This is a genomic window from Streptomyces boninensis, assembly GCF_048572725.1.
GTDB lineage: Bacteria > Actinomycetota > Actinomycetes > Streptomycetales > Streptomycetaceae > Streptomyces > Streptomyces boninensis.
The window spans coordinates 6,366,848-6,423,804 of sequence record NZ_CP183837.1 but is presented as its reverse complement, the minus strand read 5'-3'; the positions used below and the strand labels follow the sequence as shown (position 1 = coordinate 6,423,804).

The window sequence follows — 56,957 nt, the reverse complement described above, 5'->3', positions numbered from 1 at the left end:
CCGTCCGCGTCCCCGGCAGCAGGCGCTGCAGCTCCGCGCCGACGCCCCACGGCGTGGCCTCGCCGGCGGCCATGTTCGCGACCGGGGTGAAGGACGCGACGTAGACCGGCCCGCGCGGCGGCACATAGCCCTCGCCGCCGGTCACGCGCACAGCGCGCCGCGCCGCGGCAAGCCCGACCTCCTCGTCCGGCGCTACGGGCCCGGCCGCCGCCGACGTACGCGTCCACTCCGCCAGCGCCCGCACCCGCGCCGCCGCGTCCGCCAGCCGCTCCTCGCTCAACTCCCCGGCCCGTACGGCCGCGACCAGCGCGTCGCGCAGCCCGCACACCAGCTCATCGTCCGCGTTGTGCCCGATGCACAACGCATCCGCGCCGGCCGCAATCGCCAGCGCCGCGCCCCGCTGCATGCCGTGCGTGCCCGCAATCGCCTGCATCTCCATCGCGTCGGTGGAGACGACCCCGTCGAAGCCCAGCCCGCCATCCGCCACCGGCCGCCGCAGCAGCCCGCTCAGCACGGCCGGGCTGAGGGTGGCGGGCAGCTCCGGATCCAGCGCCGGGAGCAGGATATGGGCGCTCATCACCACCTTCGTGCCGGCGGCGATCGCGGCCTTGAACGGCACCAACTCCCGCTCGTGCAGCGCCTCCACCGACAGATCGATGCGCGGCATCGCGTGATGCGAGTCGGTGGCCGTGTCCCCGTGCCCGGGGAAGTGCTTCGCGCAGCCGACGACACCCGCCTCCAGCAGCCCGCGGATGTACGCCGCCGTGTGCCGCGCCACCAGCTCCGGCTCGGCGCCGAAGGAGCGGACCCCGATGACCGGGTTGTCCGGGTTGGAGTTGACGTCCGCGGACGGCGCCCAGTCCATGTTCACGCCGCAGGCGGCCAGCCGCCGGCCGAGCTCCCGCGCGACCCGCCGGGTCAGCTCGGGGTCGTCGACGGCGCCCAGCGCGAGGTTCCCGGGGAACGACGACCCCTGCCGCACCTCGAGCCGGGTGACATCGCCGCCCTCCTCGTCCATCGCGACGAGCACCTCGGGCCGCTCCGCCCGCAGCCGCTCCGTAAGCCGGGAGACCTGCTCGGGATCCTGTACATTCCGCCCGAAAAGCCCCACGCCGGTGAGCCCTTCGCCGAGCAGCCGCAGCACCCACTCCGGCGGTTCGGTACCGGCGAAGCTCGGCTGCAGGACGGCGAGGGCGTTGGAGGTGAGTGTCGACATTGCGGGGTGTTATCCCTTCACTGCGCCTGCGGTGAGTCCGGCAGCGACCTTACGCTGCAGGACGAGGAAGATGACGAGGACGGGCAGCGCGAACAGCGTGGACGCCGCCATCGTCGCCCCCCAGTCGTCGCCGAAGGCCGTCTGGAACGTCGTCAGCCACAGCGGCAGCGTCTGCGCCTCCGGCTCCTTGCTGAGGACGAGGACCAGCGGGTATTCGTTCCAGGCGGTGATGAAACCGAAGAGCGAGGTCGCCATCAGCCCGGGAGCCAGCAGCGGGAAGATCACGCGCCGGAAGGCCTGGATGCGCGTACACCCGTCGACCATCGCCGACTCCTCCAGCTCGCGCGGGACCGAGGCGACAAAGCCCCGGAGGGTGAGGACGGTGAACGGCAGCACCATCATCAGATAGAAGAGGGTCAGCGGGATCAGGCTGTTCAGCAGGTCCGCGTCGCGCACCAGCATGTAGATCGAGATGACCATGACTTCCCACGGCGCCATCTGCGCGAACATGAAGACCAGGATGAACCCGCGCCGCCCCTTGAACTTCAGCCGCGCGAGCGCGAAGGCAGCGAAGAGTGCGATGAGCAGCGACCCGGCTACGGCCAGCAGGGTGACGGTGAAGGAGTTCCGCACCAGCGTCCAGAAGTTCTCGGCGCCGACGGCGGTACGGAAGTGCTCCAGCGTCGCGTCCACCGGGAACCAGACCGGTGTGTCGCTGAGGATGTCCCCCGTCGGCTTGAAGGCGGTGGCGACCATCCAGAAGACGGGGAACACGAACAGCACACTCAGCACGACGGCGAGGGCATTCGGCCAGATCCGGCCGGCGGTGGAAGTCCTCACGACTGCTCCTCATCTTGCTTCAGGGCCAGGCGCATGTAGTACGAGGTGAGGCCGAGCAGCACCAGAATGGTGAGCAGGGAGATGGCGGCACCCATGCCGTAGTGCTGGTTGCCCACCCCCTCCACGAATGCGTAGACGGGCAGCGTCTCCGTCAGCCGCTCAGGACCGCCCTGGTTGATCGTGTAGACCTGGGTGAAGGACTTGAAGACCCAGATGACCTCGAGAAACGTCGTGGCGAGGATGAAGGGCTTGAGGGCCGGATAGGTCACGTACGACCAGAGCTTCCAGGTGCCCGCACCGTCGACCTTCGCGGCCTCGTAGTGCTCGCGCGGGATGGTGGTCGTGGCGGCGTAGAGATTGAACGCCACGAACGGGATCGACGCCCACACAATGAGGATCGTGATGACGAAGAAAGTGGTGAACTGACCGCCCAGCCAGTTGTAGTCGCCGAGCCCGAACACGTAGTTCACGACACCGAAGCGGCTGGCAAAAAGCCACTGGTACACGGTGGTCGCGGCGACCGGCGGCATCGCCCACGCGAGGATCAGCGCCACCGACAGCACCAGCCGCATCTTCCGCCCGAGCCGGGCAAGGAACAGCCCGACCAGCGTGCCACCAATCATGATCAAAATGACATTGACGCCCGTAAAGACGACGGAACGGCCGGTGACCCGCCAGAAGTCCTCGCTGCCGAGCACGTCTTTGTAGTTGTCGAAACCGATCCACTCCGTGAGGTGCTGGATCAGCTGCTTCATGTTCAGGTTCTGGAACGACAGCATGCCGTTCTTCACCAGCGGCCAGGCGAGCAGCCCGGCGGTGATGACCATGGCAGGCAGCAGGAGTATGTACGGGGTTACGCCCCGTCCGAGCCCGCCACCAGTCGCTCGCCCGCCGGCGGGGGACCCTCCGGGAGGCACAGAGCGGGCTCGGCCTCGCCGCCGTCCGCGGGCGCCGGGAGGCGCGGTTTCGTGGGTGAGCATGGGGCCTTCCTGCGGTGATTGCGTACGTGTGCGTCGCGTCCGTTTTGCCTGTTTTATTCGCCTGTGCTCGAGTGGAGCGGGTGAGCTGGTATCGGATGGTGACGGTCGCGTCGCCGGCTTGCTTTCGATGCGGTGCCGGTCTGGCTTTGCCGGCGACGGAGGGAGCTGAGGGCGGGGCTTCTTCGGTCTGCCGGGCGGCGGTTGGGGGCGCTCTTGCCTTGCAGGGGGCGCGCGGTCAGTTGTCGTGCGCTCTTTTTCTTATGGGTGTGTCGGGGGCGGCGGCCCGTGCCGTAGTGCGGTGCCGCTGGCCGGGACCCGGGGGAGGACGGGCCCCGGCCAGGGCAACGGGCGTCGAGGAACTGGGGCCCGCCCGTACCCCCGACGCCCCTCACGAGAGGACAGCGCCCGGGCAAGAGCTCCGGCCCAGGCCCGCGCCCGACACACCCCCGCGAAAAAGGGCGCTCGCCGACCAAGCGCACGCCCCACGCCAGGGGCCATGCGCCCCCACCCCAAGGCTTGTACGCCCCGCCCGAACCGCCACCCGGCAGTCCAAGCCGACCCCCCGCCCCCGCTCCTCCGCAGCCAGCCATCCAGCCGGCACCGCGCAGAAAGCACCCCGGCGACGCAGCCGCCACCATCCGATGCCAGGCCCCCCGTACCAACCACCGGACACCAGCGCCCACTCAGACCGCCGGCCCGACCACCGGCCGGACCAGCAGCCCAACCACCAACTTCCACCCGCAGGCCGCCAGGCCGTCCCAACCCCCCGCGAAGGCCCAACCCCCCGCAGGCAGCAACCCCGGACAAGCCCAGCGCCAGCGTCATTGCTTCTGGGACAGCCTCTTGTTCATCTCACCCTCGACCTGCTTGGCCGCCGCCGCATGCGACTTCCCCTGCAGCACCAGCGTCATGTAGGTCTTGATCGGGTTCGGGGGATTCTCCACCGCCGCCCACTCCGCGATGAGCGGCGTCGTGCCGCCGCCCGCCACCGCAGGCGCCGCCGCCTGGGCCGCCGGGTTGCCGTTCAGTTGCTTCTGGAGGGACTCCTTGTTGGGGATGATGCCGCCCTCCTTCGCCAGCTGGCCCTCGAACTTGTCGGACAGGGCGATCTTCAGGAACTCCTTCGCCAGCTCCTGCTTCTTGCTCCCCGCCGCGACCGCGAGGTTGGAGCCACCGAGGAACACCCCCTCGGGCTTGTCTGCCGTCTCCCCCGGGATCGTGAAGTAGCCGATCTCCTTCTCGATCTTCTTGTTGGCCTTGATGGCCGTGGCGGCTTCCCAGCCCATGCCGATGAAGGCGCCGGTCTTGCCCTTGGCGAAGACCTCGGCCTGCTGCGGGGTGGCCTCGTCCTTGTCCTTGGGGGCCTTGGTGTAGGAGGCGTACTTCTTGTAGATCTCCATGGCCTCGCCGACCTTGGGATCGGAGAGGTTGGAGACCCACTTGCCGCCGGACTTCTTCACCAGCTGCGCGTCCTTGGCGATCAGCAGGCCGTCGAAGAAGTACCAGTTCTGGCCGGGCATGTAGATCGGCTCGTACCCGGCCTTCTCGATCTTGGCGAGGCCCTTGAAGAACTCGTCGCGGGTCTTCGGCGGGGCCTTGATGCCGGCTTCCTTGAAGATCGCCTTGTTGTAGACGACGACGCGGTTGGCGAAGTACCAGGGCGCGGCGTACTGCTTGCCGTCCACCACGGCGGACTTGGCCGTGGACGGAGTCCAGTCCGTGCCGATCGCCTTCTTCACGTCGGCGAGCTCCGCGAGGCCGCCGGTCTTGGCGTACGCCGGGGTCTGGGTGTTGCCGATCTCGAAGACGTCCGGCGGGTTCTCCTCGGAGAGGGCGGTGGTCAGCTTCTGCTGGATGCCGTTCCACTGCTGCACCTTGTAGTCCAGCTTGGCGCCGGTCTTCTTCTCGAAGGCCGCCGTTACGTCCTTCAGCCACTTGTCGGGGGTGGAGCCGTCCATGGCCCAGAAGGTCAGGGTCTCGCCCTTGAAGCCGTCCGCGCCGCCCTTCGAGCCGCCGTCGTCGTCAGAGCCGCAGGCCGCGGCCGTCGCCATCAGAGCCGCGACGCCCACCGCCGCGATGATCTTGCGTTTCACGCCATCCTCCTCAACGGATGCCCCCCACTCGCGGAGCTCCGAAATCCGTGGGCTCCGGGCTCTGCCGGAACGGCAGAGTTGTGGTCTTTAATGGTTTAGACCAGCAGGATGAGTTGGTCTGGACCAAGGTTGTAACGGAGCTTGGCCTAGACCAATGAGGGTGTCAAGATGCGCGTGGAGACGTGACCGGACCGTCATCGGTCACCGCACCGCCGCCTGGCGGGCCGTGCCAGGATGTTGACCGCTAGCTACGGAGGAGCAATGAGGACGAACGCCGGCACGGCTGCGGCTGCCGCCACGGCAGCCGATGAATCGGGGCGCTCGGGCGGCGCCGCCCGTACCACCCGCGTCCCCAAGTACTACCGGCTCAAGCGGCACCTGCTGGAGATGACGGAGACGATGCCGCCGGGCACGCCGGTGCCGCCGGAGCGGACGCTCGCCGCGGAGTTCGACACCTCGCGTACGACCGTGCGGCAGGCGCTGCAGGAGCTGGTCGTCGAGGGCCGTCTCGAGCGGATCCAGGGCAAGGGCACCTTCGTGGCGAAGCCGAAGGTGTCGCAGGCGCTGCAACTCACCTCGTATACGGAAGACATGCGCGCCCAGGGGCTGGAGCCCACGTCCCAGCTGCTGGACATCGGTTACGTCACCGCCGACGACCGGCTCGCCGGGCTGCTGGACATCGCGGCCGGCGGGCGGGTGCTGCGGATCGAGCGGCTGCGGCTGGCGAGCGGCGAGCCGATGGCGATCGAGACGACGCATCTGTCGGCGAAGCGCTTCCCCGCGCTGCGGCGTTCGCTGGTGAAGTACTCGTCGCTCTACACCGCGCTCGCCGAGGTGTACGGCGTGCGACTCGCCGAGGCCGAGGAGACGATCGAGACCTCGCTGGCCACGCCGCGCGAGGCCGGGCTGCTCGGTACGGACACGGGGCTGCCGATGCTGATGCTGTCGCGGCACTCGCTGGACACCGAGGGAGAGCCGGTGGAGTGGGTGCGGTCGGTGTACCGCGGCGACCGGTACAAGTTCGTGGCGAGGCTGCAGCGACCAAACGGATGATCGAAATCAGCATGGCCTCCTGAGGCTTCTGCGCCGATCGTTATCCACAGGGTGATGACGCGAGGCCTTATCTGGGCTTAATTTCGGGCCGTCAAGCCAGACTTTGGGAGGACGGCCCGGTGCTGCGCACGTTGTCTCCGAGATCGATCGTCATCTGGACCCTGGTCGCGCTGATCGGCGCGATCGGCTGGTCCGTACTCGCGCTCGCCCGCGGCGAGGAGGTGTCCGCGGCCTGGATGGTGGCCGCGGCCCTGGGCTCGTACGCGATCGGCTATCGCTTCTACTCGAAATTCATCGCCTACAAGGTCCTCAAGGTCGACAACACCCGCGCCACCCCGGCCGAGCGGCTGGACAACGCGGTCGACTTCCACCCGACCGACCGCAGAGTGCTGCTCGGACACCACTTCGCGGCGATCTCGGGCGCGGGGCCGCTGGTCGGCCCGGTGCTGGCCGCGCAGATGGGCTATCTGCCGGGCACGATCTGGATCGTCGCCGGCGTGATCTTCGCCGGTGCCGTACAGGACATGGTGGTGCTCTTCTTCTCCACCCGGCGCAATGGCCGCTCGCTCGGCCAGATGGCGCGCGAGGAGATCGGGCCGGTGGGTGGCGCGGCCGCGCTGGTCGCGGTCTTCGCCATCATGATCATTCTGCTGGCGGTGCTGGCGCTGGTGATCGTCAACGCGCTGGCCGAGTCGCCGTGGGGCGTGTTCTCCATCGGGATGACGATCCCGATCGCGCTGTTCATGGGGTTCTATCTGCGGGTGATCCGGCCGGGCCGGGTCGCCGAGGTGTCCCTGATCGGCGTGGCGCTGCTGCTACTCGCGCTGATCGCGGGCCGCTGGGTGGCCGAGTCCTCCTGGGCGGATGCCTTCACGCTCAGCAAGGAGACGCTGGTCATCTGGATCGTGGTGTATTCGTTCATCGCCTCGATCCTGCCGGTGTGGATGCTGCTCGCACCCCGCGACTATCTGTCGACGTTCATGAAGCTCGGCACGATCGGGCTGCTGTTCATCGGCGTCGTGGTGGCGGCCCCGATGCTGAAGATGGACGGCGTGACGGACTTCGCGACTGAGGGCACGGGCCCGGTGTTCGCCGGTTCGCTCTTCCCGTTCGTCTTCATCACCATCGCCTGTGGTGCGCTCTCCGGCTTCCATGCGCTCATCTCCTCCGGCACCACGCCGAAGATGGTCGAGAAGGAGCCGCAGGTCCGGATGATCGGCTACGGGTCGATGCTGATGGAGTCGTCGGTGGCCGTCATGGCGATCATCGCGGCCTGCGTGCTGGACCCGGGGCTGTATTACGCGATGAACTCGGCGCCGACCGTGATCGGCGAGACCGCGCAGTCGGCGTCGGAGGCGATCCGCGGCTTCGGCCATACGATCACCCCGGACCAGCTCGCCCATTACGCGGACTTGGTCGAGGAGAAGTCGCTGCTGTCGCGGACGGGCGGCGCGCCGACCTTCGCGATGGGGGTCGCGTTCATCTTCTCCGAGGTGACCGGGGACAGCCTGATGTCCTTCTGGTACCACTTCGCGATCATGTTTGAGGCGCTGTTCATCCTCACGGCGCTCGACGCCGGCACCCGCGTGGGCCGGTTCATGCTGCAGGACACCCTGGGCAACCTCTACAAGCCGCTGAAGCGGGTCAGCTGGTGGCCGGGCCTGGTCGCCACCAGCGCGGTCGTCTGCGGCCTTTGGGGTTACTTCCTGTGGGTCGGCGTCCGCGACCCACTGGGCGGGATCAACCAGCTCTTCCCGCTGTTCGGCATCTCCAACCAGCTGCTCGGCGCGGTGGCGCTCACCGTCTGCACCACCCTGCTGATCAAGTCCGGGCGGCTGAAGTGGGCCTGGGTGACCGGCGTTCCGCTGGCCTGGGTCGCCGTCGTCACGCTCACCGCGAGCTGGCAGAAGGTCTTCTCCGACGACCCGCGGGTCGGCTTCTTCGCGCAGGGCGATGTCGCGCAGAAGGGCATCGACTCCGGCGAGCTGAAGGGCAAGGCCCTCGACGACGCACACACCGTCGTCACCAACACGACGGTGGACGGAGTGCTTTCCGCGCTGTTCGCGATCCTGGTCGTCATCGTGATCGCCGACGCGGCGCGGGTCTGCATCAAGTCGATCCGCAATCCGGAATCCGTGGTCTCGCACGAGGAGCCGTACACCAAGTCCGAGTACGTCGCCCCGGCGCAGCTCTTCCCCACCAAGGAGGAGAAGGCGGAGCTGGCGGCGGCGGGCCTCGGCTCGGGCGGCGGCCGGATTCCGGCACCGCGTGACGTCACCGCCGACGAGGGGAGCTCCACATGACGGCAGCGCTCGTGAATGGCGCCTCGGCCGGCCGCAGGGCCGCGTCCAGGCTGTGGTGGTACGTAACGGAGCTGACCGGTGAGAACGCCTACGACCGGTATGTCGAACACCTCCGCAAAAACCACCCGGAGGCGGAGGTGCCGAGCCGCCGGGCGTTCGAGAAGGAGCGCATGGACGCCCGCGACGCGGACCCGCGGGAGGGCAACTGCATCTGCTGACGCGCTGGAGGCGCTGGAGGCGCTCGTGAAGGGCGTCTAGTCCGCTATTCGGACAGCTGGTGACGGCATCCGGTCCCTTGTTTTAGATTCACTCGCCACCTAAACCGAGTGATCGAATTCAAGGTACGGAGCCGCCCCCCATGTCCGAAGCCAAGGCATCCCCGCCCGGCAGGCAACCGGTCATCACGCCGACGCGCGTGGTGGCCGGGCTCTGCCTCTTCGCGCCGTTCATCGGCATCCTCTGGGTGAGCTCGTACGCGAAGATCCAGCCGACGCTCGGCGGGGTGCCGTTTTTCTACTGGTACCAGATGCTGTGGGTGTTCATCTCCGCGGTGCTGACCTCGGTCGCCTTCCTGCTGATCCGCCGTGAGCAGCGGACCCGCAAGGGGGGTGCGGGCGCATGAACGACGGCGTGAACGGCGTCGCGCTCGCCGTCTTCATCTTCTTCTTCGTCCTGGTCACCGTCATGGGCTTCCTCGCCGCCCGGTGGCGCAAGGCGGCCAACGAGAACAGCCTCGACGAGTGGGGCCTGGGCGGCCGCTCGTTCGGCACCTGGATCACCTGGTTCCTGCTCGGCGGCGACCTGTACACCGCGTACACCTTCGTCGCCGTCCCGGCGGCGGTCTACGCGGCCGGCGCGGCCGGCTTCTTCGCGGTGCCGTACACGATCCTCGTCTACCCGCTGATCTTCACCTTCCTGCCCCGCCTGTGGTCGGTCAGCCACAAGCACGGCTACGTGACCACCTCCGACTTCGTCCGCGGCCGCTTCGGCTCCAAGTCGCTGTCGCTGGCCGTCGCGGTCACCGGCATCCTCGCCACGATGCCGTACATCGCGCTGCAGCTCGTCGGCATCCAGTCGGTGCTCGACGTGATGGGCGTCGGCGGCGGCGAGGACACCAACTGGTTCATCAAGGACCTGCCGCTGCTGCTCGCCTTCGGCGTGCTGGCCGCGTACACCTACTCGTCCGGGCTGCGCGCGCCCGCGCTGATCGCCTTCGTCAAGGACACGCTGATCTACATCGTCATCGCGGTGGCGATCATCTACATCCCGATCAAGCTCGGCGGCTTCGACGACATCTTCGCCAAGGCGGGCGACGCCCTCGGCGCCACCAACCCGGCCACCGGCAAGCCCCGCGGCGAGGTCGCGCCCAGCGAGCCGGGCCACTGGACGTACGCCACCCTCGCCCTCGGCTCGGCCCTCGCCCTCTTCATGTACCCGCACTCGATCACCGCGACGCTCTCCTCGCGCAGCCGCGAGGTGATCCGCCGCAACACCACCATCCTGCCGCTGTATTCGCTGATGCTCGGCCTGCTGGCGCTGCTCGGCTTCATGGCCATCGCGGCCGGCATCAAGGTGGAGAACGGCCAGCTGGCGATCCCGCAGCTGTTCGAGAACATGTTCCCCGACTGGTTCGCCGGCGTGGCCTTCGCGGCCATCGGCATCGGCGCGCTGGTCCCCGCGGCGATCATGTCGATCGCCGCCGCGAACCTCTTCACCCGTAACATCTACAAGGATTTCATCCGCCCCAACGCCACCCCCGAGCAGGAGACCAAGGTCTCCAAGCTGGTCTCGCTGCTGGTCAAGGTCGGCGCCCTGGTCTTCGTCCTCGGCATGGACAAGACCGCGGCGATCAACATGCAGCTGCTCGGCGGCATCTGGATCCTGCAGACCTTCCCGGCGCTGGTGGGCGGCCTGTTCACGCGCTGGTTCCACCGCTGGGCGCTGCTCGCCGGGTGGGCGGTCGGCATGGCGTACGGGACGATCGCGGCGTACGGGGTCGCCTCGCCGACGCAGAAGCACTTCGGCGGCTCGTCGGACGAGATCCCCGGCATCGGCGAGATCGGCTACATCGGCCTGACGGCGTTCGTGCTGAACGTGGTGGTCACGGTGGTCGGCACGGTCATCCTGCGGGCGGCGAAGGCCCCGGCGGGCATCGACGAGACCTCGCCGGAGGACTACACGGCGGATGCCCCGGCGGCTGCCCCGGCCCGGCCCGCACCGGAGGCGGAGAAGGCCGCGTCGGGCGCGCACTGACGCGCACTGATGACCATCAGGGAGACTCGGCTCATGGACATCACCATCGCTCCCGCCACTCCTGCCGACTACGACCAGGTCGGCGACTTGGTCGCAGGCGTCTTTCTCGACGACGGCCTGCTCACCTTCGGCGAGAACGACAGCTACCTCGGCGTGCTCCGCGACTCCGCCAGCCGCGCCGCGAAGGCCGAGTTGCTCGTCGCGCGGGCGCAGGAGTCCGGCGAGATCCTCGGCTCGGTCACGTACGCGGCACCCGGCACCGCATACTCCGACCTCCGGGTCGCGGGCAGCGCCGAGTTCCGCATGCTGGTCGTGGCGCCGGCCGGGCGCGGCCGCGGCATCGGTGAGGCCCTGGTCCGGGCCTGCATCGAGCGCGCCCGCGAGCAGGGCGCGCGGAGCCTGGTGCTCTCCACCCAGGCACGCATGAAGTCGGCCCACCGGCTGTACGAACGGCTGGGGTTCGTCCGCACCCCGGAGCGCGACTGGAGCCCCGTCGCCGAGAGCGACCTCACACTGCTGACCTACGAGCTCGCCCTCTAGCTGACACTCCGACACAACATGTGGGGGGTGCGTGCGTTGGCGTACCCAAGATGTATGCTCGTGCTCGCTGCCGCAGCAGGGGAATCCGGTGCGAATCCGGAACTGTCCCGCAACGGTATGCGATGCCCGCGCATGCGCGGAAATCGCGAGTCCGAGCACCTGCCGGCAGCTGTCACCTGACGTCCGGGCCTCGTGGAATGGGCCGGCGGACGCCTATGTGGCGTGCCAAGCGCGACTTCGGCATGCCCGTAGGCCGCCCGTCGCGCCCCACCCCTCGCGGCCCACTGCCGAGCGAGGGAGAGCACCACCCGTGACCATCGCACCCTCCGCCCCCGCGGAACCTGCTTCAGCGGCGCCGGCCGAGGCCGACCGCGCCGGCGAGGCCCTGCTGCGCACCCTGACCGACCTCACCGCCGACCTCCCCGCCACCGACCCCGGCCGGGTCGCCGCGGCGGCGCTGCGCGGCCGCCATCCGGGTTCCGACGCGGCGGAGTTGCGCGACCTCGCCACCGAGGCCGCCGCCGGGCTCATCGGCGACGAGCCGGAGTACTCCCGCCTCGCCGCCCGCCTCCTCACCCGCGCCATCGCCGACGAGGCCGCGAGCCAGGGCGTGCAGACCTTCTCCGCCTCCATCGCCCTCGGCCACCGCGAGGGCCTGATCGCCGACTCCACCGCGGATTTCGTACGGACCCACGCCGCCCGCCTCGACTCCCTCATCGACGAGGCGCGCAACGACCGCTTCGGCTACTTCGGCCTGCGCACCGTCCACTCCCGCTACCTCCTCCGGCACCCGACCACGCGTCAGATCACCGAAACGGCCCAGCACTTCTTCCTCCGCGTCGCCTGCGGCCTCGCCGAGGACACCTCACCCCGCGCCCTCACCGAGGTCGAGGCCCTCTACGGCCTGATGAGCCGCCTCGACTACCTCCCCTCCTCCCCCACCCTCTTCAACTCCGGCACCCGCCACCCCCAGATGTCGTCCTGCTACCTGCTGGACTCCCCGCTCGACGAGCTCGACTCGATCTACGAGCGCTACCACCAGGTCGCGAAGCTGTCGAAGCACGCCGGCGGCATCGGCCTCCCGTTCAGCCGCATCCGCTCCCGCGGCGCCCTGATCCGCGGCACCAACGGCCACTCCAACGGCATCGTCCCGTTCCTGCGCACGCTGGACAGTTCGGTCGCCGCGGTGAACCAGGGCGGCCGCCGCAAGGGCGCCGCCAGCGTCTACCTGGAGCCCTGGCACGCCGACATCGAGGAGTTCCTGGAGCTCCGCGACAACACCGGCGAGGACGCCCGCCGCACCCACAACCTCAACCTCGCCCACTGGATCCCGGACGAGTTCATGCGCCGGGTGGCGGCCGACGAGGTCTGGTCGCTCTTCTCCCCGAGCGAGGTGCCGGAGCTGGTCGACCTGTACGGCGAGGAGTTCGACGCCGCGTACCGCAAGGCGGAAAAAGAGGGCCGCTACGACCGACAGCTCCCGGCCCGCCAGCTCTACGGCCGCATGATGCGCACCCTCGCCCAGACCGGCAACGGCTGGATGACCTTCAAGGACGCCGCCAACCGCGTCTCCAACCAGACCGCGGAGCCGGGCGCCGTCATCCACTCCTCGAACCTCTGCACCGAGATCCTCGAGGTCAGCGACGACGGCGAGACGGCGGTCTGCAACCTGGGGTCCGTAAACCTGGCGGCGCATCTGGACGCCGACGCGGGCGAGATGGACTGGGCGGCACTGGACTCCACGGTCCGTACGGCCGTCACCTTCCTCGACCGCGTGGTCGACATCAACTTCTACCCCACGGACCAGGCCGCCGCCTCCAACGAGCGCTGGCGCCCGGTCGGCCTCGGCATCATGGGCCTGCAGGACGTCTTCTTCAAGCTCGGCCTGCCCTTCGACTCACCATCCGCGAAGGCCCTCTCCACCCGCATCGCCGAGCGCATCATGCTCGCCGCCTACGAGGCCAGCTGCGACCTCGCCGAACGCCACGGCCCGCACCCGGCCTACGACCGCACCCGCGCCGCCCGCGGCGTCCTGCACCCGGACCACTACCCGGACGCGGCAGTCACCTGGCCGGACCGCTGGGACGCGCTGCGGGGGCGCGTCGCGGACACGGGCCTGCGCAACTCCCTCCTCCTCGCGATCGCCCCCACGGCGACGATCGCGTCGATCGCCGGCGTCTACGAGTGCATCGAGCCGCAGGTCTCGAACCTCTTCAAACGCGAGACTCTCAGCGGCGAATTCCTGCAGGTCAACGCCTACTTGGTGGCCGAGCTCAAGCGCCTCGGCCGCTGGGACGCGGCGACGCGGGAGGCGCTGCGGGAGGCGAACGGCTCGGTCCAGGACCTCGGCGGCCTGCCGGAGTCCCTAAAAGCCCTCTACCGCACCGCGTGGGAGCTGCCGCAGCGCGCGCTGATCGACCTGGCGGCTGCCCGTACGCCCTACCTGGATCAGGCGCAGTCGCTGAACCTCTTCATGGCGGCGCCGACGATCAACAAGCTCAGCAGCATGTACGCGTACGCCTGGCAGTCGGGCCTGAAGACGACGTACTACCTGCGCTCCCGCCCGGCGACCCGCATCGCGCAGTCGGCGCGCGCCACCACCGTCCCCCAGCAGGCCGAGTCCGACGAAGCCCTCGCCTGCTCCCTGGAAAACCCCGAGTCCTGCGAGGCCTGCCAGTAATGACCACCGCTGTCCAGACAAAGAACCTGCTCGACCCCGGCTTCGAGCTCACCCTCCGCCCGATGCGCTACCCGGAGTTCTACGAGCGCTACCGCGACGCGATCAAGAACACCTGGACGGTCGAGGAGGTCGACCTCCACTCCGACGTCACCGACCTCGCCAAGCTGAGCCCCGGCGAGCAGCACCTGATCGGCCGCCTGGTCGCCTTCTTCGCGACCGGCGACTCGATCGTGGCGAACAACCTGGTCCTGACCCTGTACAAGCACATCAACTCCCCCGAGGCGCGGCTGTATCTGAGTCGCCAGCTCTTCGAGGAGGCCGTCCACGTCCAGTTCTATCTGACGCTCCTGGACACGTACCTCCCCGACCCGGACGAGCGCACCGCGGCCTTCGCGGCCGTGGAGAACATCCCGTCGATCCGCGAGAAGGCCCAGTTCTGCTTCAAGTGGATGGACTCGGTCGAGTCCATCGACCAGCTGGAGTCGAAGGAGGACCGCCGCCGCTTCCTCCTCAATCTCATCTGCTTCGCGGCCTGCATCGAGGGCCTGTTCTTCTACGGAGCCTTCGCGTACGTGTACTGGTTCCGCAGCCGCGGCCTGCTGCACGGGTTGGCGACGGGAACGAACTGGGTTTTCCGTGACGAGAGCTGCCACATGAGCTTCGCCTTTGAGGTGGTGGACACCGTTCGCAGGGAGGAGCCCGAGCTCTTCGACGACGAATTGTCGGAGCAGATTACGGCGATGATCCGGGAAGCGGTGGAGGCCGAACTGCAATTCAGCCGTGATCTATGCGGTGACGGACTGCCGGGCATGAACACTGACTCCATGCGCCAGTACCTTGAGTGCGTAGCGGATGACCGACTGCGACGACTTGGCATCGCTCCCGTCTACGGTTCCGAGAACCCCTTCGCCTTCATGGAACTGCAGAACGTCCAGGAGCTGACGAACTTCTTCGAGCGCCGGGTGTCGGCATACCAGGTCGCCGTCGAAGGCTCGGTGTCCTTCGACGACGACTTCTAGCCGATGGATGCCCCTGACTCAAGCCTCATGGTCAGGGGCATCCTGTCCCCCAGTCAGCACTACTTCGAGAAGCTCGACGTCGAACGGTGCACTCTTGGACCTCCCGGCCGGGATTGGATGGATCACCACATGCCGAACCACACGCGCAATGGCAGATCGCTTGCCCTGCATGCCAGCTGATTGCCACTCATCCATCCCGATCCCCAGCTGTGCACGGACAATTTCCGCGACGTAGGTGTCTACCAGATCGGTCCTGCGGCCAACCTTGCGGCATCCAGATGCCGAGCAGCGGTAGGCCGGGTATCTGTTGGTTCCGTGGGCCGGATGGCCTCCCAGCTTCGCCCCGCACATCGACCCGCCTTCGGGCACATGGCCACACCTCAAGAACCCGGAGAGAAGGTACTTACGCTTGGCTTCCCTCACCTCATTTCGCTGCTGCCGCCCCGGCCCTGGTCCGTTCCCCCGCGATCGGGCCCGGTAGCCGTCCGTGTAAGAGACGCGCTTTCCGTCCAGCGAGTACCACCGGTCACAGCGGCCGATCAGCGCCCGCCACTCTGCTGGGGATGCGACCGTCTGCCAGTCACCCACCACGGCCAACCCGGTCTCCCGATCGCGCACGAGAGCACCGTCCAGGATGCGGTAGCCGCAAATCGCTGGATTAGTCACCATGGCCTGCACCGTAGGAATGGTCCACATTCCGCCCCGCACCGTAGGGACCCTCTCAGCTGTCAGCCAGTCCGTGACTTCCATCCACTTCTCGCCGACGAGCGCACGCTCGATGGCAGTGCGCAGATATGCAGACTCACAGGGGTCCAGGAGAGTATTGGTCAGTCGTCCTGAAACGATGTCCGGTCCAAGCCACCCAAATCGCCTCTGCCCGCCTGACCCTCTCCCCTCCAACGCTTGGTCCCGGATCGAACGCTGCCGCCTGCGCCCGATGCGAATTGATTCCGCCTCCCCCGGAACCATGTCACCCTGGGCTTCCATCCGCGCCAGCTCCATCTGGACATCCACGATTTCCCCGGTGTCCGCGAAGGACAAGCAGCCATCGCGCTGAGCAGCAAGGGCGCGGAGAAGTGCCACGTAGTCGGATCCGCTGCGCACCAGCCTCTCTTCCTCGACGGCGAGGACGCCGCGAACAGGAAGATGCGCCTCCGTAATGCTGCGAGCCTCGACATCCACCAGCATTCGCCGGAATGCCGGCCGCTCCGCATCCCGATCTGCCGCCGATACCCCGTCGTCGGTGTACTGACAAACCACCGCCCACCCAAGACGGACTGCGGCCACCTGGTTGTTGAGGTGCTGGCGCCTCACAGCTGCCGGATCTGCACGACTGATGCGCGCGTACGAAGCAACGGGCACCCGACCGGCGAGCCACTGCTCGAAGGCACATCCGCCAGCGATCGATGCCGCCAACGCTGCATCAACTGCCCAATGAGACCGGCCCACTTACGTTGCCTCCGTGCGCTCGCTGGTCGTTACACACCCAGTTGAACGACGTCCACCGATGGAGGTAACGCCCATATGCGCAAGCGAACGTGGGCAGACCCGCAGGCCCACCCACGTTGTATCCCTTCCGCCTAACTAGCCCACGCCGCACTGGGACGCGGACCAGTACCTGCTCGACCGCGTGTCCACGTGGGTGTGGTCGCTGTGCCCGGGATAACCCGGGCCGAGGATCCCGGCGAAGCCGTGCGTGCGGGCCTGTTGGGCCAGCTTGCACAGCGATGGGCTGCCGACCAGGTCGGCGGCGTCTCCGTACAGATGACGGCTGTTGGAGGCGCCGCCGACGGCGGCATTGCAGGACTTGGAGCGGAAGCCGCTGGACACCTGGATCGGCACATCGCCGAGCTTGTGCCGCATCGCCTCCAGCTTCCACATCGTGCGGAGCGCGTTGGACTTGGCCGTCGCCGCGCTCACCGCGCCGCCGGAGAAGTCGGAGTTGCACTTGTTCAGCTCGGCGTACGTGAAGTGCGCCGGCGTGCAGTCGGCGTCCTGCAGCGAGTAGATCTTGCTGTACGTAGCGGAGTCCGCGGTGCCGGACGCCGACAGTCCGTACGCGGACTGGAAGCGCTTGACCGCGCCGGCCGTCGCCGGGCCGAAGTCGCCGTCGATGGCGAGGACTTCACCGGACGCGACCCAGCCGGCGATGCGGATCTGCAGCTGGGTGACGTCGCCGCCGTTGGCACCCTGGGAGAGGTTACGGTTCCAGGTGTAGCACTCGTCCGCGTGCGCGGTGCCCGCGGTGGCGATGGTGCCGCCGATCGCCGCGGCCGCGGTCACGACGAGGGCGAGTATGAGTCTGAGCGCGCGTCTGCGCATGGGGCCTCCGTGGCGTGGGGGGCATGGCGCCCCTGAGCCTGGCGCGTACGACACGAAGGGTCAACGGACAGCAAAAACGCCAGTGGTGAGGACCACTGGCGCAACCGAAACGCAAGGACGGTCCCCCGCCCGTCGCACGGAGCAACGGGCGGGTGGGCGGGATCAATCGTTCGGCACGACCTCGTACCGCGGCGTCCGCTCCGCCATCTGCTTCAGCGCGTCCTTGCGGTCCCGCTTCGACAGCCGGTCGATGTACAGCCGCCCGTACAGGTGGTCCGTCTCGTGCTGCAGGCAGCGGGCGAAGTACCCCGTCCCCCGCACCTTGATCGGCTTGCCCTCGACGTCGACGCCGGTCACCTCGGCGTAGTCCGGGCGGGCCAGCTCCATGGTCGCGCCCGGGACGGACAGGCAGCCCTCGCCGCCCTCCGCCAGCACCCGGCCGGCGGCCGGCAGCTCCACCAGCACCGGATTGCAGACCGTGCCCACATGCCGGACGCCGTCGTCGTCATGGCAGTCGTAGACGAAGACCTTCAGGTCCACGCCGATCTGGTTCGCCGCCAGACCCACGCCCTCCGCGGCGCGCTGCGACGCGAACATGTCGTCGACCAGCTGCGCCAGCTCGGGCCCGAAGTCGGTGACGTCCTTGCACTCGCGGTGCAGCACCGGATTGCCCACGACCGTGACCGGCCGGACGGTCCCCCGCTCGCGGTGCGCGGTCTCGCGCTCCTCGCAGTCCTCCGTGTCGACGACGAACCCGTCGTTCACCTGCTCCTCGGCCTGCTGCTGGGTCATCGCCGTCGTACGCCTTCCGGGTCAGTCTTCAGAGAATCACCACAAGGGTACGTGGCCGCACTGCCCCCTGGTGCAGCTATCCGACCTCTTCGAGATCCCGCCAGTCCCGCGTATCCGGGCTGTCCGCAGCCCAGCTGTCCAGCAGCCCGCGCACCAGACCGGCGGGCGCGGCTATGCCGCACTCCCGCTCGGGCACCCACAGGCTGCCCTCCATGCGGTGGACCAGCGGTCCCGGGTGGCCGGGCTCGCTGTGGTCGTGCGGGTCCAGCAGGCCGCCGCCGCCCTCGGCGGACGGCATCCGCGACTCCGAGCAGGTACGGCACAGCAGCCGCACCGACGACGACCAGTCCTCTGCCGCATAGCCGGCGTCCGCAGCCAGCTCCTCCAGGGCGTCCCTGTCGGCCTCCGTGGCGGCCTCCAGCAGCACCACCCACGTGGGCACCGGGGACGGCGCCCAGAGCTCTATCTCGTCGAATACGGGATAGGAGTCACCGGCCGTGGTCGTCCGCTCACCGTGCGGCACGCCGTCGTGGAGTACGACCTCGCCCCAGCGCCGCCCGGAGGACGGCAGCGGGATCGACAGCACCTCGACCCGGGCGGGGTCCAGGCGGCGGCCCCAGACGACCTCGGCCTCGCCCTCGGGCGACAGCCGCACGGCCGCGCTGCCGAGCTCCATGCCGACGGGCTCGATGGTGTTCAGATGGGCGCTGTCGCGGCCCATGGCGCCAATGCCGGGGACCTTCAGGCCGTACGCCTGCCAGGCCCGCCTGGCCAGCGGCCAGTCCTGCAGGGCGGTGGCGGCGATGCCGACGTTCCACCAGTCGGGGGCGCCGGCCTCGCGGTCGAGGAGGGCGACGGCCCGCAGGCCCGCGGCCCGCGCCTGCTCCCAGTCGTGCCGGAACTTGTGCAGCAGGGCCAGGTTGAACCACGACTCACTCAGCCACGGCTCCAGGTCCGCGGCGCGCGTCAGCAGGGCGCCGGCGTCCTCGTAACGCCCGTCGCCGATCATTGTGAAGGCACGGTCGGTCGCCTGCCGCCACGAGGCGGAGGGCCGGTGCCGCACTCTGCCGAAGATCTTCAACCTGTCCCGCCTGCCGTCTGCGCGCCCTGGGCGGCCGCGCATGCTTCCAGCATGTCTCCTATCGCCTATGCCCGCATCCAACCATGTCCTCCCGTACGGGCGCTTCTTACCGATCGGTTACCCGCGATGCATGCGCACCGTGCGCGAGCACGCGGTACAGCGCCGCGACCACCCGGGGGTCGTAATCGGCGGCCGTGGACAACCGGAGGCGCTCCAGGGCCTTGAGGGGGCCTTCGAAGCGCCCCCGAAAGCTGCAGTCGGCCGCCCCGGGCGACCGGTCCGCGGCTCTGGCCAGGTCGTCATAGGCGTTCGCGGCACGCACAATACGCGCCGCCACCGGCTGCTCGCGCCAGGGCTCCGCCTGCCGCTCCACGATGACCGCGACGGCGCTGTCCACGCCTGTCTGGCGCACCACCGCCCCGCCGAGCAGGGCGATGCGGCGCTGGTCCACGGCGGCGAGCGGCTCGGTGGCCCCGGCGGGCACCGGGTCGAGGAGGGAGAGCTGGCCGATGTCGTGCATAAGAGCAGCCTGCTCCAATACGTCCAGGTCACGCTCGGCGAGACCCATCTCACGCCCGACCGATCGGCTGAGCGAGGCGACCCGGCGGGCGTGGCCCGGCGGGGTGTAGCCGGCGATCTCGGTGGCGCGCGCCAGGGAGGCGATGGTCTGCCGGTACGTGGTGCGCACCGCCGCGAAGCGGCGCATGGACAGCTGGGTGAGCAGCAGCGGCAGGCAGAAGACGGGCAGCGCCCACAGCCCGGCGACGGCGGCGGCCATGGCCGTGACGGCGGCGGTGGCGCACCTGGCGATGGGGACGCCGGGCAGCGCGCGCACCTCGTCGCGCAGCAGCGGGGCGTACGGCCAGCCGGTGCGGGCCCGGGACAGTGCGGCGGCGAGGGAGGCGTCGCAGAGGTAGGTGAGGCCGAGGACGGTGACGAGGTAGAGGACGTACAGCGGGCCGCGCCCGGTGATGGAGCCGAGGAGGCCGCTGTTGAAGAGCGGCTGGAAGCAGGTGGCCGCGAAGGCGACGGTCAGGATGCGGCGGAGCAGGTGGTCCACGGCGAAGGCGTGACCGCGGGCGACGTGCGGGACGGTTCCGAGGAGGGTGGCGGCGAAGACGACGGCGATGACCTGCAGGGCGCCGTGCGTGGTGGCTTTACCCGCGCACTCCCCCAGAAGTGCGTACGCGAGCGATCCGGCGCTGGCGATCGGGGCGATCACGTGCCCGGCCGGGATGGGCTCGGGGTGCGCCGTCGCTTTCGGCCGTACGGCGACAAGCTCCCCGAACACGATGAGCGCGCCGAACGCGAGCGCCGCGTGCGGCTGATCGAGCCCGTGCGCCAGGGTCCACAGCAGCGCGGCCCCGGTGATAAGCGCGGCCGCCAGGCCCCAGAAGAGGACCGTGCGCGGGAGGCGCGCGCCAATGAGCCGGGGCGCTATGACGGAGGCGGGGGAGGTCGCGGACATGGTGGTCATGAGTGGTCCCGGGCGGGCTGGGGCGTGGCGGGGGTCTGCGGGTCCCCGGGCGCCGGGGCCGAGGCGGGTGGTGCCTGGTCGGGTGGGTGCGCGGGGTTCGGTACGGCGCCGCTAGGTACCGCACTGCTGGGCGCCGCACCGCTGGACACCGCGCCGCTGGGCACTGGACCGCTCGGCACGACACCGCTGGGCACCGCACCACTCGGCGTCGCACCGCCCGGCACGGCGCCGCTTGGCACCCCACCGCCCGGCACCGCCCCACTCGCCCCTCCGGCCGCCGCCCCCGCCACCGGGACCCCGCCCACCTCGTCCGAGGTGACCGACACATGCCACCCCTGCCGCTCGATCGCGCGCACCAGCGCCGCCACCATCCGCGGGTCGAACTGCGCGCCCGCGCAGCGCCGCAGCTCCGCCAGCGCCGCGGGCACCTCGCGGGCGCGCCGGTAGCTGCGCGTGGACGTCATCGCGTCGAAGGCGTCCGCGACCGCGACCACCCGCGCGTACTCCGGGATCTCCTCGCCCTTCAGCCCGTACGGATAGCCGCCGCCGTCGAGCCGCTCGTGGTGGTGCAGGATCGCGGCCCGCGCCTCCTGCAGGAAGCCGATGCCGCGGACGATCTCGTGGCCGTACTCGGGGTGCAGCTGGATGACCCGCCGCTCGTCCTCCGTCAGCGGCCCGTCCTTGCGCAGCACCCGCGTGGGCACGCCCAGTTTGCCGACGTCGTGCAGGATGCCGGCGAAGCGCAGCACCTCCTGCCGCTCGTCGGGCATCCCGAGCTCCCGGCCGATCAGCGCCGAGGCGCGGCCGACGCGCTCGCTGTGGCCGCGGGTGTAGCGGTCCTTGATGTCGACGGCCTGCACCAGGGCGCGGATGGTGGCCTGGTGGGCGGCGCGCTCGCGGTGGTACTGGGCGAAGACCCAGCAGGAGATGAACATCGGCAGCAGCACGAGAAGCGCGGACACCGGTCCGTACGGGCTGCGCCACAGCACGGCCATCATCAGCCCGGCGAGCCCGTGCACCATGTGCGGTACCAAGGCATAGACGAGTCCGGGCCCCGCCGAGGTGAGCGGCCGCCGCTCGGCGACGCCGAGCACCGCGGCGTCGAGCAGGGTGAGGACCGTACAGAAGGCGGCCGCGGCGGCGAGCGCGGGCAGCAGCAGGTGGGGGAAGCGGGGTTCGGTCAGCGGGTGCTGCCCCATTGCCTCCCAGGTGCGGGCGGCGGCACAGGTGGCGAGCGCCAGCTGCGCGGCATGCCAGACGCGGCGCAGCCAGCGGGGGTCCGCGCCCTCGTGGAGCCGCCCGAGCAGCGCCCCCGGCACGGCGACGAGCGCCGCGGCCGCGGGCGGCAGCAGGAAGGCGGCGGCGAGCAGCACGGGGAAGAAGGAGCCGAGCCCGGCGCCGTCCCGGCGGCCGCCGCGGCCGGTGACGACCAGGCCCCAGGTCAGCTCGCAGGCCGCGTAAAGGAGGGCAAGGAGCCCGAGCTCCGGCCACGGTACCCCGGGTCCGGCGGCGCCGAGCGCGGGCAGCACGCAGGCCGCCGCGCCGGCGAGTGCGCACACAACGACGGCGAGTACGGCAGGGGTTGGCCTGCGCATTGCCCCGGCTCCTCCCCGTCCGCTTATGGCAATTGCCACCGGATGGGGAGAATAGAGCCGCCGGATCCGCCGTATGGGCGCAACCTCGGGATTGGGTGGTTACGCCCGGGGGTGATTAGCACCTTCGAGTGAAGTGCTGCCCTTTTCAGCGTCTTGTTCGAGGACGGGCTGGTCCGGTACCTCTTCGCCGGCGCGGATCAGCTCCAGCCGGCCGAGGACCTTCGAGCGCAGGTCGCTCGGCACGTCATCGTGGCCGCAGCAGCGCTTGACCAGCTTCTTGACGGCCTGCTCCAGCCCGTACTTCTCCAGGCACGGGGAGCACTCGTCGAAGTGCTCCTTGATCTTGCCCTTGTCGCTTTCGGGCATCTCCTGGTCGAGATACTCATAGAGGTGATCGAGGACCTCTGAGCAATCAGTCTCGTGGTGTTCCCCACAGCTCATGATCCTGCGCCCTTCCCGCTGTCGCCCGCGGGCGCAAGGCCGCGCTCGCGTGCGTAGTCCTCCAGCATGTCGCGCAGCTGCCGCCGTCCACGGTGCAGCCGGGACATGACCGTCCCGATCGGTGTCCCCATGATGTCCGCGATCTCCTTGTAGGCAAAGCCCTCGACGTCCGCGAGATAGACGGCGATGCGGAATTCCTCGGGGATCGCCTGCAGGGCCTCCTTGACGTCGGAGTCCGGCAGGTGGTCGAGGGCCTGGGCCTCGGCGGAGCGCAGGCCGGTCGACATGTGCGACTCGGCGCGGGCCAGCTGCCAGTCCTCGATCTCGTCGGCGGCGCTGCGCTGTGGCTCGCGCTGCTTCTTGCGGTACGAGTTGATGAACGTGTTGGTGAGGATGCGGTAGAGCCAGGCCTTGAGGTTCGTACCCTCGCGGAACTGGTGGAACGAGGCGTACGCCTTCGCGTATGTCTCCTGCACCAGGTCTTCCGCATCCGCGGGATTGCGGGTCATGCGCAGCGCAGCCGAATACATCTGGTCCAGGAAGCCGAGGGCGTCGCGCTCGAAGCGCGCGTTGCGCTCCTCCGCGGACTCCCCGGCGCCCTTCGCAGGCGTGCCGTCCGTGCCAGTGTCGGTCCCAGTGACGGAACCCACCTCCTCCAAGACCGTTGCGGAACCCGTGACGGCACCCGTCGCGGGCTCCCTGCTCGATTCGGAGAATAGACCAGTGGCCTGCAGGTCCGCCGCCCGGTTCTTGTCGCGCTGCGCCGACTGCGCGCCGGACCACCCCAGGACGGCGCTCTCGCGCTGCCCGGCCTGGTCAACGCCCTGCGTACGCGACAGGCATGTTGCCCCACCCATCCAGCGGCACCTCTCTTAAGCCATGGTTTCCGGCCGATGTCGGCCACGGACGTTTCGCACAACATCTGGTCGGGCCGCGGCATTCCCGGGTACGGTCTCGTCACCTCATGGGACATGGGATGTCCTACGTACCGTGCTGCAGAGCGCGTAAGGAGAGCCGTGGTTCTGCGAACATTGATGTGTCATGGGCCTGCCAGACTGCTGCTGGCGGCGGGGGTGGCCCTGGCGGCCGTGGTCGGGCTGTCGGCGCCCGCGGGGCGCGCGGCGCCGGCCACCGAACCCCACTTCGACCAGCAGGTCCTCTTCAAGGCCGCGAACGAGCAGGGCTACGCCTGCTTCCGGATACCAGCCGTGGTGAAGACCACGAAGGGCACCCTGCTGGCCTTCGCCGAGGGCCGGGTCAACAATTGCGGCGACGCCGACGACATCGACCTGGTGCTGAAGCGCTCGTTCGACGGCGGAAAGACCTGGACGCCGCTCCAGGTGATCCAGGAGGGCGGCGGCGACACCAACGGCAACCCGGTCCCGATCGTCGACCGCGACTCCGGCCGCATCACGCTGATCAGCAACCGCAACAAGGGCGTCGGCAGCGCCGCGAACTGCGCGGTGCCGTGCAAGCGGGATCCGTACATCCAGCACAGCGATGACGACGGCGAGAGCTGGAGCGAGCAGCGCGCCTTGGGCGCCGAGGCCAAGGATCCGGACTGGAATTCCTGGTACGCGACCGGGCCGCTGCACGGCATTCAGCTGCAGCACGGCCGGCATGCGGGACGGCTGGTCTTCGGCATCAATGCCGAGAGCTGGGATGACGCCGGGAAGCGGGTCACGCATAACCACGCAGCCCTCGCCTATAGCGATGACGGCGGGGAGCACTGGAAGATCGGGGCGCTGGACACGTTCCCGATCGGCGCCGATAAGACCTTCGAGCAGAAGCCGTCGGAGATGACGCTGGCGGAGCGCCGGGACGGCTCCATTTACGTCAACGGGCGGGAGCAGGACGGCACCGACCTCGGCCACCGCGACTTCGCGATCAGCCGGGACGGGGGCGAGTCCTTCACACATGCCGGGTTTACGGCCATCCCGGACCTGCACACCCCGATGGTGCAGGGGTCGTCGATCCAGCTGCGTACCGAGGGGGAGGACGGCTATGACCGCTGGCTGTTCTCAGCCCCGGCCGACCCGGACCGGCGCCGGACCATGATGGTCCGGTCCTCGTACGACGAGGGCCGCACCTGGGAGGACGTCGACCGCGGCAAGGTCGTGACGACCGACTGGTCCGGCTACTCGGACATGGTGCGGGTCGGCTCCGGGGAGGTCGGCCTGCTCTACGAGGGCGGGCCGGTGGACGCCCGGGACGAGATCCGGTTCGCCCGCTTCAACGAGGCGTGGCTGGGCTCGCGCCGCGCGCCTGACCCGCGTACGGCGGACCGGGCGCCGGGGGCGGCGCCGGCGAGGGTCGTCGGCGGGGTGCAGCGCACGGAGGGCCACGCCGGTGGCGGGGCGGCGTCGTTCGACGGGGTGGACGGGCACGTGAGGCTGCCGTTCCGGGAGTCGCTCCCGCTGGACGGTAAGGACTTCACGGCGAGCCTGTGGTTCCGCTACTCGGCGACGGGTGGTGAGCATCCGATGCTGTGGATGGGCGGGGTGGGGACGAAGTCCCCGTACGTGGCGCTGCGCGCGCTCCCGGGAGAGAAGAAGCTGGTCGCGGAGATGACGGTGGCGCCTGACGGCAAGCCGATCGCTTCGCCGCTGCCGGTGGTGCGAGCGGAGTCGTCGGCGGCGTACAACGACGGGGAGTGGCATCACGCGGTGATTCGGCGGGGTGGGGGGTCGCTGACGCTGACGGTGGATGGGGTTGAGGCGACTGCGCCGGATGTGGCGGGGTCGGTCAGCCGGACGTCGACCTTTGCGGTGGATCTGGGGCAGAAGATGGACAGTCGGATCCGGTACGCGGGCGACCTGGATGACGTGCGGGTTTATGACCGGGCGTTGCCGGCGGATCAGGTGAAGGCGCTGGGGGTGGGTGCTGGGCCGCGGAAGGGGCTGATCGTGGACATTCCGCTGGATCGGATCAGGCGCTGACTCACATCGGGCGCTGACTCAAGCGAGCCAGGCCGTCACGCCGTCCGTCAGGATCCGCAGGGCCTCCTCCTGCGTGATGTCGGCCGCCTTCGGCACGGCGAAGCCGTGGTCTCCCCACGGGACGGTGATCAGCTCCGTCCCGTCCGGGAACTCCTCCGGCGTGCCGAAGGTGTCCCGCTCCCCCTGCACCACGAGGGTGGGCACGCCGGCGCCGGTCAGCTCCTCGACGCGTGACTTCTCCGGGCGGCCCGGCGGGTGCAAGGGGAAGGCCAGCGCGAGGACGGCGTGCGCGCCGAGGTCCTTCGCCGTACGACAGGCGACCCGGGCCCCGGCGCTGCGCCCGCCGGCGACGACGGGCTGGCCGGGCTTCTCCAGCGCAGGCCACAGCCCCCGCCAAGCGATATCAAGCGTCTTGGGCGCGGGACCGAGCTTCTTCCCAGCCACGCGCCAGGGCTGATCAACGAGCGCAACGGAGACCCCACGGGCCGGCAGCGCGGCGGCGAGAGCTTCGAGGTCCCGGGAGGGCCCCGCGCCCCCGGCCCCATGGCCAAGGGCAAGCGTCAGCCGCGCCTTCTTCGCCCGATGCCAGGTGATACGGGCATCCCCGGCAGGAGTCGACACACGTTCAGCAGTCACGCCCCCATCCTGCCCGCCCGCCGCCGCCTTCCCGCCAAAGCACGACCGACGCCCGGGCCGGCGCGCTCAGAACAACGTCTCCTCCTCCGGCGCCTCCCGCTCCGCCAGCAGCTCCGCCCCGTTGTTACGGACATCGCTCACGGCCGTCGACACCGGATACGCCCGCAGCAGGCCCGCCGGTGGCGGCGTCAGCAGCTCCCCCAGCACCTCCGGGTCCTTGCTCGCCGGGTCCAGCCACTGATCCCACCGGTCAGGCGTGATCATCAACGGCATCCGCGGATGGATCTCCGTAAGCGAAGACGGCCCGCCTTCCCCCGCAGGCCCACCGGCCAGCTCCGTCTTCTCCGCATCCGTCGTGATCACCGTGCAGGTCACCCACCACGCCCGCTCATGCTCATCCGGCAGCGTCTTGTCCCGCCAGAACTCGAACAGCCCCGCCATCGCGAACACCGACCCATCAGCAGGCGTAATGAAATACGGCTGCTTCCGCGGCCGCTTCTTCTTCCCCTGCTGCTCCAGCGCCAGCTCGCCCTTGGCCGTCATCCACTCGTAGTAGCCATCGGCCGGCAGCAGGCACCGCCGCGAGGCGAAAGCCCGCCGGTACGCCGGCTTCTCCACCACCGTCTCCGCCCGGGCATTGATCATCTTCACGCCCGTGTCCGGATTCTTGGCCCACGACGGCACCAGGCCCCACCGCAGTTTCCGCAGCTGGCGAACCGGATCCGGCGACGGAGCGTCCTTAACAGGGCGCTCCAGCACCGCATAGACATCCTTCGTGGGCGCGACGTTGTAGTCAGGCGCGATGGTCTCCGCCGGGTCCCACTTCTCCACCTCGAAGATCCCGACGAGATCCTCGGGCTTCCTGCTCGATGCATAGCGACCACACATGCATGTCAGACTGCCAGACCGATCTGACAACCGGCGAAGACGAAGACCGCACCACCCACCCTCCGGAGGAGGAACCGCCCCACCATGGAAACCGACAGCACCAGCTTCACCGAGCTGTGGGACCGCGTCGTCGGGACCCAGCCCGACCCCTCCGAGTGGCTGGTCGCCGTCACGGCCCTGATCGCGCTCGCCGCCGTCGTCCCGTACGGCATCTGGCGCGTCACCCGCAACGCCGTGACGATCGCCCACGAGGGCGGCCACGGCCTCGTGGCGCTCCTCTCCGGCCGCAAGCTCGACGGCATCCGCCTGCACTCCGACACCTCCGGCCTGACCGTCAGCCGCGGCAAGCCCACCGGCCTCGGCATGATCCTCACCGCCGCCGCCGGCTATACGGCGCCCAGCCTCCTCGGCCTCGCCGGCGCCTGGCTGCTCGCCGCCGGGCACATCACCGCGCTGCTCTGGATCGCCGTCGTGCTCCTCGGCGCCATGCTGATCATGATCCGCAACGCCTACGGCCTGCTGACCGTCGTCCTCACCGGCGCGCTCTTCTTCCTCATCTCATGGTTCACCGACGCCGACGTGCAGGCGGGCTTCGCGTACGCCGCCGTCTGGTTCCTGCTGCTCGGCGGCGTACGCCCGGTCTTCGAGCTGCAGCGCAAGCGGGCCGGCGGCCGGGCCCCGGAGTCCGACGCCGACCAGCTGCACCGGCTCACCACCATCCCGGCGGCGCTCTGGCTGCTCTTCTTCTACGTCGTCGCCCTCGGCTCGCTCTTCGGCGGCGCCCGGCTGCTGCTCGAGCCCGCCTTCTGACGCTCCGCGCGCGGGGCGGGTGGCCGGAATCCCACTAGAGTGAAGCCCATGACCGGCCCTACTCAGCACGCCACACACACGGACGCCTCCGCCCTCTGGCCCGCGCCGCACGCGCCCGGACCGACCTCGGGGAGCATCACCGTGCCGGGCTCCAAGTCGGTCACCAACCGCGCCCTGGTCCTCGCCGCCCTCGCGGCCGAGCCGGGCTGGCTGCGCCGCCCGCTGCGCTCCCGCGACAGCGTCCTGATGGCGAACGCGCTGCGCGCCATGGGCATCAGCATCGACGAAGGTGTGGGCCCCGACGGCACCGGCGAGGCCTGGCGGGTCATCCCGGCGGGCCTGCGCGGCCCGGCGCAGGTGGACGTCGGCAATGCCGGCACCGTCATGCGCTTCCTGCCCCCGGTCGCCGCCCTCGCCGACGGCGAGATCCGCTTCGACGGCGACCCCCGGTCGTACGAGCGCCCCCTGCACGGCGTCATCAACGCCCTGCGCGACCTCGGCGCCCGCATCGACGACGAGGGCCGCGGCGCCCTCCCGATGACCGTGCACGGCGGCGGCGCCCTGGACGGCGGCATGGTCGAGGTGGACGCCTCATCCTCCTCCCAGTTCGTCTCCGCCCTCCTCCTCGCCGCCCCCCGCTTCAACCAGGGCCTGACTCTCCGCCACACCGGCAAGACCCTCCCCTCCATGCCGCACATCCGCATGACGGTCGGCATGCTGCGCGCCGCCGGCGCCCAGGTCGACGCCCCGGAGGACGGCGGCGAGCCGAACGTCTGGCGGGTCGCCCCCAGCGCCCTCCTCGGCCGCGACCTCACGATCGAGCCGGACCTGTCCAACGCCCAGCCCTTCCTCGCCGCCGCCCTGATCACCGGCGGCACCGTCACCATCCGCGACTGGCCGCGCCAGACCACCCAGCCCGGCGACGCGCTCCGCGAGATCTTCACCGCCATGGGCGGCTCCTGCGAGCTCACCGACGCGGGGCTGACCTTCTCCGGTACGGGCAAGATCCACGGCATCGACATCGACCTGGGCGAGGTCGGCGAGCTCACCCCGGGCATCGCCGCCGTCGCCGCGCTCGCCGACACCCCGTCGCAGCTGCGCGGCGTAGCCCACCTGCGCCTCCACGAGACGGACCGGCTCGCCGCCCTCACCAGCGAGATCAACGGCCTCGGCGGCGACGTCACCGAGACGGCCGACGGCCTCGCGATCACGCCCCGCCCACTGCACGGCGGCACCTTCCACACGTACGACGACCACCGGATGGCCACTGCGGGAGCGGTCATCGGCCTCGCGGTGGAAGGTGTAGAGGTGGAGAACATCGGCACCACCGCCAAGACCCTGCCCGACTTCGACGAGATGTGGACGGGGTTCCTCGGCCTCCCCGCGCGGCGAGCCTGACCACCCGCGATGCGGCGCTACGGCAAGAACACCGACGAGGACGACGTCCGCGTACGCCCCGACCGCCGCGGCAGCCGGCCGCGCAGCCGTAACCGGCCCAAGCACGAGGACGCCGCCGAGGGCTTCGTGGTGACCATCGACCGCGGCCGGATCACCTGCCTGGTCGAGGACCGCGTCGTCACGGCCATGAAGGCGCGCGAGCTCGGCCGCAAGGGCATCGTCGTCGGCGACCGGGTCGCGATCGTCGGCGACACCTCCGGCGACGAGGGCAGCCTCGCCCGTATCGTCCGCGTCGAGGAGCGCTCCTCGACGCTGCGCCGCACCGCGGACGACGACGACCCGTACGAGCGCATCGTCGTCGCCAACTCCGACCAGCTCGCCATCGTCACCGCCCTCGCCGACCCGGAGCCGCGGCCGCGGCTGATCGACCGGTGCCTGGTGGCGGCGTACGACGCGGGGCTTGAGCCGCTGCTGGTGCTGACGAAGTCCGACCTGGCGTCGCCCGACGAGCTGCTGAGCTCGTACGCCCCGCTGGGGGTCCGCGCCGTCGCCGTAAACCGCGACGATCTCGCCTCGGGCGACGCCGCGGATGCCGTACGCGAATACCTCACCGACCGCATCACCGCCTTCGTCGGCCACAGCGGCGTGGGCAAGACGACCCTGGTCAACTACCTGGTCCCGGACCACCAACGCGCCGTCGGCGACGTCAACGAGGTGACCGGCCGCGGCCGCCACACCACCACCTCCGCGCTGGCCCTGAAGCTGCCGCACGACGAGGACGGCTGGGTCATCGACACCCCCGGCGTCCGCTCCTTCGGCCTGAACCACATCGACCCGGCCCGCGTCATCAACGCCTTCCCCGACCTGCTCCCCGGCGCCGAGAACTGCCCCCGCGCCTGCAGCCACGACGAGCCGGACTGTGCCCTGGACGCCTGGGTCGCCGAAGGCCACGCCGACCCGGCCCGCCTCTATTCCCTGCGCCGCCTGCTGGCGACACGGGATCGTAAAGAAGGCGACTGACAAGGCATGTTCGCGTGCCTCGTGGCGGCCCGTCAGTCATAATTCAGACTGGCGTCAACCAAGTGGAGGCAAAGCACATGCCCTGGCTGCTGGTCGTCGTGGCCGGAATCCTCGAGACCGGTTTCGCCGTCTGCCTCAAGCTGTCCCATGGCTTCACGCGGCTGTGGCCGACCGTTGCCTTCTGCGTCTTCGCCCTCGGCAGCTTCGGCCTGCTGACCCTCGCGCTCAAGCGGCTGGACGTCGGTCCGGCGTACGCGGTGTGGACCGGCATCGGCGCGGCCGGCACCGCGATCTACGGCATGATCTTCCTCGGCGACGTGGTCTCGACGCTGAAGCTCGTCTCGATCTCGCTGGTGATCGTCGGCGTCATCGGCCTTCAGCTGTCGGGCGGCGCCCACTGACGAGCCGGCCCGCGAGCCGCTCCAGACCCGCGATGGCCTCGGCGCCCTCGGCGCCTTCCTTGGGAGCCGCAGGCGCCACTACGTAGCTGAGCGCCACCCGCGTGAACTCCTCGCACGCCGCGGCCAGACCCGGCCCCTGCCACTCCTGGCCGAGCGCCGCCACCACCCGGTCGCACACCTTGTCCAGCACCTCGGTCGGGCTCTCCACCGGCGCCACCAGCCGCCGCTCCACCACGGTCCCGCCCTGCCCGGGCCGCTGCGCGGGCAGCCGCCCGGCCCGTACGGGCACGGGTAACCGCTCGCTCCAGCACCCGGTCAGCACGGCCCGTACGAGCGGATTGGTGCGGGCCGAACGCAGCGTCCAGGCGCCGACGGCGGCCAGCCGCCCGGCGGCATCCGCGCCGGCCCGGTCGGCCGCGCCGAGGGCGCGGTCGACGCCGCCGAGGTAGCCGTCCACCTCGCGTCTGACGAGCGCCTGGGCGAGGCCCTCCTTGCTGGCGAATTCGTTGTAGAGGGTCTGCCGCGACACCCCGGCCGCGGCGGCCACGTCCACCATCCGCACCCCGGCCCAAGGCCGGTTCCGCAGCGCTGCGTACGCGGCGTCGAGCAGTCCTTCTCGCGCTGTGGGCATCATGGCCTCCGACAGCTGTGACGACTTGGCGGGCCCCGCCGTGCCGTCAGAATTGACTCGCAGCCCAGTGCTGTCAAGGGGCGTAGCGGCCCCAAGCGGGCGCAATGAGGGGCGTGGGCGACTCCCCGAACCCCACGGGGGCCGCGATCAGCATTACTGTTCACCCCATGGCGGGTTTTCATGACGATCTACGGCTGGCGCACGTGCTGGCGGACGCCGCGGACAACGCGACCATGGACCGGTTCAAGGCTCTCGACCTCAAGGTCGAGACCAAGCCGGACATGACGCCGGTGTCCGAGGCGGACAAGCAGGCCGAGGAGCTGATCCGCGGCCAGCTGCGCCGCGCCAGGCCCCGGGACGCCGTGATGGGCGAGGAGTACGGGCTCGAGGGTGTGGGCCCGCGGCGCTGGATCATCGACCCGATCGACGGCACCAAGAACTATGTGCGCGGCGTGCCCGTCTGGGCCACGCTGATCTCGCTCATGGTCCCCACCGACCACGGCCAGGCCCCGGTCGTCGGCCTCGTCTCGGCGCCCGCGCTCGGCCGCCGCTGGTGGGCGGCCGCGGGCGGCGGGGCGTACACCGGGCGCAGCCTGTCGAAGGCGACGCGGATGCAGGTCTCGGAGGTCGCGAGCGTCGAGGACGCCTCGTTCGCGTATTCGTCGCTGGGCGGCTGGGACGAGCGCGGCAAGCTGGACGGCTTCCTGCACCTGTCCAAGGACTGCTGGCGCACCCGCGCCTATGGCGACTTCTGGCCGTACATGATGGTCGCCGAGGGCACCGTCGACATGTGCGCGGAGCCGGAGCTGTCGCTGTGGGACATGGCGGCGAACGCAATCATCGTCGAGGAGGCCGGCGGCACCTTCACCGGCCTGGACGGCGAGCGCGGCGTGCACAGCGGGAACGCGGCGGCGTCCAACGGGCTGCTGCACGGGGAGCTGCTGAGCTACCTGGGGTCGTAACCCCCGGCCCAACCCCGGACCCAAACCGGCCTCTTGGGGCTCGGCTTCCACGAAGCCCACTCCACGCGCCTCTTGTTGGGGGCGGCACCGGCATGTGAACATGAGAATCCCCCTGCTTGTGCGATTGTGAAAGCACGCACAACCCCTCACAGGAGGTGCCTCACTCCATGCTCGTACGAGACGCGATGAGCACGGTGGTCCTGACCATCGGCCCCGACCACACCCTCCGCCAGGCCGCCGCGCTGATGTCCGCCCGCCGGGTCGGCGCCGCGGTGGTCCTCGACCCGGACACAGCGGGCATCGGCATTCTGACCGAGCGCGACGTGCTCAACTCGGTGGGCGCGGGCCAGGACGCGGACCGCGAGCGGGCCGCCGCACACACCACGACGGACGTGGTCTTCGCAACCCCTGACTGGTCCCTGGAGGAGGCCGCGGAGGCCATGACGCACGGTGGCTTCCGGCACTTGATCGTCCTGGAGAACGCGGAGCCCGCGGGCATCGTCTCCGTACGCGACATCACCCGCTGCTGGGCATCGGAGCGCAGCACGGCCGCGGCCGTGTAGCCGCGGAACAGCACAGAGGCCGGAGCCCTATGGCGTCCGGCCTCTGTGGTTTGTTCGACAAGCAGCGTGGTCAGGCGCGGAGGGCCTGGACCGCTGCCTCCAGCCGCTTGCCGAAGTCCTCGTCCGCCTGGGCGAAGTTGCCGATCGCGCGCTCGGCGATGTCATCGCGGGAGACGCCCGAGATGGCCGCTGCGAGGTTCGCGACCAGGCGCTCCTTCTCGCCCTCGGACATCAGCCGGTAGAGGTTGCCGGCCTGCACGAAGTCGTTGTCCTCCGCGTGCGAGGGGGTGACGTGGTCGCCGGTGGCGCCGGAGACCTGCGCCGGCTCCCACAGCGGGCGGTCGGTCTGCACCGGGCCGCCGAAGCTGTTCGGCTCGTAGTTCTTGGCGCCCTTGTGGCGGCCGTCGTACATCACGCCGTCCCGTCCGTGGGTGCGCGCCTCGGTGGCGTGCGGGCGGTTCACCGGCAGGTGGTCGGCGTTGATGCCGACGCGGTAGCGGTGGGCGTCGCCGTAGCCGAAGAGGCGGCCCTGGAGCATCTTGTCCGGGGACGGGCCGATGCCCGGCACGAAGTGCGCGGGGCTGAAGATGGACTGCTCGACCTCGGCGAAGATGTTCTCCGGGTTGCGGTTGAGCTCCAGCTTGCCGATCTCGTGCAGCGGGTAGTCCGCGTGCGGCCAGACCTTGGTCAGGTCGAACGGGTTGAAGCGGTAGTTCGCCGCCTCGGCCGCCGGCATGATCTGCACGGACACGGTCCAGGACGGGAAGTCGCCGCGCTCGATCGACTCGCGCAGGTCGCGCTGGTGGGAGTCCGGGTCCTCGCCGGCGAGCTTGGCGGCGTCCTCGGCGGTGAGGTTCTTGATCCCCTGGTCGGTCTTGAAGTGGTACTTGACCCAGAAGACCTCGCCGTCCTCGTTGTTCCACTGGAAGGTGTGCGAGCCGAAGCCGTCCATGTGGCGGTACGAGGCGGGGATGCCGCGGTCACCGAAGAGCCAGGTCACCTGGTGGGTGGACTCGGGCGAAAGGCCCCAGAAGTCGAAGACGTTGTCCGCCTCCTGGCTGCCCGTGTACGGGTCGCGCTTCTGGGTGTGGATGAAGTCGGGGAACTTGATCGCGTCCCGGATGAAGAACACCGGGGTGTTGTTGCCGACGAGGTCGTAATTGCCCTCTTCGGTGTAGAACTTCAGCGCGAAGCCGCGCGGGTCACGGACGGCGTCCGCGGCACCGAGGTTGCCGGCGACGGTGGAGAACCGCAGGAAGGTCTCGGTCTGCTTGCCGACCTCGGAGAGGAACTTCGCCCGGGTGTACTTGGTCACGTCCTTGGTGACGGTGAAGGTGCCGTACGCACCCGCGCCGCGGGCGTGCACGATGCGTTCCGGGATGCGCTCGCGGTTGAAGTGCGCGAGCTTCTCCAGCAGGTGCTGGTCCTGGACCAGAACCGGGCCGCCGGGTCCCGCGGTCTCGCTCTGCTGGTTGTCGGCTACCGGAGCACCGGATTCGGTCGTCAGCGGGCCAGTCACGTAGGGCCTCCCAGATATCGCTAATCCCAGTGGTTCGGGATCTGTCCTGCGACCGATCGTACATTGGACATTGTCTAAGTCAAGATGGGTGTGAATTCCGTAACGGTTCTGGCGCTGGGCCGCTGCGCTGCTACGCTTGGCCCATGAGTGACCTCCTGGAACGACTGCGCGGGCGCGGCTGGCGCCTCACTGCCCAGCGTCGTGTCATCGCCGAGGTACTCGACGGCGACCATGTGCACTACACCGCCGACGAGGTGCACGACAAGGCGGTGTCCCGGCTCCCCGAGATCTCGCGTGCCACCGTCTACAACACCCTGGGCGAGCTGGTCTCCATCGGCGAAGTCATCGAGGTCGCCACGGACGGCCGCGCAAAGCGCTACGACCCGAACGCCCACCGCCCGCACCAGCACCTGGTCTGCTCCCGCTGCGGCGCGATCCGCGACGTGCACCCGCGCGGCAACCCGGTCGCGGACCTGCCCGCGGAGGAACGCTTCGGCTTCGTGGTCCAGGACGCGGAGGTCACGTACCGGGGCCTGTGCCCCAACTGCGCGAGCGCCTGACCCGCACCACCACCACGCGTTGACCCCGGCCCCATGGGCCGGGGTTTTTTGCTGGGCGTCCCACCCTCTTCCCGGATCTGACGGTCCGTCATATTCTCGCGGAGATCGATGAGTTCCGGCCACTCCAGCGAGGAGGCACAGTGGGCGACCCGCACCCGACCCCACCCAGCGATCACCCCGAAGCCAAGCTGAGCGCCCAAGGCCTGGCCCGCACCTTCGGGCGCGGCCCGAAGGCCGTCGAGGCGCTCGGGCCGATCGACCTCGACATCCCCGAGGGCGAGTTCACCTGCGTCGTCGGCCCCAGCGGCTGCGGCAAATCCACGCTGCTGCGGATCGCCGCCGGGCTGCTGCGCCCGAGCGCCGGCGAGCTGCGGCTGTCGGCCGCCACCCCGCGTCCGGCCGCCATGATCTTCCAGGACTACGGCATCTACGACTGGAAGACCGTGCTCGCCAACGTCCGCTTCGGCCTCGACATCCAGCGCGTCCCGCGCCGCGAGGCGGACGAGCGCGCCCGCGGCTGGCTCGCCCGCATGGGCCTGACCGACTTCGGCGATGCCTACCCGGCGACGCTCTCCGGCGGCATGCGCCAGCGGGTGGCGATCGCCCGGGCGCTGGCCGTGGAGCCGGAGGTCCTGCTGATGGACGAGCCCTTCGCGGCCCTGGATGCCCAGCTGCGCCAGATCCTCCAGGACGAGCTGCTGGAGCTCACCCAGACCACCCGTACGACCACGCTCTTCATCACCCACAGCCTGGAGGAGGCCATCGTCCTGGGCGACCGGGTCCTGGTGATGTCCGCGCGGCCGGGGCGCATCATCGCCGAGCGACGGCCGCCCTTCGGCCGCCCGCGCAGCGGGGACGTCCGCTCCGCGCCCGAATTCACCGAGCTGAAGAGCGAGCTGTGGGCGCTGCTGCGCGGCGAAGTGCGGCCCCCGGCCGAAACGGCGGTGCCGGCATGAGCACGGACACGAGCACCAAGCCCCCGGCCGAGCCCACGACGCTGCTGCGCCGCCCCGGCCCGCAGGAGCTCCATCCCGTACGCACCCACCGCAGGCGCCGCACGCTGGAGATCGCCCTCGCCGTCGCCGTACCCATCGTCTGCATCCTCCTCTGGCAGCTGGCCGCCACCCAGAGCTGGATCGACGAGCGCGTCTACCCGGCCCCGAGCGACATCGCCGCCGACGGCTGGCAGCGGGCCGGCGACGGCGAGCTGTGGCCGGACGTGTGGGCGACGCTGAAGCGGGTGCTGGCGGGGTACGCGATCGGCACGGTCTCCGGCTATCTGCTGGGGCTGCTGATGGGCTCGATGAGCCTCGTACGGGCGGCCCTGGAGCCCACCCTGGATGCGCTGTACGTGGTCCCCAAGCTCGCCCTCCTCCCGATCTTCCTGAACATGTTCGGCCTGGGCGAGGGCCCGCAGATCGCCCTGGTCGCCGCGACGGTCTTCTTCTTCGTGTGGATCTCGACGATGGCGGCGGTGCTGGCGGTCCCGGAGGGCCACCGGGACGCGGGCAAGGTCTTCGGGGCCTCACCGTGGCAGATGTTCCGGCACGTACTCCTGCCCGCCTCGCTCCCCGCCGTCCTGGTGGGCGCCCGGATCGCGGCAGGCGTGGCGGTCCTGGTCATCGTCGCCTCCGAAGCCGTGGCGGCGAACGACGGCCTCGGCCACCTGATCTTCGACTCCCGCGCGCTCTTCCAGAACGACGTGATGTTCGTCGGCATCGTCTGCGTGGCGGTCCTCGGCGTGCTCTTCTCCGAGCTCATCCGCCTAGGCGGCCGCCTGCTCACCCCATGGGCACCCCGCGACCGCGGCCGCGGCCAGAACTAAGGACCCGGAGGTTCCATGCGACCCCGCACCACCCCGCTAGCCCTGTCCGTGTGCGCCGCTCTCGCGCTGGCGGCCTGCAGCAACGCCAGCAGCCCTTCATCCTCCTCGGACGATGCCAAGCCGCGCCCCATCAAGCCGGTCGCCGGCTGCGGCGCCGACGCCTGGACCGACCCCGCCGACCTCGCCCCCGACCGTGCCCCGGCCCGCTGCAAGTCCGGCGCACCGGCCCCGAAGCCGCTGAAGAAGCCGCGCAAGCTCACCGTGGTGACGGGCACACTGAACGCCGAGTACGTGGCCCCACTCCAAATGGCGGTGAAGAAGGGCGAGTTCAAGAAGGAGGGCCTGGACGTACAACTGAAGACGCTGCCGACGCCCGACGCGCTCCCCCTCCTCGCCAAGGGCGAGATCGACGCCCAGTGGGCGGCGCCCGAGGCGGCGGTGATCAACGGGATCAACAGCGGCTTCGACATCAAGTGGACCGCCGCGAACTACTCCTCCTCCCCCAAATCCCGCAGCGGCCTGTGGGTGAAGCTGAAGAACGGCGAGACCGCCAAGACGGCAAAGCTGGACGGCCTCAAGATCGGCACCATGATCGGCAAGGGCTCCGTGATCATGTACGCCATGGAGAAGGCCCTCAAGGCCCGCGGCACAAAGCTCGACGCCGTCGACTTCCAGCAGCTCGGCTCCGCCGACGTCCTCACCGCCCTGCAGAACGGCGGCGTCGACTCGGCCTGGCTCCTGGACCCGGCCTGGCGCAAGGTCGACGGCGACGCCGACTACGGCTTCATCGGCGGCCAGCCGGAGGGCGAGCCGCTGGGCGGCGTCCTCTTCGGCCCGTCCCTGCTGAACGACGACCGGGCCGCCGGGGTGGCCTTCACCAGGGCATACGTCCGTACGCTGAACACGTACTTCCGCGACGACTACAAGAAGGACCCGGCCTTCGTCACGGAGCTGGCGAAGATGCTGAAGGTGGACGAGTCGGTCCTGAAGTCGGTCCCGTCGCTGACGATGGACTGGGAGATCAGGAAGGGCACGACGGACCGGCTGCAGAAGTCGTACACCGACGCCGGGGTCACGAAGGGCGACCCGCTCCCGGAGGACAAGCTGGTGGACCGCGCCTTCTACGCGGAGGCGGTGGGCCACAAGCCGTAAGGCGCCCGTAGACGCACCAAAGGCCGGTCCAGATCGGACCGGCCTTCGGTTCAGAGTAGCGGGGACAGGATTTGAACCTGCGACCTCTGGGTTATGAGCCCAGCGAGCTACCGAGCTGCTCCACCCCGCGTCGTTGTGTTCACAACCTTACCCCTAGCCCGACGACCAGTGCAAATCGCTTTACGAGCGACCCCCGGCCCCCGGGGCAGGCCCCTACGCCGACAGCTCCTGCACCAGCGCATCGCGCAGCCGCGCAGCCCGCTCCGCGACCTCCGCCGGGCCGAGCTCGACCGCGCGGTCCGCCCACTGTCGGCCCTCCGCCAGGTCCCCGTGCCGCGCCGCCAGCAGCGCCAGGCGCAGCGCGGCGCGTCCGTGGCCCGCCTCGGCCGCCCGGTGCCACCACACGGCGGCCTCCCGCTCGCTGCCCTCGCGGACGAGGAGCAGGCCCAGGTTGAAGGCGCCGTTACGGCTCCCGGCCTCAGCCGCGGCCCGGTACCAGCGCCCGGCCTCCGCGACATCGCCCCGCTCCGCCGCGCACATGCCGACGCGCACCTGCGCCCGCCGGTGCCCCTGCTCGGCGGCGGCGCGATACCAGCCCTCGCACTCCTCCGCCGTATCGGCACCGTCCCGGTCGAGCAGCGCGGCCAGCCGGAAAGCACCCTCGGCGCTGCCGCCCTCGGCCGCGCACCGCAGGTGATCCGCGGCCTCCTTCTCCTCGCCGTCCCGCAGCAGCGCGGTGCCGACCTGCAGCGCGGCCTCGGTGTGCCCGGCCGCGGCGGCCCGCTCGTACCAGCCGAGCGCCGCGCCCTCGTCGCCGCGCCCGGCGTGCAGGATGCCGAGGTTGAAGGCGGCGTCCACGCTGCCCGCCTCGGCCGCCTTGGAGAACCACGGCTCCGCGCCCGCGGAGTCGCCGCGCTGCAGCAGCAGCACGGCGAGCGCGTTCGCGGCCTCGCGGTGGCCCGCGTAGGCCGCCCGCCGGTACCACTGCTCGGCCTGCTCGGCCCGCCCCTGCCCGGAGCAGAGCAGCGCGAGGTTGTACGCGCCGTTCACGTCACCGGCATCCAGCGCCGCCCGGTACCACTTCTCCGCGGTCTGCGTCTCGCCCCGGTCCGCGTGCAGCGCACCCAGCGCGTTCGCGGCGTTGCCGTCGCCGTCCTGGGCCGCGCGCCGCCACCACACCGCGGCGCTGACCTCGTCACCCGCGTCGCGCAGCAGGAAGCCGAGCGCGCAGGCCGCCTTGGCCTCGCCGTCGCGCGCCGAGGTCAGGTACCAGCGCTGGGCCTCCTTGGCCTCCCCGCGCTCCTCCAGGAGCGTGCCGAGGTGCAGCGCGGCCCGCCGGTGGCCGCGCGCGGCGGCCTGCCGGTACCACTGCTCGGCCTCGCCGGCGAGCTGCGGGTTGGTCGCGGCGCGCGTCAGCGTGTCCGGTACGGGCCCGTGGCTCGCGTTGGGACTGGTGCCCTGAGCGCCGTCCGTACGGTGGCCGCGGGCGCGCCGGTCCAGGGCGCGGGCGAGGCGGTAGGCGCCCTCGCGGTGGCCCTTCTCGGCGGACGCGCGGAACCAGCGCTCGGCGCCCACGTCGCTGCGGTGCTCCAGCAGGTCGGCGAGCGCGTACGCGCCCAGCGCATGGCCGGACTCGGCGGACTGGCGCAGCCAGTACTCGGCGGCGGGCTCGTCGCCGCGCTCGCGGTAATGCCGGCCGAGCGCGTGCGCGGCGGGCGCGGAGCCCGCCACCGCGGCGATCCGCCACCAGCCGGCCGCCTCGTCGCCGAGGCCGCGCTGGTGCAGCAGCACGCCGAGGTTGTTGGCCGCGGCGCGGTCGCCGTCCGCGGTCGCCCGGCGCAGAAAGGGTTCAGCACCCTCAAGGTCCCCGCGGCGGAGCAGCAGGGCGCCCAGCGAGCTCAGGGCAGCGCAATCTCCGGCGTCGGCGGCCTGGCGGTACCGGAGCTCGGCAGCCGCCTCGTCATGTCGCTCACCCACGCCGCCGTCAACTCGACGGGCGTCCAACACCCTTGCCTCTTCCCCCATAACCACCATCGTCGCATCACCTGCAACCCGCGTACACCTGGTATACCTCAGCCAGGAAGGTCACTTCAGCGTTTTGTCGACTTCCCGACATCACAACCCCCCAAACCAATCAAGCCAGTTGCCCCCCGATGGAGTGGATCCGCGACGGTCCGCTTGACGTACGAACGTCCGTGGCCGTAAGGGGTCCGGACATGCGTCAGGGCCCGGAGTCCGAAGACTCCGGGCCCTGACCTTCAGTAGCGGGGACAGGATTTGAACCTGCGACCTCTGGGTTATGAGCCCAGCGAGCTACCGAGCTGCTCCACCCCGCGCCGTTGTGTGCACAACCCTAGCACGGCGCGAGGTGGGCTCATGACCAGCCGCTAGCCGGTCTTGTTCTCCGCCTCAGCGGCCCGCTTCAGCGCCTCCTCGAGGTCTTCCTGGGCGCGACCGTACGCATCCCAGTCCTGCTTCTCCAGCGCGTCCTGGCCCGCCTTGAACGCCTTGTCGGCGTCCTTCAGCGCTTCCTCCAGCGACTGGTTCGGCTTGTCCGGCTTCTTCTTGCCGCCGCCTTCCTCTTCCTCTTCCGCCGGTGTGCTCTCCTTCACACCGAAGGCGACGTCGAGCGCCTCTGGCAGCGTGTCCTCGAAGGCGGTCTTCTCGCCGTACGTGACGAGAACCTTCCGCAGGAGTGGGTAGTTGGTGCCGGCGCCGCGGACGTAGACCGGCTCGATATAGAGCAGACCTCCCTCCAGCGGCACCGTGAGCAGGTTGCCGTACTCCACCTCGGAGTCACCCCTGCGCAGAATGTTGATCTTGTCGGCGACTTCCGTATCGGAGTTGAAGCGCGACTGCACCTGTTTCGGCCCTGGCACGGGCGATGTCGATGGCAGCTTCAGGATTCTGATGTTGCCGTAGTCATCGCTGCGCGCATCCGCGTCGACCGCCATGAAGGCCCCGAGGTTCTCGCGTTCTCGTGGCGTGAAGGTGGTGGTCAGCGCGAAGCTCGGGGACTTCTGGTCCGGCATCTTCATGCTGAGGTAGTACGGCGGCACCGAACTCTTGTCCTTGGTGGTCGGATCCTCGGGGATCTGCCACTGCTCGGAACCGGAGTAGAACTGCTTGGGGTTGGTGACGTGGTACTGCGTCAGCAGCTCCCGCTGGACCTTGAACAGGTCCTGCGGATACCGCATGTGGTCCTTGAGGGCCTGCGGGATCTCCGACTTGGACTTCACCGTGCCCGGGAAGGACTTCATCCACGTCTTCAGGACCGGGTCCTTCTCGTCCCACTCGTAGAGGTTCACCGTGCCGTTGTAGGCGTCGACGGTGGCCTTCACCGAGTTGCGGATGTAGTTGACCTGGTTCTGCTGGGCGACGACCGAGCGCTGGTCATCGGTCAGCGAGTCCGAGGTCGACTCCCCGAGCGTGGTGCGGGAGGCGTACGGATAGCCGTTCGTCGTGGTGTACGCGTCCACGATCCACTTCACCCGGCCGTCCACGACCGTCGGGTACGGGTCGCCGTCGATGGTCAGCCACGGGGCGACGGCCTCGACGCGCTCCTTCGGGGTGCGGTTGTACAGCACCTTGGAGCCCTCGCCGATCGCGCCCGAGTACATGATCTGCGGCTCGCCGAAGGCGACGGCGTACGCGGCCCGGTTGAAGCCGTTGGAGAGGCTCACACCGCTCTTGCCGGTGTACTTGTACGTCTGCTCGCCCGCGTCCGACGAGTAGTCGACCTCGTCCTGGGGCCCGCCGACGATGGAGTACTGGTTGGTCTTCTCGCCGTAGTAGATCCGCGGCTCGTACTCGCCGAGGTCGCCCTCGGGCGGCAGGTCCTTCTCCCGGTAGACCGGGCCGCCGGTGCCGTTCACCTCGGTGCCCTTGCCCGCGACCATGCCGTAGCCGTGGGTGTAGCGGAAGTGGTTGTTGATCCAGCCCTTCTCCGGGATGCCGTTCATGTTCAGCTCGCGGAGGCCGACGACCGTGTCGGCTTCCTTGCCCGTCTTGTCCTTGTAGCGGTCGACGTCGAGCGTGGACGGGAACTGGTAATAGCCCCTGACCTGCTGCTGCTGCTGGAAGGTCGGGGAGACGATGTTCGGGTCGAGCAGCCGGATCGAGGCCGTGGTGTCGACGGCGTCGCGCAGCTCCTGGTCGTCCTTCTTGCTCTGCCCGGAATAGTCCTTCACGTGCGCCGTATCGATGTCGTACGCCTTGCGGGTGGCATCGATGTTCTTCTTGATGAAGGGCGCTTCCTTGGCCTGCTCGTTCGGCTGGACCTGGAACTTCTGCACGATCGCCGGGTAGAGCCCGCCGATCAGGATCGCCGAGAGCGCCATCAGGCCGAGGCCGATCAGCGGCAGCTGCCAGGTGCGCCGCCACAGGGTGGCGAAGAACAGCACCGCGCAGATGATCGCGATCACGAAGAGGATCGTCTTCGCCGGCAGGTAGGCATTGGCGTCGACGTACTTCAGACCCGTCCACCCGTCGGTCGACTTCAGGCCGCTGGACTTCACCGCCAGGCCGTACCGGTCCAGCCAGTACGCCACCGCCTTGAGGGCGACGAAGAGACCCAGCAGCACCGACAGATGCCCGGTGGCCGCCGAGGTGGCGCGGGCGCCCGGGCTGGAGATGCGCAGGCCGCCGTAGAGGTAGTGCACCAGCGCGGCGGCGATCAGCGACAGCACGATCGCGGCGAAGCCGAAGCCGAGCAGGAAGCGATACCAGGGCAGGTCGAAGACGTAGAAGGAGATGTCCTTGTGGAACTGGGCATCGGTCTGCCCGAAGCTCTGCCCGTTCACCCACTGCAACCAGGTGCGCCACTGGCCGGAGGCGGAGGCGCCGGAGATCAGCCCGACGAGAAGGGAGAGCCCGAGCAGGATCCACTTCTTGTACGGGGCGATGTTCATCCGGTAGCGGTCAAGGGACTCCTGCTCCAGGGACATCGCGGACAGCGGCGGCCGCAGCCGGTGCGCCAGCCAGATGTTGACCCCCACGGCCGCGGCCATGAGCAACCCGAAGACAAGGAAGAGACCGACCTTCGTCCACAGCGTCGTGGTGAAGACGGACGTGTATTTAACCGACCGGTACCAGAGCCAGTCGGTCCAGAACCCGGCGAACATGACGAAGAGGATGGCCAGTACGGCGAGCACACCCAGCGTCAGGAACAGGGTCCGCATGCGCCGCGACGGGCGGCCGATGTTGATCCGCGGACCGGACGGGCCGCCTGAGCCGCCGGAGCCCCGGTCCGGCATCTGGAAAGCCAAGGTGCGCACCTCGAGATCGATGTGTCGGAATGGGCCGTTTCGGTGGGAATCGGCCCGAGCCCCCGTTACAGGGGGCTCACTGTGCAAACTTACTAAAGCTTTACTCGGTTCCCGCTGATGGGGTCCGGTCCGTTCTGAATCGATATGCGGCTCCGCCGCGTGGCTCGCAATGAGGCAGGATGTCGACCATGTCCAACCTTCCCACCGGCGCCACGGACGGCGCCGCATTTGCGGCCAGCCCGCTGACCCGGGCCGTACTCGAGATCGACGAATACGCCGCCGGCTTCGGCTGGGACCAGCCGGCCCGCTTCTTCGCCCTCGTCGACACCTCGCAGCTGCGCGCCCAGGAGCCAGGGCTCGCCGCGCAGCTCGGCCTCGACGAGCAGCCCGCGAACGGCCAGGCCGGGGTCACGTACACGCCGATCGAGCAGGACCAGCTGCCCGCCGGGCAGGAGCTCGACGAGTTCCTGGCGACGGTGGCGTGGCCGGACGCGGTCGGCGGCTGTGCGGTGACGCTGGAGCGGCTGATGCTGCCGCCGTCGGCCGAGGCGAAGCTCCCCGAGGGCCAGGGGGAGACACAGCTCGCCGAATGGGTGGCCAAGCACCCGGAGCGGCAGGAGGTCCGGATGACGGTGGGCGTGCTGCGGGACGGGGCGCGGGAGTGCGCGATCCGGCTGCGCGAGAAGGACAGCGCCACGGAGGTGCTGACCGGGGCCGAGCTGGTGCCGGGGCTGGCGCAGGCGCTGGCGGCGACCTTCGAGGACTGACGCCTGACTGACGCCTTCTGGGGCGTCAGTCAGGCGTCAGTCCTTCGTGCAGGACGGCAGCTGGTCGTCGTTGCCCTCGCGGATGTCCTTGAGCGCCGCCATCGCATCCTTGATCGTGCCCACCTTCACCAGGGTGAGGCCGTCGGGGATGTCCTTGGCGGCGGCCGCGCAGTTCTCCTTCGGGGTGAGGAAGTACTCCGCGCCCTTGTCGCGCGCACCGATGGTCTTCATCTCGATGCCGCCGATGGGACCGACCACACCGTTGTCGTCGATGGTGCCCGTACCGGCGACGAACTTGCCGCCGGTGAGGTCGGTCTTCTCCAGCTTGTCGACGATGCCGAGCGCGAACATCAGGCCCGCGCTGGGCCCGCCGACATCGGCCAGCTTGATGTCGATGTTGAACGGGAAGGCGTGATCCGGCCCGGCCGCGATGCCGACGATCGCGCGACCGTCATCCTCGGCCTTGCGGGTCGTAAGGGTCACCTGCTTCTCACCGCCGGTGGGCTCCTTGCCGACCTTCTTCGCCGCCGCGACCCGCTTGGCCGGGATGACCGTGAAGACGGTCTTCTGGCCGGGCTTGTGCTTGGTCACGTACTTGGAGACGTCCTCGGCCTTCTCGATCTCGTGGCCGTCGACCGCCTTGATCATGTCGCCCGCGTGCAGCTTGCCCTCGGCGGCGCCGTCCTTGACGACGGAGGCGACATTGACCCAGGACTTGAAGGGGATCTTCACCTGCTTGAGCGCCGCCACCTTGGCGCTCTCCTGGGACATGGTGAACTGCTCGGCGTTCTGCTGATCGGCCTCTTCGGCCGTCTGCCCCTCCGGGTAGACCGACTCCCTCGGCACCACCTGGTCGTCACGGGCGAGCCAGCCGGTGACCGCCTCCAGCAGGTTCATGCGGTAGTCCGCGCCGGTGACGCGGACGGTCGTCATGTTGAGATGCCCGGTGGTCGGGTACGTCTTGCGGTCCTCGATCTTCAGCACCGGGTCGCCGTCGTGGTCGCCCAGGGTGTTGACCGTCGGGCCCGGAGACATCTCCGCGTACGGCACCGGAATGAGCACCCCGGCGCTGAGCAGCGCGATCAGGGTGAGAGTGGCGGCGAGAAGCGTCGCGGTGCGGCGTGGCATATGGATGACAGTACGGGACGCTTATGCGGCGCCGGAACGCGAGTGCGACCGTTCCATCGCTTCGCGGAATCGGGCGTAGCCGGCCAGCTCTGCGACGTCCCCTGTCTTCTTCGTACGGGTCGCCCAACCCGCCCATATCGCCGCTGCCACTGCTGAGGCAACGGGGATTACCAGCCACGCAATTGCAGCCATCCCGCTCTCCTGTACATCTGATGATTCCGTCGGTACGAGAACGCTTTCGCGTGGGCGGGGGTTACGCAACTCGGACCGCAGCTGATCGGGCTGTTGACCGGGCCCTTGATCGGGCTGTTCGACAGCCCTATGGCTGCCCTAGCAGGCGCCGACCCATTCCTCGGTCCCGTCGGAAAAGCGCTGGTGCTTCCAGATCGGGACCTCGTGCTTGAGGGTGTCGATAAGGCTGCGGCAGGCCTCGAAGGCCTCCCCGCGGTGGGGGCAGGCGACGGCGGCGATGACGGCGATGTCGCCGATGGCGAGGTCACCCACGCGATGGACGGCGGCGAGCGCCCGTACGGGGTGCTCGGCGGCGACCTTCTCGGCAATCCGCCGCAGCTCGGCTTCGGCGGTGGGATGACACGAATACCCGAGCTCGTCGACGTCCTGCCCGCCATCGTGATTCCGCACGGTCCCGACAAAGATGGAGATGCCGCCGGCGGCGGCGTCCCCCACAGCTGCGTACACCTCATCGAGAGAGAGCGGGGTCTCGCGAATGCCGAGCAGCCGGATCGGATCGTCGGCGGCGAACTCGCCGGGATGCGCTTGAGCCATACGGCTCAGTCTGCCCGATCACTCCGGAATCCGGAATCCCACTTCCACGCAGGCCAGGCCCCGTGGGACCGGAGCTCGGCGGACGGTCGGGTGCGGATGGCTTGGCATCGGATGGTGACGGCCGCGCTGCCGGGTCCCGGCCGGCTCGGTGCGGGAAACGGAGGGCCTCCTGCGGGAGAGGGGGAGGTGGGTCCTTTTGGGCTGCCGGGCGCCGGACCATGAGTGCAGGTGCGCTGCGCGTGGCAGGAGGCGGGGGGCTGGCGCACGGCGGCGTACGAGGTGCTGCAGATGCGCCGCGCGGGACCGCCGCCCGGCAGCGCTAGGAGGGTGTGGGGTGGGGGTGCGCCCGCAGCGCGGGGATGAGCAGCACGCGCCAGCCATAGATGTCGGTGCCGCGTGAGGACGTACCCCCACCCCGCACCCGGCCCACGGCGGCGGCCGACCCGCCCCAAAGCCCGCCCGGCGCTTGAGGGCGAGCGCCGCCAGGCGCGATCGCCCAGGGCGCAGCAACGCCATTGCACCGTCCGCGCTACAGCCGCCCCCGCCGCGCCTTCCGCACCTTCCGCACAACCGCCGCCGTGCCCAGCAACGCCACCGTCGCACCCGCCGCACCAGCAGCCGTCGCATCCTTGCGCCCCAGCCGGCGGCCGGCCACCGTGTGGCGGCCCGAGACCTCCGCCAGGAGCTCTGCCAGGACTTCCTCGTTCGTCCACTGCGGGCGCCAGCCCGCATCGTGGAGGCGCGACCCGCTCACCACCCACGGATGCATCGTGTACGCCAGGTCCCCGGCAGGCGACGGCGTCAGCCCCAGCCGATGCAGCCGCGACGCCGTGCCCAGCGCCACCGCCGACGGGAGCTCCATCCGCCGGATCTCCGTCAGCTCCTCGACCTCCTCCTGCTCCAGCCACCCGTCACAGCCGACCGCCAGCTCCCCCTCAGCCTTCTCCAGGGCAGCAAACTCCAGCGCACTCGCCAGGTCATCGACATGGCAGAACTGCCAGCACGGCCGCGACCCCTTCACCACCAGCAGCCGCGGAGACTCGAAATACCTGGTCAGAGGGGTATCCACCCCACCCACCAGCGCCGCGGGCCGCACCACCGTGACATTAAGCCCCGGGTGCGCCTTAGGCGCCCGCCGCGCCAGCCGCTCGATCTCGAGCAGGTCCCCGACCCCGGTCGCCTCCTCCGTGGCCCGCAGCTCCGCGTCCTCCGCGAGCGGCACCGCATTGTCGGGCAGCGCCCCGTAGACCATCGCCGACGTGCACAGCACCACCCGCCGCACGCCGGCCGCCGCGGCGGCCGTCAGCACCGTCTGCGTACCCCGTACGTTATACGCCGTACGGGCCGCCGGATCGGACTCCAGATCGAGATCGAGCGCGAGGTGCACCACCACATCGGCGCCGCGCAGCTTCTCGGCGATAGCCGGGTCCCGTACGTCCAGAACATGCCACGTCGCGTCCTCGGCACCAGCGAAGTCACCACGCCGCTCATCGATGCCCAGCACCTGCTTGACCTCGGACGATGCCGCCAGTCGGGCGGTGAGCAGGGCGCCGATGCCGTCCCCTGCGCCGGTCACCGCCACCACGGGACCTGCGGCGGAGTGGCGTTTTCGCGTTGCGCGAACGTTCGGTTCCGGGGAACTCACCGGGCGGCTCCAGCTGTTGTCTGAGGTAGTTTCACCCATCCTGCCGCAGCCGGCGGGCACGACGAGCACCGAGCCGTAAAGCGGCGCACGGGCCTAGGCTGGATGTGTCGGTAACCAAGCAAGCTACTTCACCCCACCAGACACCTAAGAGCCGAGGACATCGTGAGTGACACCCCATTCGGATTCGGCCTTCCGCAGGAGCCGGACGACGGCGATGACGGCAAGGACGGTCCCAAGAAGCGGGGCGAGGGCAGCGGCCAGGGCGGCCAGGACCCCTTCGGGTTCGGTGGTGGCGCCGGCGGTGCCGATAACCCCTTCGCGGCGATCTTCGGCTCCATGGGCGGCGGCCAGCCCGGCGGCCCCGGCGGCTTCAACCCCGCCGACCTGGGCGCCGCCTTCCAGCAGCTCGGCCAGATGCTGAGCTATGAGGGCGGCCCGGTGAACTGGGACATGGCCAAGGACATCGCCCGCCAGACCGTGGCCCAGGGCGGCCCCGACGGCTCCAAGGACGCCAGCGTCGGCGAGCACGACAAGGCCGCCGTCGAGGAGGCCGTGCGCCTCGCCGACCTGTGGCTCGACGGCGTTACGGCCCTGCCCTCCGGCTCGGGCAGCGCGGTGGCCTGGTCCAGGGCCGAGTGGGTGGAGAACACCCTCCCGGTGTGGAAGGACCTGGTCGACCCGGTCGCGGAGCGGGTGGGCTCGGCCATGGGCAGCGTGCTGCCGGATGAGATGCAGGAGATGGCCGGTCCGCTGATCGGCATGATGCGCTCCATGGGCGGCGCCATGTTCGGCAGCCAGATCGGGCAGGCCGTCGGCGTGCTCGCGGGCGAGGTCGTCGGCTCCACCGACATCGGCCTGCCGCTCGGCCCGGCGGGCAAGGCGGCGCTGCTGCCGGCCAACGTCAAGGCCTTCGGCGAGGGCCTCGGCGTACCGGAAGAGGAGGTGCGGCTCTACCTGGCCCTGCGCGAGGCCGCCCACCAGCGGCTCTTCGCCCATGTGCCGTGGCTGCGCTCGCATCTCTTCGGCGCCGTCGAGGGCTATGCCCGCGGCATCAAGGTCGACACGGCCAAGCTGGAGGACATCGTCGGCCAGCTCGACCCGTCGCGGCCTGAGGAGCTGCAGGACGCGCTGCAGCAGGGCATGTTCCAGCCGGAGGACTCCCCAGAGCAGAAGGCCGCCCTGGCGCGTCTGGAGACCGCGCTCGCCCTCGTCGAGGGCTGGGTGGACGCTGTGGTGCACGCCGCCGCCGAGCCGCACCTGCCGTCCGCGGGCGCGCTCCGCGAGGCGCTGCGCCGCCGCCGCGCCACCGGCGGCCCGGCCGAGCAGACCTTCGCCACCCTGATCGGCCTCGAGCTGCGCCCGCGCCGGCTGCGCGACGCCTCCCGCCTGTGGGCCTCGCTCGCCGACGCCCGCGGCACGGACGGCCGCGACGCCCTGTGGACGCACCCGGACATGCTGCCGACGGCGTCGGACCTGGACGACCCGGACGGGTTCGTACACAGCGAGTCGCCGGACTTCTCGGAGCTGGACAAGATGCTCGGGGAGGCGGCGCAGAAGCCCAAGGGCGAAGCCGGCTCCAAGAGCGACGCCGACGGCCAGGGCGACGACAAGGACGACGACTCCAAGTGAGCCTTTACGACGACGCGGGGCGGGCCCTCAAGGAGTGGACCGCCCCGGACGCCGACCAGGACAGCCTGCGCGATGCGTACCTGGCGCATCTCGCCTCCCACCCCGACGGCATGTGGAAGTCCTGCGCGGACGGCCACCTCACCGCCAGCGCGCTGGTGGTGGACCCGACGCGCGAGCGCGTGCTGCTCACGCTGCACGGCAAGCTCAACATGTGGCTGCAGACCGGCGGCCACTGCGAGCCCACCGACCGCACCCTCGACCAGGCCGCGCTGCGCGAGGCCGCCGAGGAGTCCGGCATCGAGGGCCTGGTGGTGATCGGCGGCGGCCCGGTCCGCCTCGACCGCCACAAGACGCCGTGCGCCTGGCACCTCGACGTCCAGTACGCCGCCCTCGCCCCCGCGGGCGCGGTGCCGGAGATCAGCGACGAGTCGCTCGACCTGCGCTGGTTCCCGTACGACAAGGTGGCGGACGTCGCCGACGAATCCGTCGTACGGCTGCTGTCCGCCACCCGGGCCGTCATCGATTACTGATCATCGGTTACTGAAGATGTTCCCCTGGTTCTGGCCGTGGGCGCCCTGCGCGCCCATGCCGAACTGGGCCCGGACGCCGCCGCCGATCTGCGCGTTCTGCGGCGGCAGCTGCTCGCTGGGCTGCACCAGCGCGTAGCCCTGCCCGGTGAGGTTGAGCTCCCAGCCCTCGCCGGTGTTGCCGCGCCGCCGCCAGACCCCGGACGACGAGGTCTGCGACTGCATCTGCACCCGTAGCCCGGAGGACCAGGCCACGATGGCGTCGGCGTCCACGGACGCGAACTTCTCCGGCGTGATCTCCAGCAGCAGCGGCTTGCCCGAGGTCATCAGCGCGACCTTGCCGCGGCCGGTGATCTCCAGGTTGTACTTGCCGGAGCCGGAGATCCCGTACTGGCTGTCGACCGCGATGATCTCCCAGTGCAGCGTGGAGTCGAGCGCGAGGACGTACGCACCGTCCACCGTCAGGCCGTCCTGGGGGACGTCCACGACATGGATGTGCTGGGCGAGGTTGGCGAAGTAGACCGTGCCCTGGCCTGAGCAGCGCATCAGGTCGAGGCCCTCCCCGCCCGCCATGGCGCGGGCGCGGCGGCGCTGGTGGGACTGGAACTCGCCGTCGAATTCGATCATTCCCTGGTACGCGACCATGGCGCCCTTGCGCGCCAGGATGTCGCTCTGCCCGTCCAGGAAGGCGCGCAGCAGGTACGGGTTCTGGAGCGCGTACCGCTCCTGCGTCTGGTTCTCGACGTATGCGAAAAGCGGGCTCTGCATGATGTGGTGCCCTCCCCCTTCAGCCCCGGACCCGGAGACGGTCGGTCGAATCCTCGCTCGGCTGCACGACGACGAAGCCGTTGCCCGAGAAGGCGATCTGGAACGCCTCGCCGCTGCCGCGGCCGACCAGCGCGCCCATCTTCATCGTGCGCTTGCCCTTGAGCTTCAGGTTGGTCGACCAGGCGACGAGCGCGTCCGGGTCGACATAGGTCTCGTCCTCGCCCTTGCTGGCGCAGTCCACGACGACGGGCGCGCCGCGCGAGGTGATCGCGACCCAACCGGTGCCGCTGAGCGACACGTTCCACAGGCCCTGGCCGGCGAGCTTGGCGAGGCCCTTGACCCGCTCGACGCCGAAGTTCAGGTGGGCGTCGAAGGCGAGGAGGTTGGTGCCGTTGACCGACAGGGCCTCGTTGTTGAGGTTTACGCAGACCACGTCGGCGCCGTAGTCGGCGAGGTAGATCAGCCCGTCGCCGTGGCACTTCATCAGCGGGGCGCCCTCGCCGGTGAGCCACTGCGCGGCGGCCTGGCGGAGCTGCGGCGGGTTGGGCTCGTACTGGACGAAGCCCTCGTACGCGACCATCGAGCCCGCGCGGGCGTAGAGGTCCTGGCCGGTCTGGAGGACCGCCTTCAGCATGGTGGAGCCGTGGTTCTCCATGCGGGCGGCGACCGGGGTGGGCGCGTAGCCCGAGATCAGTGTCTGGTCCATGACTTCGCTCCCTCTAGATCTCGTACGGCTGGACGACGATGAAATTGCCGGGCGCACCGCGGAACTGGAGGTTCACGGTCTCCCCGCTGTGCCCCGGATAGGCGGTCCGGCGCAGGCTCACCTGACTGGAGAGGACCACCTGGGCGGCGGCCGACCAGGCGACGACGGACTGCGCGTCGGCGTACGTGGTGGGCGTGACCGGGAGGACGACCGGGACGCCGTGCGTCTTGACGATCACCTGCCCCGTCCCCTGGAACTGCATGGTGAAGAGCGCCCCGCCCGGGATGCCGTGGCCCTCGATGCGGCGGACCTCGTACTGGAGGCTCTCGTCGAAGGCGAGGACATTCTCGGCGGAGACGCAGATGGCGTCGCCCTGGAGCTCGATCGGGTGCAGGTAGGCGGCGTTGTCGGCGAGGAAGACCTGGCCGCGCCCGGTGCAGCGCATCAGCTGCATCTCCTGCCCGGTGGCATTGCCGACGACGCGGCCGACGACGCCGGAGCCCTTGTACGAGAACTCCACCTTGCCCTGGTAGAGCACCATGCTGCCCTGGCGAGCGAGCACGGGCTGCCCGTCGGTGCCGAGGTCCACGCGGACCAGCTTGGCGTTCTGCTGGGTCCAGCGCTGGCCGGTGGGGACCTCGCGGTACGGCTCGATGGCCTTGCTGAGGCCGAGCGGGGGCTGCTGCGGGACGGCGTACGCGCCGGGGGCGGGGGCGCCGGCCATGGGGGCGCCGCCGGGTTGAGCGAAGGGGTTGGGGAGGGCCTGGCCGGGAGCGCCTGGGGGCGGGACGGCCTGGCCGGGTGGGGGGACCGCTTGGCCGGGCGGCGGTACGGCGCCCGGGGGCGGGACCGCGCCGGGCGGCGCGACGGCGCCGGGGGCGCCTGCTCCCTGGGCGGGCGGCGGGATCGCGCCCGGGGGCTGCGCGCCCTGGCCCGGGGGCGGGACCGCGCCCGGCGGCTGGGCCGACTGCCCAGGGGGTGGTACGGGGAGGGGCTGGCCCGGGGCCGGGGCGCCCGGTGGTGGGCTTGCCTGGCCGCCCGGCGGGGGTACGGGCAGGGGCTGGCCCGGCGGCGGGGTGGCGGCCGGGGGCGGGCCGAAGCCGGCGGGCTGGGTGGGGGCCTGGTTCGCGGGGGCGGGGGCGGGCGCGGGGGCCGGGGCGGGTGCCGGGGCCTGCGGCGCCTGGGGCGCCGATTGCGCCGGGGGCGCGAAGGCCGGCGGGGCCGCCGCCTCGGCGGGCGGGGCGAAGCCCGGCGCCGCGCCGGGCGCCTGCTGGCCGCCGCCCTGCTCCTCCAGCACCTCGCCGCCGAAGTGCTTCAGCAGCGCGTCGAGACCGCCCTCGAAGCCCTGCCCGATGGCCGCGAAACGCCACACGTCCTTGAAGTAGAAGTCGCCCAGCATCACGGCACGCTCGGTCGTGAACTCCGACCCGTCGAAGGCGTACCGCACGACCTCCTCTCCCCCGGCCACGATGCGGATCCAGCCGGGGCCGACCTGCGACATCTGGCCGCCGCCGTCGATGGTCGCGGTGAAGGAGAGCCTGCGGATCTGCTGCGGGATGCGGTCGAGCGTCACGCGGAACGACTCGGTGTCGCCGGACTGGGCGCCGAGCTGCTGGATGGACTCCTCCGGCGACTTCGGCTGGTTGAAGAAGATGAAGTACTGGTCGTCGGAGAGGCGCTCGTCCCCGTCGAGGCCGAAGCAGCTGATGTCGAAGCTGAGGCCCGGTGCGGATATGTTCACGCCCACATACAGATCAGTGCCCGCGGTCAGGTCGCTGATCTTGGCCTTGTGGCCGCGCTGAAATTGCCTGGACATGCGAAACGACCATCCCCCTGCAGATGTTGACATAACGCCCTTGCGGGCTGCTGGCTTACCCTAGTCGCTCGATTCGCCGCCCGGGAGGGCGGGTTCCTGCTCGCGGTCGCCATCGCGCCCTTGGTCGCGCTCTTGATCGCGCTCCTCGTCGCGGGCCGTCGGCACGTACGGCAGCGACTCGCCGGCGACCACGCCTTCGAGGTAGCCGCGGGCGCGTTCGGTGCGCGGATAGGCCTCCATGAGACGCCAGAAGCCGGGACCGTGGCCGGGCTCCAGCAGATGCGCGAGCTCGTGCACGAGCACGTAATCGATGACGTACTCGGGCATCCCCTGGAGGCGGTGCGACAGCCGGATGCTGCCCTCGGAGGGGGTGCACGAGCCCCAGCGGGTGTTCTGGTTGGTGACCCAGCGGACGCTCGCGGGGCAGGCGCTGCCGCCGAGATACTGCGCCGAGAGCCGCGCGGCCCGCGCGGCGAGCTCGGCGTCCCCGGGGCGGCGCTTCTTCTCCTGCGCCTTGAGCTTGTCGAGCATCACCGCGACCCAGCGCTCTTCCTCGGCCTCGCTCATCCGGGCGGGGATCAGGACGACGGTGCGATCGCCCTCGCGATAGGCCGACACGGTTCTGCGCCTGCGCGCACTGCGGCGAACCTCGACCGCGCTCGTGGGTCGGGGTGTGCGTCCGGCGGCGTGCTCTTGGTCGGCAGGCACGCCTCGACGTTACCTGTTGAGACGGACATAAGTCCCGGGCCGTGGCCAGATCCGGGCGGCGCGGTCGGGCGGGACGCCCGGGTTGTCGTACTAACTCCCCCAGCCTGTGGATAACTTTCGGCCCGCCTCGGGCGGATCGGGCATGGTGTGGGCGGGATCACGAAAGCGGCGTCCGGCGGGTCGGCGGGCGCGGGACGGGGGGGGATGGGATGGACACGGGGGCGGAGACGGTGACTGCGCGTGGGGCGGGCCGGGAGCGGGGGCCGACGGGGGCGCGGGAGGCGGGGGCGGTACGGGACCCGGAGACGGGACCTGTACGGGACCCGGAAACGGGCCCGGTACGGGACCTGGACGCAGGCCCGGTACGGGATCCGGAGGCAGGCCTCGTACGCGAGCCGGAGCAGGCTTTCGTGCGCGAGCCGGAGCGGGCCAGCGCGCGGTCGGCCTTGGGGCATCCGGTGCTGAAACCGGCTTTGCGGCGGGCGTGGCGGGGGCGGCAGACGTTGCAGTTCGGGGCGGGGCGGGCGCATGCGGTGAAGCTGGGGCCGGTCGATCCGGCCACGGGGGCGTTTCTCGAGCTGCTCGACGGGACGCGCGGGCTGCCGCTGCTGCGCCAGGAGGCCCCGCGGTACGGCCTGGCGCCCGGCCAGGCGGATGCGCTGCTCGACGCGCTCGCGACCGCCGGGCTGCTCGACGACACCACCGGCGGCGGCGAGCCCGCGGCGCGGCTGCGCGCCCGGCCGGACGTGCTGGAGCGGCTGCGCGCCGACCATGCCGCGCTCTCGGTGGTCCACCGCGAGCCCGCCGCGGCGGTGGAGCGCCTGGCGGCGCGGCGGGCGACACGGGTGCAGGTGCGCGGCGCAGGCCGGGTGGGCGCGACGGTGGCGACGCTGCTCGCGGCGGCGGGAGTGGGCCGGGTCGACGTACAGGACGGCGGCTGCGTGACCCCGTGGGAGACGGCGCCGGGCGGCCTGCCGCCGGACCGGATCGGCGAGCGGCGCGCCGTGGCGGCGCAGCAAGAGGTGCGTCGTTGGTCACCGGGGGCGCGCGGCAAAGGCGGGGGGCGACCGCGGGCCGCCCCCGAGCCGCCCCGCGGCGGAGGACGAGGACTGCCGCGTCAGGGCCCCGAGCCACCCCTCGGCGGACGACGAGGGCGCCCACGCCAGGGCCCCGAGCCATCCCTCGGCCGCAGCCCGGGACGGCCCCGCGAGGGGCCCGAGCTGCCGCTCGCGCTCGTGGTGATGGCGCCGCGTGATGGGCTCGGGGCGTACGCGCCCGATCCGGGGGCTGTCGAGCAGCTGATGGCTGCCGGGGTGCCGCACGTGTACGCGGGGGTGCTGGAGGGCACGGGCGTGGTGGGCCCGCTGGTGTTGCCTGGGGAATCGGCCTGCTCGGGGTGCATGGCCGCGGAGCGGTGCGAGCGGGAGCCGGAGTGGCCGCGCATGGTGGCACAGTGGCGGTCCGGCGGTCGCCGAGAGGGGGTGGCCGCCTGCGATATCGCGTTGGCGACAATGGTGGCGGGGTTGGCAGCCGCACATGCGCTGACGTTCCTCGACGGGCGGCTTCCGCCCATCGCCGGGGCGCGTCTCGAGTGTGCGCTGCCGGCGCTCAGCTGGGAGACATGTCGGCCGGCTCCGCATCCGCGGTGCGGCTGTGGCGCGGCGGCCGAGGGCGGGGCCGCGGAGCAGGAAGCTGGAGGAGTTCATGTCTGATCTTCCGCGCAAGCCGGACCCTGCGGACGAGCACGGCGACCTGCCGCCGGCCGACGACCTGCCGGAGACGACCGACGACCTGCCGGAGACCGACGACCGACAGGACAACCACAGCACCGACGACGAGCTGCAGCTGAGCGACCTGCCGCGCAAGGCCTTCACGCGGACGGCGAAGCTGGCGGCGCTGCCGCTGGGCTTTGCCGGGCGGTCCGCCTGGGGCATAGGCAAGCGGATCGGCGGGAAGTCGGCGGAGATCGTCGGCCGGGAGCTGCAGCAGCGCACCGCGGACCAGCTGTTCAGGACGCTGGGCGAGCTCAAGGGCGGGGCGATGAAGTTCGGCCAGGCGCTGAGCGTCTTCGAGTCGGCGCTGCCGGAGGACATAGCCGGGCCGTATCGCGCGACGCTGACCAAGCTCCAGGAGGCGGCGCCGCCGCTGCCCGCGGCCACCGTGCACGGCGTGCTCGCCGAGGCCCTCGGCGAGGACTGGCGGGAGCTCTTCGCCGAGTTCGACGACCGCCCCGCGGCCGCGGCCTCGATCGGGCAGGTGCACCGCGCGGTGTGGCATGACGGCCGCGAGGTCGCGGTCAAGGTGCAGTATCCGGGCGCGGGCGAGGCGCTGCTGTCGGACCTGACGCAGCTGGGCCGGTTTGCCCGGCTGCTCGGCCCGCTGATCCCGGGCATGGACATCAAGCCGCTGATCGCGGAGCTGCGCGCCCGCGTCTCGGAGGAGCTGGACTACGCACTGGAGGCGAAGGCGCAGGCGGTCTGCGCGGCGGAGTTCGCGGGCGACCCGGACGTACTCGTGCCCGACGTGTTGCACCAGGCCGAGCAGGTGCTGGTCACCGAGTGGATGGACGGCATACCGCTGGCGCAGCTGATAGCCGGCGGCAGCGAGGCGGAGCGGGACCGCGCGGGGCAGCTGCTGGCCCGCTTCCTGTTCTCCGGCACGGCCCGCACCGGACTGCTGCACGCCGACCCGCACCCGGGAAACTTCCGGCTGGTGAAGGCGGCCGGCTCCGAGGACGACCCCGCGCAGTGGCGGCTCGGGGTGCTCGACTTCGGCACCGTGGACCGGCTGCCGGAGGGGCTGCCGGACACCATCGGCATCGCGCTGGGCATGACGCTGCAGGGTGAGGCCGAGGCGGTGTACGAGCTGCTGCGTGCGGAGGGCTTCGTAAAAGAGGACATCGACCTGGACCCGGAGGCGGTGCTCGACTATCTGGTGCCGATCATCGAGCCCGCGGCGGTGGAGCGGTTCACGTTCACCCGGAGCTGGATGCGGACGCAGGCGGCCCGGATAGCCGACCCGCGCAATCCGGCGCATCAGCTGGGCCGGCAGCTGAATCTGCCGCCGTCGTATCTGCTGATCCACCGGGTGACGCTGTCCACGATCGGGGTGCTCTGCCAGCTCGGCGCGCGGGTGCGGATGCGGGATGAACTCGAGGAGTGGCTGCCGGGGTTCACCGCCCCGGACATAGCAGAAGGGGACCGCCCTGAGGGCGGTCCCCT

General features: G+C 70.4%; 48 protein-coding genes, 2 tRNA genes, 1 pseudogene and 1 riboswitch (2 of these 52 running past the window's edge). Of the genes and pseudogenes, 24 read left to right on the top strand and 27 right to left on the bottom strand.

Going from position 1 to position 56,957, the window contains the following annotated elements:
- The 4 genes from ACNNMR_RS29485 to ACNNMR_RS29470 form a co-directional block, all read right to left on the bottom strand.
- Positions 1–1,216 carry the 5' portion of a glycoside hydrolase family 3 protein gene (locus ACNNMR_RS29485; protein ID WP_419997707.1) on the bottom strand. The gene continues 269 nt to the left of window position 1, outside the view, so only the first 1,216 of its 1,485 coding nucleotides appear in the window; the start codon lies at positions 1,214–1,216; its stop codon lies beyond the left edge, outside the window.
- 9 nt (positions 1,217–1,225) lie between these two features.
- Positions 1,226–2,056 carry a carbohydrate ABC transporter permease gene (locus ACNNMR_RS29480; RefSeq protein WP_419997706.1) on the bottom strand — a complete coding sequence of 277 codons (831 nt, stop codon included), beginning with the start codon at positions 2,054–2,056 and terminating at the stop codon, positions 1,226–1,228.
- A complete protein-coding gene (locus tag ACNNMR_RS29475) occupies positions 2,053–3,036 on the bottom strand; it encodes a carbohydrate ABC transporter permease (RefSeq protein ID WP_419997705.1) in 984 nt (327 codons plus the stop codon). Before ACNNMR_RS29475 ends, ACNNMR_RS29480 begins: the two co-directional genes overlap by 4 nt.
- Positions 3,037–3,857: 821 nt before the next feature.
- Complete coding sequence (locus tag ACNNMR_RS29470) at positions 3,858–5,129, bottom strand: extracellular solute-binding protein (protein ID WP_419997704.1); 1,272 nt, start codon at positions 5,127–5,129, stop codon at positions 3,858–3,860.
- Positions 5,130–5,390: 261 nt separating this feature from the next.
- Between ACNNMR_RS29470 and ACNNMR_RS29465 the strand changes: the two genes are divergently transcribed.
- The 8 genes from ACNNMR_RS29465 (at position 5,391) to ACNNMR_RS29430 (ending at position 14,977) form a co-directional block, all read left to right on the top strand.
- A complete protein-coding gene (locus tag ACNNMR_RS29465; protein WP_419997703.1) occupies positions 5,391–6,182 on the top strand; it encodes a GntR family transcriptional regulator in 792 nt (263 codons plus the stop codon).
- Between the two features lie 122 nt (positions 6,183–6,304).
- A complete protein-coding gene (locus ACNNMR_RS29460) occupies positions 6,305–8,485 on the top strand; it encodes a carbon starvation CstA family protein (RefSeq protein WP_420000524.1) in 2,181 nt (726 codons plus the stop codon).
- On the top strand, positions 8,482–8,703 hold the full coding sequence (locus tag ACNNMR_RS29455) for a YbdD/YjiX family protein (protein WP_419997702.1): 222 nt from the start codon (positions 8,482–8,484) through the stop codon (positions 8,701–8,703). The genes ACNNMR_RS29460 and ACNNMR_RS29455 overlap by 4 nt, the downstream gene beginning before the upstream one ends.
- Positions 8,704–8,843: 140 nt before the next feature.
- A complete protein-coding gene (locus ACNNMR_RS29450) occupies positions 8,844–9,107 on the top strand; it encodes a DUF3311 domain-containing protein (protein WP_419997701.1) in 264 nt (87 codons plus the stop codon).
- A complete protein-coding gene (mctP, locus tag ACNNMR_RS29445; RefSeq protein WP_419997700.1) occupies positions 9,104–10,738 on the top strand; it encodes a monocarboxylate uptake permease MctP in 1,635 nt (544 codons plus the stop codon). Before ACNNMR_RS29450 ends, mctP begins: the two co-directional genes overlap by 4 nt.
- A 33-nt stretch (positions 10,739–10,771) precedes the next feature.
- Positions 10,772–11,278, top strand: coding sequence for an N-acetyltransferase family protein (locus ACNNMR_RS29440; protein ID WP_419997699.1), 507 nt, complete (start codon positions 10,772–10,774; stop codon positions 11,276–11,278).
- 41 nt (positions 11,279–11,319) lie between these two features.
- A riboswitch (cobalamin riboswitch) is annotated at positions 11,320–11,460 on the top strand.
- A 128-nt stretch (positions 11,461–11,588) separates the two neighbouring features.
- Complete coding sequence (locus ACNNMR_RS29435; protein WP_419997698.1) at positions 11,589–13,958, top strand: ribonucleoside-diphosphate reductase subunit alpha; 2,370 nt, start codon at positions 11,589–11,591, stop codon at positions 13,956–13,958.
- The gene (locus tag ACNNMR_RS29430) at positions 13,958–14,977 is read left to right on the top strand and encodes a ribonucleotide-diphosphate reductase subunit beta (RefSeq protein WP_419997697.1); all 1,020 of its coding nucleotides are present in this window, start codon (positions 13,958–13,960) and stop codon (positions 14,975–14,977) included. Before ACNNMR_RS29435 ends, ACNNMR_RS29430 begins: the two co-directional genes overlap by 1 nt.
- A gap of 18 nt (positions 14,978–14,995) precedes the next feature.
- Here ACNNMR_RS29430 and ACNNMR_RS29425 read toward each other — a convergent pair whose 3' ends face one another.
- From ACNNMR_RS29425 to ACNNMR_RS29390, 8 genes are all read right to left on the bottom strand, one after another.
- Positions 14,996–16,393: a recombinase family protein gene (locus tag ACNNMR_RS29425; RefSeq protein WP_419997696.1), complete on the bottom strand. Its 1,398-nt coding sequence runs from the start codon at positions 16,391–16,393 to the stop codon at positions 14,996–14,998.
- 168 nt (positions 16,394–16,561) lie between these two features.
- Entirely contained in the window at positions 16,562–17,299 is a 738-nt protein-coding gene (locus ACNNMR_RS29420) for a D-Ala-D-Ala carboxypeptidase family metallohydrolase (RefSeq protein ID WP_419997695.1), read from the bottom strand.
- A 162-nt stretch (positions 17,300–17,461) separates the two neighbouring features.
- Positions 17,462–18,091 carry a peptide deformylase gene (gene def, locus ACNNMR_RS29415; protein WP_419997694.1) on the bottom strand — a complete coding sequence of 210 codons (630 nt, stop codon included), beginning with the start codon at positions 18,089–18,091 and terminating at the stop codon, positions 17,462–17,464.
- A 76-nt stretch (positions 18,092–18,167) separates the two neighbouring features.
- Entirely contained in the window at positions 18,168–19,172 is a 1,005-nt protein-coding gene (locus tag ACNNMR_RS29410; RefSeq protein WP_420000523.1) for a tetratricopeptide repeat protein, read from the bottom strand.
- 106 nt (positions 19,173–19,278) lie between these two features.
- Positions 19,279–20,649: an HD-GYP domain-containing protein gene (locus ACNNMR_RS29405; protein ID WP_419997693.1), complete on the bottom strand. Its 1,371-nt coding sequence runs from the start codon at positions 20,647–20,649 to the stop codon at positions 19,279–19,281.
- Positions 20,646–22,244 carry an HD domain-containing phosphohydrolase gene (locus ACNNMR_RS29400; RefSeq protein ID WP_419997692.1) on the bottom strand — a complete coding sequence of 533 codons (1,599 nt, stop codon included), beginning with the start codon at positions 22,242–22,244 and terminating at the stop codon, positions 20,646–20,648. Before ACNNMR_RS29400 ends, ACNNMR_RS29405 begins: the two co-directional genes overlap by 4 nt.
- 99 nt (positions 22,245–22,343) lie before the next feature.
- Positions 22,344–22,685 (bottom strand): mycothiol system anti-sigma-R factor, encoded by a 342-nt coding sequence (gene rsrA, locus ACNNMR_RS29395; protein ID WP_419997691.1) that lies wholly within the window; start codon positions 22,683–22,685, stop codon positions 22,344–22,346.
- Positions 22,682–23,335 (bottom strand): sigma-70 family RNA polymerase sigma factor, encoded by a 654-nt coding sequence (locus ACNNMR_RS29390; protein ID WP_420000522.1) that lies wholly within the window; start codon positions 23,333–23,335, stop codon positions 22,682–22,684. Before ACNNMR_RS29390 ends, rsrA begins: the two co-directional genes overlap by 4 nt.
- Before the next feature lie 384 nt (positions 23,336–23,719).
- Here ACNNMR_RS29390 and ACNNMR_RS29385 point away from each other — a divergent pair, with 384 nt between their 5' ends.
- Positions 23,720–25,624, top strand: a complete 1,905-nt coding sequence (locus ACNNMR_RS29385) for an exo-alpha-sialidase (RefSeq protein ID WP_420000521.1) — start codon at positions 23,720–23,722, stop codon at positions 25,622–25,624.
- 18 nt (positions 25,625–25,642) lie between these two features.
- Here the strand turns inward: ACNNMR_RS29385 and ACNNMR_RS29380 are convergent, their stop codons facing one another.
- Both ACNNMR_RS29380 and ACNNMR_RS29375 read right to left on the bottom strand, forming a co-directional pair.
- The gene (locus ACNNMR_RS29380; protein WP_419997690.1) at positions 25,643–26,260 is read right to left on the bottom strand and encodes an alpha/beta family hydrolase; all 618 of its coding nucleotides are present in this window, start codon (positions 26,258–26,260) and stop codon (positions 25,643–25,645) included.
- Positions 26,261–26,326: 66 nt separating this feature from the next.
- Positions 26,327–27,148 (bottom strand): SOS response-associated peptidase, encoded by an 822-nt coding sequence (locus ACNNMR_RS29375; protein WP_419997689.1) that lies wholly within the window; start codon positions 27,146–27,148, stop codon positions 26,327–26,329.
- Positions 27,149–27,232: 84 nt separating this feature from the next.
- On the opposite strand from ACNNMR_RS29375, the gene ACNNMR_RS29370 reads away from it, so the two are divergent.
- From ACNNMR_RS29370 to ACNNMR_RS29355, 4 genes are all read left to right on the top strand, one after another.
- Positions 27,233–27,958: a M50 family metallopeptidase gene (locus ACNNMR_RS29370; protein WP_419997688.1), complete on the top strand. Its 726-nt coding sequence runs from the start codon at positions 27,233–27,235 to the stop codon at positions 27,956–27,958.
- A 48-nt stretch (positions 27,959–28,006) separates the two neighbouring features.
- Entirely contained in the window at positions 28,007–29,356 is a 1,350-nt protein-coding gene (gene aroA / locus ACNNMR_RS29365; protein ID WP_419997687.1) for a 3-phosphoshikimate 1-carboxyvinyltransferase, read from the top strand.
- A gap of 9 nt (positions 29,357–29,365) precedes the next feature.
- A complete protein-coding gene (rsgA, locus tag ACNNMR_RS29360) occupies positions 29,366–30,376 on the top strand; it encodes a ribosome small subunit-dependent GTPase A (RefSeq protein WP_419997686.1) in 1,011 nt (336 codons plus the stop codon).
- A 77-nt stretch (positions 30,377–30,453) separates the two neighbouring features.
- Positions 30,454–30,777: a DMT family transporter gene (locus ACNNMR_RS29355; RefSeq protein WP_420000520.1), complete on the top strand. Its 324-nt coding sequence runs from the start codon at positions 30,454–30,456 to the stop codon at positions 30,775–30,777.
- On the opposite strand, the gene ACNNMR_RS29350 is transcribed toward ACNNMR_RS29355, so the two are convergent.
- Positions 30,743–31,408 (bottom strand): TetR/AcrR family transcriptional regulator, encoded by a 666-nt coding sequence (locus ACNNMR_RS29350; protein WP_419997685.1) that lies wholly within the window; start codon positions 31,406–31,408, stop codon positions 30,743–30,745. The genes ACNNMR_RS29355 and ACNNMR_RS29350 overlap by 35 nt on opposite strands.
- A 167-nt stretch (positions 31,409–31,575) precedes the next feature.
- On the opposite strand from ACNNMR_RS29350, the gene hisN reads away from it, so the two are divergent.
- Positions 31,576–32,370, top strand: coding sequence for a histidinol-phosphatase (hisN, locus tag ACNNMR_RS29345; protein ID WP_419997684.1), 795 nt, complete (start codon positions 31,576–31,578; stop codon positions 32,368–32,370).
- Between the two features lie 167 nt (positions 32,371–32,537).
- Positions 32,538–32,933, top strand: a complete 396-nt coding sequence (locus ACNNMR_RS29340) for a cyclic nucleotide-binding/CBS domain-containing protein (protein ID WP_419997683.1) — start codon at positions 32,538–32,540, stop codon at positions 32,931–32,933.
- Between the two features lie 70 nt (positions 32,934–33,003).
- Here ACNNMR_RS29340 and ACNNMR_RS29335 read toward each other — a convergent pair whose 3' ends face one another.
- A complete protein-coding gene (locus tag ACNNMR_RS29335; RefSeq protein WP_419997682.1) occupies positions 33,004–34,452 on the bottom strand; it encodes a catalase in 1,449 nt (482 codons plus the stop codon).
- 143 nt (positions 34,453–34,595) lie between these two features.
- Between ACNNMR_RS29335 and ACNNMR_RS29330 the strand changes: the two genes are divergently transcribed.
- The 4 genes from ACNNMR_RS29330 to ACNNMR_RS29315 all read left to right on the top strand — a co-directional run bounded on the left by ACNNMR_RS29330 (position 34,596) and on the right by ACNNMR_RS29315 (position 37,989).
- Positions 34,596–35,012, top strand: a complete 417-nt coding sequence (locus ACNNMR_RS29330; protein ID WP_419997681.1) for a Fur family transcriptional regulator — start codon at positions 34,596–34,598, stop codon at positions 35,010–35,012.
- Positions 35,013–35,152: 140 nt separating this feature from the next.
- The gene (locus ACNNMR_RS29325) at positions 35,153–35,968 is read left to right on the top strand and encodes an ABC transporter ATP-binding protein (protein ID WP_419997680.1); all 816 of its coding nucleotides are present in this window, start codon (positions 35,153–35,155) and stop codon (positions 35,966–35,968) included.
- Positions 35,965–36,837, top strand: coding sequence for an ABC transporter permease (locus ACNNMR_RS29320; RefSeq protein ID WP_419997679.1), 873 nt, complete (start codon positions 35,965–35,967; stop codon positions 36,835–36,837). The genes ACNNMR_RS29325 and ACNNMR_RS29320 overlap by 4 nt, the downstream gene beginning before the upstream one ends.
- Positions 36,838–36,852: 15 nt before the next feature.
- Positions 36,853–37,989, top strand: coding sequence for an ABC transporter substrate-binding protein (locus tag ACNNMR_RS29315; RefSeq protein ID WP_419997678.1), 1,137 nt, complete (start codon positions 36,853–36,855; stop codon positions 37,987–37,989).
- A 56-nt stretch (positions 37,990–38,045) separates the two neighbouring features.
- On the opposite strand, the gene ACNNMR_RS29310 is transcribed toward ACNNMR_RS29315, so the two are convergent.
- From ACNNMR_RS29310 to ACNNMR_RS29295, 4 genes are all read right to left on the bottom strand, one after another.
- Positions 38,046–38,119 (bottom strand) — tRNA-Met (locus ACNNMR_RS29310).
- Between the two features lie 83 nt (positions 38,120–38,202).
- Entirely contained in the window at positions 38,203–40,014 is a 1,812-nt protein-coding gene (locus ACNNMR_RS29305) for a tetratricopeptide repeat protein (protein WP_419997677.1), read from the bottom strand.
- A gap of 237 nt (positions 40,015–40,251) precedes the next feature.
- Positions 40,252–40,325: transfer RNA gene (locus ACNNMR_RS29300), tRNA-Met, on the bottom strand.
- 51 nt (positions 40,326–40,376) lie between these two features.
- A complete protein-coding gene (locus tag ACNNMR_RS29295; RefSeq protein WP_420000519.1) occupies positions 40,377–43,244 on the bottom strand; it encodes a UPF0182 family protein in 2,868 nt (955 codons plus the stop codon).
- A 200-nt stretch (positions 43,245–43,444) separates the two neighbouring features.
- Here ACNNMR_RS29295 and ACNNMR_RS29290 point away from each other — a divergent pair, with 200 nt between their 5' ends.
- Entirely contained in the window at positions 43,445–44,023 is a 579-nt protein-coding gene (locus ACNNMR_RS29290) for a PPA1309 family protein (RefSeq protein ID WP_419997676.1), read from the top strand.
- 36 nt (positions 44,024–44,059) lie between these two features.
- Here ACNNMR_RS29290 and ACNNMR_RS29285 read toward each other — a convergent pair whose 3' ends face one another.
- From ACNNMR_RS29285 to ACNNMR_RS29275, 3 genes are all read right to left on the bottom strand, one after another.
- Positions 44,060–45,151 (bottom strand): PDZ domain-containing protein, encoded by a 1,092-nt coding sequence (locus ACNNMR_RS29285; RefSeq protein ID WP_419997675.1) that lies wholly within the window; start codon positions 45,149–45,151, stop codon positions 44,060–44,062.
- 330 nt (positions 45,152–45,481) lie between these two features.
- Positions 45,482–45,937 (bottom strand): molybdenum cofactor biosynthesis protein MoaE, encoded by a 456-nt coding sequence (locus ACNNMR_RS29280; RefSeq protein WP_419997674.1) that lies wholly within the window; start codon positions 45,935–45,937, stop codon positions 45,482–45,484.
- A 529-nt stretch (positions 45,938–46,466) separates the two neighbouring features.
- The gene (locus ACNNMR_RS29275) at positions 46,467–47,582 is read right to left on the bottom strand and encodes an SDR family oxidoreductase (protein ID WP_419997673.1); all 1,116 of its coding nucleotides are present in this window, start codon (positions 47,580–47,582) and stop codon (positions 46,467–46,469) included.
- Positions 47,583–47,744: 162 nt separating this feature from the next.
- Between ACNNMR_RS29275 and ACNNMR_RS29270 the strand changes: the two genes are divergently transcribed.
- Positions 47,745–49,211, top strand: coding sequence for a zinc-dependent metalloprotease (locus ACNNMR_RS29270; protein ID WP_419997672.1), 1,467 nt, complete (start codon positions 47,745–47,747; stop codon positions 49,209–49,211).
- The gene (locus ACNNMR_RS29265; protein WP_419997671.1) at positions 49,208–49,741 is read left to right on the top strand and encodes an NUDIX hydrolase; all 534 of its coding nucleotides are present in this window, start codon (positions 49,208–49,210) and stop codon (positions 49,739–49,741) included. Before ACNNMR_RS29270 ends, ACNNMR_RS29265 begins: the two co-directional genes overlap by 4 nt.
- On the opposite strand, the gene ACNNMR_RS29260 is transcribed toward ACNNMR_RS29265, so the two are convergent.
- From ACNNMR_RS29260 to ACNNMR_RS29245, 4 genes and pseudogenes are all read right to left on the bottom strand, one after another.
- Entirely contained in the window at positions 49,742–50,506 is a 765-nt protein-coding gene (locus tag ACNNMR_RS29260; RefSeq protein ID WP_419997670.1) for an AIM24 family protein, read from the bottom strand.
- Positions 50,507–50,525: 19 nt separating this feature from the next.
- On the bottom strand, positions 50,526–51,212 hold the full coding sequence (locus ACNNMR_RS29255) for an AIM24 family protein (protein ID WP_419997669.1): 687 nt from the start codon (positions 51,210–51,212) through the stop codon (positions 50,526–50,528).
- A gap of 13 nt (positions 51,213–51,225) precedes the next feature.
- Complete coding sequence (locus tag ACNNMR_RS29250; protein WP_419997668.1) at positions 51,226–53,028, bottom strand: TerD family protein; 1,803 nt, start codon at positions 53,026–53,028, stop codon at positions 51,226–51,228.
- Between the two features lie 144 nt (positions 53,029–53,172).
- A pseudogene (locus tag ACNNMR_RS29245) lies at positions 53,173–53,736 on the bottom strand (M48 family metallopeptidase); the annotation flags it as partial.
- Positions 53,737–54,194: 458 nt separating this feature from the next.
- On the opposite strand from ACNNMR_RS29245, the gene ACNNMR_RS29240 reads away from it, so the two are divergent.
- On the top strand, positions 54,195–55,448 hold the full coding sequence (locus ACNNMR_RS29240) for a ThiF family adenylyltransferase (RefSeq protein WP_420000518.1): 1,254 nt from the start codon (positions 54,195–54,197) through the stop codon (positions 55,446–55,448).
- Between the two features lie 133 nt (positions 55,449–55,581).
- On the top strand, positions 55,582–56,957 hold the 5' portion of the coding sequence (locus ACNNMR_RS29235) for an ABC1 kinase family protein (RefSeq protein WP_420000517.1). The gene runs 28 nt beyond the window's last position; 1,376 of the gene's 1,404 nt are visible here — the first part of the coding sequence; the start codon lies at positions 55,582–55,584; its stop codon lies beyond the right edge, outside the window.

Excerpts from the sequence above, each read along its gene's own strand:
- ACNNMR_RS29250 (WP_419997668.1), bottom strand. The coding sequence starts at position 53,028 with ATGTCCAGGCAATTTCAGCGCGGCCACAAGGCCAAGATCAGCGACCTG.
- ACNNMR_RS29355 (WP_420000520.1), top strand. The coding sequence starts at position 30,454 with ATGCCCTGGCTGCTGGTCGTCGTGGCCGGAATCCTCGAGACCGGTTTC.
- ACNNMR_RS29400 (WP_419997692.1), bottom strand. The coding sequence starts at position 22,244 with ATGCGCAGGCCAACCCCTGCCGTACTCGCCGTCGTTGTGTGCGCACTC.
- ACNNMR_RS29455 (WP_419997702.1), top strand. The coding sequence starts at position 8,482 with ATGACGGCAGCGCTCGTGAATGGCGCCTCGGCCGGCCGCAGGGCCGCG.
- rsgA (WP_419997686.1), top strand. The coding sequence starts at position 29,366 with ATGCGGCGCTACGGCAAGAACACCGACGAGGACGACGTCCGCGTACGC.
- aroA (WP_419997687.1), top strand. The coding sequence starts at position 28,007 with ATGACCGGCCCTACTCAGCACGCCACACACACGGACGCCTCCGCCCTC.
- ACNNMR_RS29430 (WP_419997697.1), top strand. The coding sequence starts at position 13,958 with ATGACCACCGCTGTCCAGACAAAGAACCTGCTCGACCCCGGCTTCGAG.
- ACNNMR_RS29260 (WP_419997670.1), bottom strand. The coding sequence starts at position 50,506 with ATGCAGAGCCCGCTTTTCGCATACGTCGAGAACCAGACGCAGGAGCGG.
- ACNNMR_RS29305 (WP_419997677.1), bottom strand. The coding sequence starts at position 40,014 with ATGGGGGAAGAGGCAAGGGTGTTGGACGCCCGTCGAGTTGACGGCGGC.
- hisN (WP_419997684.1), top strand. The coding sequence starts at position 31,576 with ATGGCGGGTTTTCATGACGATCTACGGCTGGCGCACGTGCTGGCGGAC.
- ACNNMR_RS29440 (WP_419997699.1), top strand. The coding sequence starts at position 10,772 with ATGGACATCACCATCGCTCCCGCCACTCCTGCCGACTACGACCAGGTC.
- ACNNMR_RS29475 (WP_419997705.1), bottom strand. The coding sequence starts at position 3,036 with ATGCTCACCCACGAAACCGCGCCTCCCGGCGCCCGCGGACGGCGGCGA.
- ACNNMR_RS29290 (WP_419997676.1), top strand. The coding sequence starts at position 43,445 with ATGTCCAACCTTCCCACCGGCGCCACGGACGGCGCCGCATTTGCGGCC.
- def (WP_419997694.1), bottom strand. The coding sequence starts at position 18,091 with ATGACCCAGCAGCAGGCCGAGGAGCAGGTGAACGACGGGTTCGTCGTC.
- ACNNMR_RS29420 (WP_419997695.1), bottom strand. The coding sequence starts at position 17,299 with ATGCGCAGACGCGCGCTCAGACTCATACTCGCCCTCGTCGTGACCGCG.
- ACNNMR_RS29375 (WP_419997689.1), bottom strand. The coding sequence starts at position 27,148 with ATGTGTGGTCGCTATGCATCGAGCAGGAAGCCCGAGGATCTCGTCGGG.
- ACNNMR_RS29255 (WP_419997669.1), bottom strand. The coding sequence starts at position 51,212 with ATGGACCAGACACTGATCTCGGGCTACGCGCCCACCCCGGTCGCCGCC.
- ACNNMR_RS29405 (WP_419997693.1), bottom strand. The coding sequence starts at position 20,649 with ATGACCACCATGTCCGCGACCTCCCCCGCCTCCGTCATAGCGCCCCGG.
- ACNNMR_RS29350 (WP_419997685.1), bottom strand. The coding sequence starts at position 31,408 with ATGCCCACAGCGCGAGAAGGACTGCTCGACGCCGCGTACGCAGCGCTG.
- ACNNMR_RS29450 (WP_419997701.1), top strand. The coding sequence starts at position 8,844 with ATGTCCGAAGCCAAGGCATCCCCGCCCGGCAGGCAACCGGTCATCACG.
- ACNNMR_RS29370 (WP_419997688.1), top strand. The coding sequence starts at position 27,233 with ATGGAAACCGACAGCACCAGCTTCACCGAGCTGTGGGACCGCGTCGTC.
- ACNNMR_RS29285 (WP_419997675.1), bottom strand. The coding sequence starts at position 45,151 with ATGCCACGCCGCACCGCGACGCTTCTCGCCGCCACTCTCACCCTGATC.
- rsrA (WP_419997691.1), bottom strand. The coding sequence starts at position 22,685 with ATGAGCTGTGGGGAACACCACGAGACTGATTGCTCAGAGGTCCTCGAT.
- ACNNMR_RS29315 (WP_419997678.1), top strand. The coding sequence starts at position 36,853 with ATGCGACCCCGCACCACCCCGCTAGCCCTGTCCGTGTGCGCCGCTCTC.
- ACNNMR_RS29340 (WP_419997683.1), top strand. The coding sequence starts at position 32,538 with ATGCTCGTACGAGACGCGATGAGCACGGTGGTCCTGACCATCGGCCCC.
- ACNNMR_RS29320 (WP_419997679.1), top strand. The coding sequence starts at position 35,965 with ATGAGCACGGACACGAGCACCAAGCCCCCGGCCGAGCCCACGACGCTG.
- ACNNMR_RS29295 (WP_420000519.1), bottom strand. The coding sequence starts at position 43,244 with ATGCCGGACCGGGGCTCCGGCGGCTCAGGCGGCCCGTCCGGTCCGCGG.
- ACNNMR_RS29280 (WP_419997674.1), bottom strand. The coding sequence starts at position 45,937 with ATGGCTCAAGCGCATCCCGGCGAGTTCGCCGCCGACGATCCGATCCGG.
- ACNNMR_RS29385 (WP_420000521.1), top strand. The coding sequence starts at position 23,720 with ATGTGTCATGGGCCTGCCAGACTGCTGCTGGCGGCGGGGGTGGCCCTG.
- ACNNMR_RS29465 (WP_419997703.1), top strand. The coding sequence starts at position 5,391 with ATGAGGACGAACGCCGGCACGGCTGCGGCTGCCGCCACGGCAGCCGAT.
- mctP (WP_419997700.1), top strand. The coding sequence starts at position 9,104 with ATGAACGACGGCGTGAACGGCGTCGCGCTCGCCGTCTTCATCTTCTTC.
- ACNNMR_RS29330 (WP_419997681.1), top strand. The coding sequence starts at position 34,596 with ATGAGTGACCTCCTGGAACGACTGCGCGGGCGCGGCTGGCGCCTCACT.